Source organism: Peribacillus sp. B-H-3 (assembly GCF_048572925.1).
Lineage (GTDB): Bacteria > Bacillota > Bacilli > Bacillales > DSM-1321 > Peribacillus.
The window spans coordinates 2,085,760-2,143,430 of the sequence record NZ_CP183879.1; the positions used below are offsets into that span (position 1 = coordinate 2,085,760).

The 57,671-nt window shown below is 41.6% G+C and carries 50 protein-coding genes and 1 pseudogene (2 of these 51 only partly in view); 50 read left to right on the forward strand and 1 reads right to left on the reverse strand.

All coding sequences use genetic code 11. The annotated features are described in order from the left end of the window. From ACN6MY_RS10325 to ACN6MY_RS10440, 24 genes and pseudogenes are all read left to right on the forward strand, one after another. Positions 1 to 2,233: the 3' portion of a PolC-type DNA polymerase III gene (locus ACN6MY_RS10325; protein WP_419883858.1), read on the forward strand. The gene continues 2,090 nt to the left of window position 1, outside the view; only the last 2,233 of its 4,323 coding nucleotides appear in the window; the start codon falls outside the window, past its left edge; the stop codon is at positions 2,231 to 2,233. A 189-nt stretch (positions 2,234 to 2,422) separates the two neighbouring features. Continuing rightward, positions 2,423 to 2,896 carry a ribosome maturation factor RimP gene (rimP, locus tag ACN6MY_RS10330; RefSeq protein WP_071349538.1) on the forward strand — a complete coding sequence of 158 codons (474 nt, stop codon included), beginning with the start codon at positions 2,423 to 2,425 and terminating at the stop codon, positions 2,894 to 2,896. Positions 2,897 to 2,938: 42 nt separating this feature from the next. Next, on the forward strand, positions 2,939 to 4,072 hold the full coding sequence (nusA, locus tag ACN6MY_RS10335) for a transcription termination factor NusA (RefSeq protein ID WP_090988205.1): 1,134 nt from the start codon (positions 2,939 to 2,941) through the stop codon (positions 4,070 to 4,072). Between the two features lie 17 nt (positions 4,073 to 4,089). Then, positions 4,090 to 4,365: an RNase P modulator RnpM gene (gene rnpM, locus ACN6MY_RS10340; RefSeq protein ID WP_071349540.1), complete on the forward strand. Its 276-nt coding sequence runs from the start codon at positions 4,090 to 4,092 to the stop codon at positions 4,363 to 4,365. A 4-nt stretch (positions 4,366 to 4,369) separates the two neighbouring features. Further along, a complete protein-coding gene (locus ACN6MY_RS10345) occupies positions 4,370 to 4,672 on the forward strand; it encodes a YlxQ family RNA-binding protein (protein WP_419883859.1) in 303 nt (100 codons plus the stop codon). A gap of 19 nt (positions 4,673 to 4,691) precedes the next feature. Beyond that, a complete protein-coding gene (infB, locus tag ACN6MY_RS10350) occupies positions 4,692 to 6,911 on the forward strand; it encodes a translation initiation factor IF-2 (RefSeq protein WP_419883860.1) in 2,220 nt (739 codons plus the stop codon). Beyond that, on the forward strand, positions 6,911 to 7,189 hold the full coding sequence (locus ACN6MY_RS10355; RefSeq protein WP_071349568.1) for a DUF503 domain-containing protein: 279 nt from the start codon (positions 6,911 to 6,913) through the stop codon (positions 7,187 to 7,189). Before infB ends, ACN6MY_RS10355 begins: the two co-directional genes overlap by 1 nt. Positions 7,190 to 7,207: 18 nt before the next feature. Continuing rightward, a complete protein-coding gene (rbfA, locus tag ACN6MY_RS10360) occupies positions 7,208 to 7,576 on the forward strand; it encodes a 30S ribosome-binding factor RbfA (protein ID WP_071349543.1) in 369 nt (122 codons plus the stop codon). 150 nt (positions 7,577 to 7,726) lie between these two features. Next, positions 7,727 to 8,641, forward strand: coding sequence for a tRNA pseudouridine(55) synthase TruB (truB, locus tag ACN6MY_RS10365; protein WP_419883861.1), 915 nt, complete (start codon positions 7,727 to 7,729; stop codon positions 8,639 to 8,641). 36 nt (positions 8,642 to 8,677) lie between these two features. Then, positions 8,678 to 9,650 (forward strand): annotated as a pseudogene (gene ribF, locus ACN6MY_RS10370) (bifunctional riboflavin kinase/FAD synthetase); the annotation flags it as partial. Between the two features lie 106 nt (positions 9,651 to 9,756). Then, positions 9,757 to 10,026 carry a 30S ribosomal protein S15 gene (gene rpsO / locus ACN6MY_RS10375; protein WP_071349546.1) on the forward strand — a complete coding sequence of 90 codons (270 nt, stop codon included), beginning with the start codon at positions 9,757 to 9,759 and terminating at the stop codon, positions 10,024 to 10,026. 412 nt (positions 10,027 to 10,438) lie between these two features. Next, the gene (gene pnp, locus ACN6MY_RS10380; RefSeq protein WP_419883862.1) at positions 10,439 to 12,559 is read left to right on the forward strand and encodes a polyribonucleotide nucleotidyltransferase; all 2,121 of its coding nucleotides are present in this window, start codon (positions 10,439 to 10,441) and stop codon (positions 12,557 to 12,559) included. A 127-nt stretch (positions 12,560 to 12,686) separates the two neighbouring features. After that, a complete protein-coding gene (locus ACN6MY_RS10385; protein WP_419883863.1) occupies positions 12,687 to 13,646 on the forward strand; it encodes a polysaccharide deacetylase family protein in 960 nt (319 codons plus the stop codon). Between the two features lie 198 nt (positions 13,647 to 13,844). Beyond that, positions 13,845 to 15,077 (forward strand): M16 family metallopeptidase, encoded by a 1,233-nt coding sequence (locus ACN6MY_RS10390; RefSeq protein WP_419883864.1) that lies wholly within the window; start codon positions 13,845 to 13,847, stop codon positions 15,075 to 15,077. A 262-nt stretch (positions 15,078 to 15,339) separates the two neighbouring features. Then, entirely contained in the window at positions 15,340 to 15,591 is a 252-nt protein-coding gene (locus ACN6MY_RS10395) for a YlmC/YmxH family sporulation protein (protein ID WP_090988214.1), read from the forward strand. Between the two features lie 196 nt (positions 15,592 to 15,787). Then, positions 15,788 to 16,690, forward strand: a complete 903-nt coding sequence (dpaA, locus tag ACN6MY_RS10400; protein ID WP_419884132.1) for a dipicolinic acid synthetase subunit A — start codon at positions 15,788 to 15,790, stop codon at positions 16,688 to 16,690. Then, complete coding sequence (locus tag ACN6MY_RS10405) at positions 16,687 to 17,286, forward strand: dipicolinate synthase subunit B (protein ID WP_419883865.1); 600 nt, start codon at positions 16,687 to 16,689, stop codon at positions 17,284 to 17,286. The genes dpaA and ACN6MY_RS10405 overlap by 4 nt, the downstream gene beginning before the upstream one ends. 244 nt (positions 17,287 to 17,530) lie before the next feature. Next, positions 17,531 to 18,586: an aspartate-semialdehyde dehydrogenase gene (asd, locus tag ACN6MY_RS10410; RefSeq protein WP_419883866.1), complete on the forward strand. Its 1,056-nt coding sequence runs from the start codon at positions 17,531 to 17,533 to the stop codon at positions 18,584 to 18,586. Between the two features lie 61 nt (positions 18,587 to 18,647). Continuing rightward, entirely contained in the window at positions 18,648 to 19,889 is a 1,242-nt protein-coding gene (gene dapG, locus ACN6MY_RS10415; RefSeq protein WP_419883867.1) for an aspartate kinase, read from the forward strand. Between the two features lie 29 nt (positions 19,890 to 19,918). Continuing rightward, entirely contained in the window at positions 19,919 to 20,785 is an 867-nt protein-coding gene (gene dapA / locus ACN6MY_RS10420) for a 4-hydroxy-tetrahydrodipicolinate synthase (RefSeq protein ID WP_419883868.1), read from the forward strand. A gap of 647 nt (positions 20,786 to 21,432) precedes the next feature. Next, the gene (locus ACN6MY_RS10425) at positions 21,433 to 23,160 is read left to right on the forward strand and encodes a ribonuclease J (RefSeq protein ID WP_419884133.1); all 1,728 of its coding nucleotides are present in this window, start codon (positions 21,433 to 21,435) and stop codon (positions 23,158 to 23,160) included. Between the two features lie 195 nt (positions 23,161 to 23,355). Further along, positions 23,356 to 24,093: a ClpP family protease gene (locus ACN6MY_RS10430; protein ID WP_419883869.1), complete on the forward strand. Its 738-nt coding sequence runs from the start codon at positions 23,356 to 23,358 to the stop codon at positions 24,091 to 24,093. Next, a complete protein-coding gene (locus ACN6MY_RS10435) occupies positions 24,090 to 24,317 on the forward strand; it encodes a YlzJ-like family protein (RefSeq protein WP_419883870.1) in 228 nt (75 codons plus the stop codon). Before ACN6MY_RS10430 ends, ACN6MY_RS10435 begins: the two co-directional genes overlap by 4 nt. A gap of 174 nt (positions 24,318 to 24,491) precedes the next feature. Next, complete coding sequence (locus tag ACN6MY_RS10440) at positions 24,492 to 26,879, forward strand: DNA translocase FtsK (RefSeq protein ID WP_419883871.1); 2,388 nt, start codon at positions 24,492 to 24,494, stop codon at positions 26,877 to 26,879. An 81-nt stretch (positions 26,880 to 26,960) separates the two neighbouring features. On the opposite strand, the gene ACN6MY_RS10445 is transcribed toward ACN6MY_RS10440, so the two are convergent. Further along, positions 26,961 to 27,245, reverse strand: a complete 285-nt coding sequence (locus tag ACN6MY_RS10445) for a DUF6509 family protein (RefSeq protein WP_071350706.1) — start codon at positions 27,243 to 27,245, stop codon at positions 26,961 to 26,963. A 347-nt stretch (positions 27,246 to 27,592) separates the two neighbouring features. On the opposite strand from ACN6MY_RS10445, the gene ACN6MY_RS10450 reads away from it, so the two are divergent. The 26 genes from ACN6MY_RS10450 to mutS form a co-directional block, all read left to right on the forward strand. Continuing rightward, positions 27,593 to 28,318 carry a GntR family transcriptional regulator gene (locus ACN6MY_RS10450; protein ID WP_419883872.1) on the forward strand — a complete coding sequence of 242 codons (726 nt, stop codon included), beginning with the start codon at positions 27,593 to 27,595 and terminating at the stop codon, positions 28,316 to 28,318. Between the two features lie 87 nt (positions 28,319 to 28,405). Further along, the gene (locus ACN6MY_RS10455) at positions 28,406 to 29,491 is read left to right on the forward strand and encodes a BMP family lipoprotein (RefSeq protein WP_419883873.1); all 1,086 of its coding nucleotides are present in this window, start codon (positions 28,406 to 28,408) and stop codon (positions 29,489 to 29,491) included. A gap of 179 nt (positions 29,492 to 29,670) precedes the next feature. Further along, positions 29,671 to 31,206 (forward strand): ABC transporter ATP-binding protein, encoded by a 1,536-nt coding sequence (locus tag ACN6MY_RS10460; protein ID WP_419883874.1) that lies wholly within the window; start codon positions 29,671 to 29,673, stop codon positions 31,204 to 31,206. Continuing rightward, complete coding sequence (locus tag ACN6MY_RS10465; RefSeq protein ID WP_419883875.1) at positions 31,199 to 32,245, forward strand: ABC transporter permease; 1,047 nt, start codon at positions 31,199 to 31,201, stop codon at positions 32,243 to 32,245. The genes ACN6MY_RS10460 and ACN6MY_RS10465 overlap by 8 nt, the downstream gene beginning before the upstream one ends. Before the next feature lie 39 nt (positions 32,246 to 32,284). After that, positions 32,285 to 33,205, forward strand: coding sequence for an ABC transporter permease (locus ACN6MY_RS10470; RefSeq protein WP_419884134.1), 921 nt, complete (start codon positions 32,285 to 32,287; stop codon positions 33,203 to 33,205). 353 nt (positions 33,206 to 33,558) lie between these two features. Then, positions 33,559 to 34,836 carry an EF-P 5-aminopentanol modification-associated protein YfmF gene (gene yfmF, locus ACN6MY_RS10475; RefSeq protein WP_419883876.1) on the forward strand — a complete coding sequence of 426 codons (1,278 nt, stop codon included), beginning with the start codon at positions 33,559 to 33,561 and terminating at the stop codon, positions 34,834 to 34,836. Continuing rightward, entirely contained in the window at positions 34,836 to 36,122 is a 1,287-nt protein-coding gene (gene yfmH / locus ACN6MY_RS10480; RefSeq protein WP_419884135.1) for an EF-P 5-aminopentanol modification-associated protein YfmH, read from the forward strand. Before yfmF ends, yfmH begins: the two co-directional genes overlap by 1 nt. A gap of 212 nt (positions 36,123 to 36,334) precedes the next feature. Further along, positions 36,335 to 37,060: an elongation factor P 5-aminopentanone reductase gene (ymfI, locus tag ACN6MY_RS10485; RefSeq protein ID WP_419883877.1), complete on the forward strand. Its 726-nt coding sequence runs from the start codon at positions 36,335 to 36,337 to the stop codon at positions 37,058 to 37,060. Between the two features lie 81 nt (positions 37,061 to 37,141). Continuing rightward, positions 37,142 to 37,402: a DUF3243 domain-containing protein gene (locus tag ACN6MY_RS10490; protein WP_419883878.1), complete on the forward strand. Its 261-nt coding sequence runs from the start codon at positions 37,142 to 37,144 to the stop codon at positions 37,400 to 37,402. A gap of 396 nt (positions 37,403 to 37,798) precedes the next feature. Then, entirely contained in the window at positions 37,799 to 38,590 is a 792-nt protein-coding gene (locus ACN6MY_RS10495) for a DUF3388 domain-containing protein (RefSeq protein WP_419883879.1), read from the forward strand. 8 nt (positions 38,591 to 38,598) lie between these two features. Beyond that, positions 38,599 to 39,498 (forward strand): helix-turn-helix domain-containing protein, encoded by a 900-nt coding sequence (locus ACN6MY_RS10500; protein WP_419883880.1) that lies wholly within the window; start codon positions 38,599 to 38,601, stop codon positions 39,496 to 39,498. A 226-nt stretch (positions 39,499 to 39,724) separates the two neighbouring features. Continuing rightward, positions 39,725 to 40,255, forward strand: a complete 531-nt coding sequence (pgsA, locus tag ACN6MY_RS10505; protein ID WP_419884136.1) for a CDP-diacylglycerol--glycerol-3-phosphate 3-phosphatidyltransferase — start codon at positions 39,725 to 39,727, stop codon at positions 40,253 to 40,255. A 170-nt stretch (positions 40,256 to 40,425) separates the two neighbouring features. Then, positions 40,426 to 41,670, forward strand: coding sequence for a competence/damage-inducible protein A (locus ACN6MY_RS10510; RefSeq protein ID WP_419883881.1), 1,245 nt, complete (start codon positions 40,426 to 40,428; stop codon positions 41,668 to 41,670). Between the two features lie 415 nt (positions 41,671 to 42,085). Beyond that, on the forward strand, positions 42,086 to 43,129 hold the full coding sequence (gene recA / locus ACN6MY_RS10515) for a recombinase RecA (RefSeq protein WP_419883882.1): 1,044 nt from the start codon (positions 42,086 to 42,088) through the stop codon (positions 43,127 to 43,129). A 413-nt stretch (positions 43,130 to 43,542) separates the two neighbouring features. Next, the gene (rny, locus tag ACN6MY_RS10520) at positions 43,543 to 45,102 is read left to right on the forward strand and encodes a ribonuclease Y (RefSeq protein WP_071350694.1); all 1,560 of its coding nucleotides are present in this window, start codon (positions 43,543 to 43,545) and stop codon (positions 45,100 to 45,102) included. Positions 45,103 to 45,249: 147 nt separating this feature from the next. Continuing rightward, positions 45,250 to 46,047 carry a TIGR00282 family metallophosphoesterase gene (locus ACN6MY_RS10525; RefSeq protein ID WP_419883883.1) on the forward strand — a complete coding sequence of 266 codons (798 nt, stop codon included), beginning with the start codon at positions 45,250 to 45,252 and terminating at the stop codon, positions 46,045 to 46,047. A gap of 221 nt (positions 46,048 to 46,268) precedes the next feature. Next, positions 46,269 to 46,529 (forward strand): stage V sporulation protein SpoVS, encoded by a 261-nt coding sequence (gene spoVS / locus ACN6MY_RS10530; RefSeq protein ID WP_029281188.1) that lies wholly within the window; start codon positions 46,269 to 46,271, stop codon positions 46,527 to 46,529. A gap of 51 nt (positions 46,530 to 46,580) precedes the next feature. Then, positions 46,581 to 47,537: a dipeptidase gene (locus ACN6MY_RS10535; protein ID WP_419883884.1), complete on the forward strand. Its 957-nt coding sequence runs from the start codon at positions 46,581 to 46,583 to the stop codon at positions 47,535 to 47,537. Positions 47,538 to 47,779: 242 nt separating this feature from the next. Continuing rightward, positions 47,780 to 49,483 carry a 2-oxoacid:acceptor oxidoreductase subunit alpha gene (locus tag ACN6MY_RS10540; protein WP_419883885.1) on the forward strand — a complete coding sequence of 568 codons (1,704 nt, stop codon included), beginning with the start codon at positions 47,780 to 47,782 and terminating at the stop codon, positions 49,481 to 49,483. Position 49,484: 1 nt separating this feature from the next. After that, the gene (locus tag ACN6MY_RS10545; protein WP_419883886.1) at positions 49,485 to 50,351 is read left to right on the forward strand and encodes a 2-oxoacid:ferredoxin oxidoreductase subunit beta; all 867 of its coding nucleotides are present in this window, start codon (positions 49,485 to 49,487) and stop codon (positions 50,349 to 50,351) included. Between the two features lie 736 nt (positions 50,352 to 51,087). Then, positions 51,088 to 52,128 (forward strand): L-threonine 3-dehydrogenase, encoded by a 1,041-nt coding sequence (gene tdh / locus ACN6MY_RS10550; protein WP_419883887.1) that lies wholly within the window; start codon positions 51,088 to 51,090, stop codon positions 52,126 to 52,128. Between the two features lie 54 nt (positions 52,129 to 52,182). Continuing rightward, positions 52,183 to 53,361, forward strand: coding sequence for a glycine C-acetyltransferase (locus ACN6MY_RS10555; RefSeq protein ID WP_419883888.1), 1,179 nt, complete (start codon positions 52,183 to 52,185; stop codon positions 53,359 to 53,361). A gap of 209 nt (positions 53,362 to 53,570) precedes the next feature. After that, positions 53,571 to 55,112 carry a tRNA (N6-isopentenyl adenosine(37)-C2)-methylthiotransferase MiaB gene (gene miaB, locus ACN6MY_RS10560; RefSeq protein ID WP_419883889.1) on the forward strand — a complete coding sequence of 514 codons (1,542 nt, stop codon included), beginning with the start codon at positions 53,571 to 53,573 and terminating at the stop codon, positions 55,110 to 55,112. Further along, positions 55,112 to 55,540 carry a RicAFT regulatory complex protein RicA family protein gene (locus ACN6MY_RS10565; protein WP_419883890.1) on the forward strand — a complete coding sequence of 143 codons (429 nt, stop codon included), beginning with the start codon at positions 55,112 to 55,114 and terminating at the stop codon, positions 55,538 to 55,540. The genes miaB and ACN6MY_RS10565 overlap by 1 nt, the downstream gene beginning before the upstream one ends. A 396-nt stretch (positions 55,541 to 55,936) precedes the next feature. Continuing rightward, positions 55,937 to 56,470: an outer spore coat protein CotE gene (locus ACN6MY_RS10570; RefSeq protein WP_419883891.1), complete on the forward strand. Its 534-nt coding sequence runs from the start codon at positions 55,937 to 55,939 to the stop codon at positions 56,468 to 56,470. Between the two features lie 169 nt (positions 56,471 to 56,639). Further along, positions 56,640 to 57,671 carry the 5' portion of a DNA mismatch repair protein MutS gene (mutS, locus tag ACN6MY_RS10575; protein ID WP_419883892.1) on the forward strand. 1,578 nt of this gene lie beyond the right edge of the window, so 1,032 of the gene's 2,610 nt are visible here — the first part of the coding sequence; its start codon is at positions 56,640 to 56,642; its stop codon lies off the right edge, out of view.

Consider the following 57,671-nt stretch of genomic DNA (forward strand, 5'->3'; position numbering starts at 1 on the left):
CAAAGCAGTTTATCAGCATATGATCGAGCTGGAATATGTGCGGGATGAAAAATCTCTGGAAGGTATCATTTCCAATATCATCAAGCTTGGTGAACGGCTGGATAAGCCGGTCGTGGCAACAGGGAATGTACATTACCTGGAACCGAATGATAAAATTTACCGGAAAATCCTGGTCAATTCACAAGGGGGAGCCAATCCTCTGAACCGCCACAAACTGCCGGATGTGCATTTCAGGACAACCGATGAAATGCTTAGAGCGTTTCAGTTTTTAGGAGACGCTAAAGCTAAGGAAATAGTAGTCGAAAATACAAATAAGATTGCAGACATGATCGATGATATAAAACCGATAAAGGATGAACTGTATACCCCGAAAATCGAAGGCGCAGAAGATGAGATGAGGGAAATGAGCTATAGCATGGCCAAAAGCATATATGGCGACGAACTTCCTGAAATTGTGGAAGCGAGGCTTGAAAAAGAGCTTAAGAGCATAATAGGCCATGGATTTGCTGTTATCTACCTGATTTCCCATAAGCTTGTTAAAAAATCGCTGGATGATGGATACCTGGTCGGTTCCAGGGGATCCGTGGGCTCTTCATTTGTGGCGACAATGACAGAGATTACAGAAGTCAACCCGCTTCCTCCGCATTATGTATGCTCTAAGTGCAAAAAGTCAGAGTTCTTTGATGACGGCTCTGTGGGATCTGGATTCGACTTGCCTGATAAACTATGTCCTGACTGCGGCATTCCTTATAAAAAAGACGGACATGATATCCCTTTTGAAACGTTCCTCGGTTTTAAAGGCGACAAAGTACCGGATATCGACTTGAATTTCTCAGGGGAATATCAGCCCAAGGCCCATAACTATACCAAGGTGCTGTTCGGGGAAGATTATGTCTTCCGTGCAGGGACAATCGGAACGGTGGCAGAAAAAACAGCATATGGATATGTAAAAGGGTATGCTGGAGATAATAACCTTCACCTGAGGGGTGCAGAGGTGGACAGGCTTGTAGCGGGATGTACCGGCGTTAAGCGGACTACAGGCCAGCATCCAGGCGGTATTATCGTTGTGCCTGATTATATGGACATTTATGATTTTTCGCCTATTCAATTTCCGGCGGACGACAAAAATTCGGAATGGAGAACAACTCATTTTGATTTTCATTCCATTCATGATAATGTCCTGAAGCTGGATATTCTCGGACATGATGATCCAACAGTAATCCGTATGCTCCAGGACTTAAGCGGCATTGATCCTAAGACAATTCCGACAGATGATCCTGAGGTCATGAAGATTTTCAGCGGCACCGAGTCACTTGGAGTTACAGAGGATCAGATTATGTGTAAAACCGGAACGCTTGGAATACCGGAATTCGGTACACGTTTTGTCCGCCAGATGCTTGAAGATACAAAACCGACGACCTTTTCAGAGCTGGTACAGATATCAGGTCTTTCACATGGCACGGATGTGTGGCTTGGAAATGCCCAGGAATTGATCCACAATAAAATATGTAACTTGAGTGAAGTAATCGGCTGCCGTGATGATATTATGGTGTATTTAATTTATCAGGGACTGGATCCTTCGCTTGCTTTCAAAATCATGGAGTCAGTCCGTAAAGGAAAAGGGCTTAGCGAGGAATTTGAAGCAGAAATGCGTCAAAATGAAGTGCCGGAATGGTATATTGATTCCTGCAAAAAGATCAAATATATGTTCCCGAAGGCGCATGCTGCCGCATATGTATTAATGGCTGTAAGAATTGCGTACTTCAAAGTACATTTGCCTCTTTTATATTATGCAGCCTATTTTACAGTCCGTGCCGAAGACTTTGAAATTGAAGCCATGTCACGCGGATCACAATCAATCCGTACTAAAATAGAAGAGATCAATGCGAAAGGCCTTGAAGCTTCCACCAAAGAAAAAAATACCCTTACCGTGCTTGAGCTTGCACTCGAAATGTGTGAAAGGGGCTTTTCATTTACAAAGGTTGATTTATATAAATCGAGCGCAGATGAATTCATTATTGAAAATAATACGCTTATTCCCCCTTTTAATTCCATACCTGGATTGGGTACGAATGCGGCCATTAATATAGTAAAGGCGCGTGGGGAAGGAGAATTTCTTTCTAAAGAAGACCTTCAGCAAAGAGGAAAGGTTTCCAAAACAATTCTGGAATTTCTTGATAACCAGGGCTGCCTGGAAGCTCTTCCGGAACAAAATCAGCTGTCCCTGTTTTAGAGGGATGGCAATCACAGCACGAGACACAGTGTTTGCATAAAAAACTTGATTATGGTATATTTTTATTGGAAATACTACGAAGAACCAATGGCAAGAGTGGGGAAACCCACTCTTTCGTGTTGTAATTGACTAAAAATTTTTTCTAATCCATTACAAAGAACGCACTACGAACATGTATGGAGGAAACAAATGAGCAAAAAAGTAACGGAAATTGTAGAAGAACTGGTATTGCCTATTCTAGAAGAGCTGAATCTTGAACTTGTAGAAGTGGAATACGTAAAAGAAGGAAAAAGCTGGTTTTTGCGTGTGTACATCGATAAAGAAACCGGTGTGGATATTGAGGACTGCGGAAATGTCAGTGAAAAGCTTGGCGAGAAGCTGGATGAAACAGATCCGATTACACAAAATTATTTTCTTGAGGTTTCGTCTCCCGGGGCTGAACGTCCGTTAAAAAAAGAAAAAGATTTTGAAAAAGCAATTGGAAAGAATGTCTACATAAAAACATATGAGCCAATTTTAGATGAAAAAGAATTTGAAGGCATTCTTACCGGATTTGACGGAAAAGAAGTAACTGTTGAAATCAGAATCAAGACAAGAAAGAAAACCGTGGTCATTCCTTATGAAAAGGTAGCAAAAGCAAGGCTTGCTATTACTTTTTCATAATCAAGGCCTGTGGTGAGATGAATAATCGAAGGGGGATCTACCATGAGCAGTGAGTTGTTGGATGCTCTATATATCCTGGAAAAAGAAAAAGGCATTTCTAAGGATGTTTTAATTGAAGCAATAGAGGCAGCGCTCATTTCAGCGTACCGCCGTAATTTTAACCAGGCCCAAAATGTACGGATTGATTTAAACCTTGATAAAGGTACAATGAGAGTGTTTGCAAGGAAAGATGTAGTGGATCAGGTTTTTGATCCGCGTCTTGAAATTTCATTGGACGAAGCAAAAGGCATCAATCCAAGCTATCAGATAGAAGATGTTGTTGAGATGGAAGTAACGCCTAAGGACTTCGGCCGAATTGCTGCACAGACGGCAAAGCAGGTTGTCACTCAAAGAGTGAGGGAAGCTGAAAGAGGCATTATTTACTCTGAGTTCATCGACAGGGAAGAAGATATCATGACAGGCATAGTGCAGCGCCAGGATTCCAGATTTATTTATGTAAGCCTTGGTAAAATCGAAGCGCTTTTGCCTTTGAATGAGCAGATGCCCAATGAGCAATATAAACCGCATGACCGCATTAAGGTATTTATCACTAAAGTCGAGAAAACCTCAAAAGGGCCTCAGATCTTCGTCTCCAGAACACATCCTGGGTTATTGAAAAGGCTATTTGAAATTGAAGTTCCCGAGATTTTCGATGGAACGGTTGAAATCAAATCGGTTGCACGCGAGGCGGGAGACCGCTCGAAGATCTCCGTACACTCTGACAATGCCGAAGTGGATCCTGTTGGGTCTTGTGTTGGACAAAAAGGGCAGCGGGTACAGGCAATTGTAAATGAATTAAAAGGCGAAAAAATTGATATTGTAAAATGGTCTGAAGATCCTGTAGTCTTCGTTGCTAATGCACTAAGCCCTTCGAAGGTTCTTGAAGTTCTTGTGAATGAAGAGGAAAAGGCAACTACTGTGATCGTACCGGATTACCAGCTTTCCCTTGCAATTGGAAAACGCGGCCAGAATGCAAGATTGGCAGCAAAGCTTACAGGCTGGAAAATTGATATCAAAAGTGAAACAGACGCCAGGGAAGCAGGAATTTATCCTGTTGAAGAGCAGGAGTTTCTTTTGAGCAGAGACAGCTACGAAGAAGACGACAGTGATGATAATTTAATCGGGGAGAACGATTAAGGCAGAGGTGATCGAAAATGGGCAGCCCTAAAAAAATCCCTATGCGCAAATGCGTCGCTTCCGGGGAAATGAAGCCAAAAAAAGAGCTGATTCGCATCGTAAGGTCAAAAGAAGGCGAAGTGAGCATTGACCCGACCGGCAAGAAATCAGGGAGGGGAGCTTATTTATCGCTTGACCGTGATATAATTAAGCTCGCTCAAAAGAAGAATGTGCTTGCAAATCATCTAAGTGCGGCAATCGATCCTTCCATTTATGAACAATTGATAGAACTAGCGGATAAGGAGAAACACTAACATCATGAAGCAACAACAGTGGATGTCGCTACTAGGTTTGGCAAATCGAGCGCGTAAACTAATCTCCGGAGAAGAGTTAGTTGTAAAAGAGATAAGGAGCGGAGGAGCTAAATTAATCTTGTTAGCTGCAGACGCCTCTTTAAATACAGAAAAAAAAATATCTGATAAATGCCTACATTATCAGGTTCCTTTAAAAAGAGTCGAAAATCGGTCTTTGCTGGGTCAGGCAATAGGCAAGGAAGCAAGAGTTGCCGTTGCGGTCCTGGATGAAGGTTTTGCAAGAAAACTTCAAACGTTGCTCGATTAAATTTTACGGGGGTGAACGTATGACCAAATTGCGTGTATATGAATATGCAAAACAAAAGAATGTTTCCAGCAAGGACGTAATAAATAAACTTAAAGAAATGAATATAGAGGTATCAAACCATATGACAGCATTAGACGATTCAACTGTAAATAAGCTCAATAATTCCTTAAAACCACAAACAGAAGAAAAAAAGCAGTCCAATCCTGCGGCCAGCATTAAACCACAATCTTCTTCTACGCTTAAAAGCTATGAAGAAGAAGCAAATGACAACCAAAATAGTGTTGTCAACAAAGAAAAGCTTAAGAAAAAAGTCATTCCAAAGCCTGCAGCAGGCAAAAAAACAGCGCAGGAAAACCAGAAGAAAGAAACAAAGGTCTTTAATAAGGGAAGAAACAATAATAACAACAACCGCAACAGGAACAATAAGCATAAGCCTTCACATTCACCACAGGCTGCTCCTGTTCAAAAAAGGAAAGAAAAAGAACTTCCAAAGAAAATCACCTTTACTGAGTCTTTGACAGTTCAGGAGCTTGCTAAAAAGCTTCACCGTGAACCTTCTGAAATCATCAAGAAGCTATTTATGCTTGGTGTTATGGCTACAATCAATCAATCGCTTGAAAAAGATGCCATTGAAATGATTGCAGGCGAATATGGAGTTGAAGTTGAAGAAGAAGTGCTGGTCGATCTTACCGATCTTGAGTCCCTTGTGACAGAGGATTCCGCTGAAAACCTTGCCGAGCGTCCATCTGTTGTTACAATCATGGGCCATGTTGACCATGGTAAAACAACTTTGCTGGATTCCATCCGCAACACAAAGGTTACTGAAGGCGAAGCAGGCGGCATCACTCAGCATATCGGTGCTTATCAAGTCGAAGTTCACGGCAAAAAAATCACATTCCTGGATACCCCGGGACATGCCGCTTTTACAACAATGCGTGCCCGTGGTGCACAAATAACTGATATAACTATACTAGTTGTAGCTGCTGATGATGGTGTGATGCCTCAAACAGTTGAAGCGATAAACCATGCTAAAGCCGCTGAGGTTCCGATTATCGTTGCAGTAAATAAAATGGATAAGCCCGGCGCTAATCCAGACCGTGTTATGCAGGAGCTGACAGAACATGCACTAGTTCCGGAAGCTTGGGGCGGAGATACTATATTTGTTCCAATTTCAGCTAAACAAGGCGAAGGAATTGACAGTCTGCTTGAAATGATCCTGCTAGTAAGTGAAGTGGAAGAACATAAGGCAAATCCTAACAGAAAAGCAATTGGAACGGTTATTGAAGCCCGTCTTGATAAAGGGCGCGGAACGGTTGCTACATTGCTTGTACAAAACGGAACATTAAAAATTGGAGATCCGATTGTAGTGGGGAACTCATTTGGACGTGTTCGTGCCATGGTCAATGATCTTGGACGCCGTGTTAAGGACGCGGGCCCTTCAACACCTGTTGAAATTACTGGATTGAATGAAGTGCCACAAGCCGGGGACCGCTTTATCGTGTTTGAAGATGAGAGAACAGCACGCCAGGTCGGCGAGACACGTGCTCAAAGACAGCTTGCTTCACAGCGGAACGAAAAATCCCGTGTTACTCTCGATAACTTGTTTGAACAAATGAAACAAGGGGAAATAAAAGAATTAAACATCATCATTAAAGCAGACGTTCAAGGCTCTGCTGAAGCTGTCGCTGCATCTCTTCAAAAAATTGAAGTAGAAGGGGCAAAAGTTAAGATCATTCATGCTGGCGTTGGTGCCATCACTGAATCTGATATTATCCTTGCCACTGCTTCGAACGCAATCGTCATCGGATTTAATGTCCGCCCTGATGTCAATGCGAAGCGTGCTGCCGAGTCAGAAAACGTGGATGTAAGGCTTCATAGAATCATCTACAAAGCGATTGAAGAAATTGAATCGGCTATGAAGGGTATGCTTGACCCTGAATTCGAAGAAAAAATCATTGGCCAGGCAGAAGTCAGGACTACTTTCAAAGTATCAAAAGTCGGTACGATTGCAGGTTCCTATGTCACCGACGGCAAAATCACAAGAGACAGCGGAATCCGCTTGATCCGTCAGGGTGTAGTTATTTTTGAAGGCGAACTTGATACACTGAAGCGTTTTAAAGATGATGTAAAAGAAGTAGCCCAAAACTATGAGTGCGGAATTACCATTAAGAATTTCAATGACATTAAAGAAGGCGACGTTATTGAAGCATACGTAATGGAAGAGATTAAACGCGCTTGATCATTGGATCGGCAGTTTGCGAATGTCTCATCTACAATGCACATTCATTGAAAGAAAAAAGAGCCGTGCTGCAGCGGGTGCTGACACGGCTCAAACAAAAATACAATATCTCAGCGGCAGAGGTCGATCATCAGGATTTGTGGCAGCGTACAAGCATAGCCCTGGTGACAGTTACCTCATCCCGGAAGTCGACTGAGAGGGAATTGCAGAATGCCCTGCAATTTCTTGATTCATTTCCGGAATTAGAGCGAACAATAACAGATATAGAATGGCTTTAAGTTAGCGAGGTGATTTTTATGAGCCTTCGTTCAAACCGTGTAGGCGAACAAATGAAAAAAGAACTTAGTGAGATTATCGGCCGGAAAATTAAGGATCCGCGCGTCGGTTTCGTGACTGTAACGGATGTTTCTGTAACAGGTGACCTGCAGCAGGCAACTGTTTATATATCCGTTTTAGGAGATGCCGAGCAAAGAGAAAATACACTAAAAGGACTTGCAAAGGCTAAAGGGTTCATCCGTTCCGAAATAGGGCAGAGAATCCGTCTGCGCAAAACTCCTGAAATTTCTTTTGAGTTTGATGAATCGATTGATTATGGAAACAGAATTGAAACACTAATTCACCAGATCCATTCTGAAGATAAACCGGCACAAAAGGATGAAGAATAACTCTGTTTATCGGTTAGGAATGGGATTTTCCCTTCCTGGCCGTATTTTTCATTCTAAGGGGACAAAATTGCAGAATACTGGGGATAGACATGCTTTGTCTATCCTTTTTTTCTGCATGTAAACTGCAGACCAAGGAGAGTGAAGAACAGTATGGAAGGCATATTGCCATTATTAAAGCCAAAAGGCATGACATCCCATGATTGTGTATTTAAATTGAGGAAGATCCTTAAAACAAAGAAAGTCGGGCACACAGGAACATTAGATCCTGATGTGACAGGTGTGCTGCCGATTTGCATTGGCAAGGCGACAAAGGTGGCTGAATACATAACTGATGCTGGAAAAGCATATGTGGGGGAAGTAACCCTGGGATTTTCTACAACTACAGAAGATGCAGGCGGAGAAGTTGTCGAGGAAGTAAAGGTTGACAGGATCATTCAGCGGCGCGAAATATTGGATGTTCTTCAATCTCTTACAGGAATGATTGAACAGACTCCTCCAATGTATTCAGCTGTTAAGGTAAATGGCAAGAAACTATACGAATATGCGAGAGCTGGCATTACTATAGAACGGCCATCGCGAAATGTGATGATTCATTGCATTGAACTGCTTGATGACCGTGATTTTTTTACGGGCGATAATCCTTCTTTTAAATTCCGCGTCAGCTGCAGCAAAGGAACATATATAAGAACGCTTGCAGTTACCATCGGAGAGAGAGTGGGATATCCTGCCCACATGTCAGATCTCGTAAGAATAGAATCAGCAGGATTTACTCTGGAGGATTGCCTCACATTCGATGAAGTCGAACAGGCAGCGCAAAATGAAAACTATGCATTCCTGCAGCCGATTGAGCGGGGATTATTACATTTGCCCAAATATCACATTAGTGATACAGTAGCAAAGAAAGTGATAAACGGAGCTGTTTTAGAGCAGCCTGATAATCTGCCTGCCGAAAAAGGCACGCCTTTCGTTATGGTTAACCAGAACCAAAAGGCATTGGCCATTTATGAAATCCATCCGCAAAAAGAAGGTCTCATTAAGCCTGTTAAAGTACTGGCGCAAATATAAAAGAAAGTTTTGCCCGTAGAAAGAGGAGATTTTAACGTGAAAGTAATCGTAATAGAGCATCCTCATGAATTTACTCCCGATCAGTTTCCGCAGCTTGCCATTGCCCTCGGATTTTTTGACGGGATACATAAAGGACACCAAAAGGTAATTTCAGCAGTGAAGGATATTGCCCATCAATTGAATATGAAGTCAGCTGTAATGACTTTCGACCCGCATCCTTCTGAAGTACTGGGAAAAAAAATTCAGCATATTCGATATATTACTCCCCTTCAGGATAAAGTTTCCATTATTGAAGAGATGGGTGTGGATTATCTTTTTATTGTTCATTTTACGGAGGAGTTTGCAGCACTGCTTCCACAGGAATTCGTTGATCAATATTTAATAAACATTAATGTCCGCCATGTGGTGGCAGGCTTTGATTATTCGTATGGAAAATTCGGTGAAGGAACTATGGAAACCCTTCCTCTCCATTGCCGCGGCCGTTTTACCCAGACAATCGTTGAAAAGCAGAAGCTTGAAGATGAAAAAGTAAGTTCTACAAGAATCCGCAAATGTCTGGCTGATGGGGACTTTTTGGAATACAGGCATCTTACCGGTAGATACTATATGACTCGCGGAATTGTCATTCATGGGGAAAAAAGGGGACGCCAGCTCGGTTTTCCCACTGCAAACATGGATTTGAAAGATGATTATATATTTCCTGCAACAGGGGTCTATGCAGTGCAAATGAAAATCCGGGGAATCTGGCACAAGGGTATCTGCAATGTCGGCTATAAACCCACTTTTCATAAAGAAAAACCGGAAGTACCTTCGGTTGAAGTCCATATCCTCGATTATTCAGGAGAAATCTACGGAGAAACCGCAGAAATCCAATGGAATAAAAGGCTGAGGAGCGAAAAAAAGTTCTCCGGTCTTGAAGAGCTTGTCAAACAAATTGCCATAGATAAAATACAAGCAGAGGAATACTTCAAAGAGATTGAATAATAAACTTGCAATAACAAATAAAAAGGTGTATTCTAATGTTTGTATGAAAGCAACCATTGCTTGGCTAGTCGTGTCTCCGACGCTAGCTCGGTGATTGGGGATTCTACAGCAATTTTAGGAGGGAAAACAAAATGGCATTAACACAAGAACGCAAAAACGAAATTATCGCTGAGTACAGAACTCATGACACTGACACTGGTTCACCAGAAGTACAGATCGCAGTTCTTACTGAAGACATCAACAACTTGAACGAGCACTTGCGTGTTCATAAAAAAGACCACCATTCACGTCGCGGTCTTCTTAAAATGGTAGGTAAACGCCGTAACCTTCTTGCATACCTTCGCAACAAGGATGTAGCTCGTTACCGTGAGCTTATTACAAGATTGGGCTTACGTCGATAATCACTCAAAAAAAAGCGGGAAACCTTCCCGCTTTTTTGATGTTAATAAAACGATTTTTAAAGAAGTATGTCGGGCGCATAAATGATACAGGCTATTGCCATCGTCCTTAAGGACTCGGCTGACAGCCGGGTTTTTTAATAACCATCCAAATGATGCCCTGCATCATTAATCATACATAATGAAAGCTATTTTAAGCTTGGGCAAGTGTGCAGGATGCATATTGCAGAAAAAATTGCAGATTTTTTCTTAATTAATCCATTTTGCTGTTAATGCTTGTTTTTTTCGTGCATAATAAGGATGAGTTTAGTTTACTTTAGTTATTCTACTTTGACATATATATGATGTAATAATTAGGTTAGGTACTAATACCAAGCCTCTAAAGCGACGATTCAGAGAGGGGTTTTATTGAAAGATGGGACAGGAAAAACACACCTATTCATATGATTGGGCCGGGAGGAAACTAACGGTTGAGATCGGCCAATTAGCCAAGCAGGCAAATGGCGCAGTTCTCGTAAGATACGGAGAGACGGCTGTGCTAAGTACAGTGACTGCTTCTAAAGAACCGAAAAACGTAGACTTTTTTCCTTTGACAGTCAACTACGAGGAAAGGCTGTACGCTGTCGGAAAAATCCCTGGAGGCTTCATTAAAAGGGAAGGAAGGCCTAGCGAAAAAGCAATCCTTGCATCCCGTTTAATAGACAGGCCTATCCGACCGCTATTTGCAGATGGATTCAGAAATGATGTCCAGATTATCAGCATGGTCATGAGTGTTGATCAGGATTGCTCGTCTGAAATGGCTGCAATGTTTGGTTCTTCTTTGGCTTTATGTGTTTCCGATATTCCATTTGAAGGCCCCATTGCCGGTGTAGTGGTAGGAAGAATCAATAATGAATTCATCATTAATCCAACAGTTGAAGAGCTGGAAAAAAGCGATATCAATCTGACAGTTGCCGGAACAAAAGATGCCATCAATATGGTTGAAGCGGGAGCAGATGAAGTTCCGGAAGAAACGATGCTTGAAGCAATTATGTATGGACATGATGCCATTATCAAGCTGATTGAATTCCAGGAAATGATTGCAGCTGAAATTGGAAAAGAAAAAATTAAAGTTAAGCTGTATCAAGTAGATTCCATTTTGGAAAAAGAAATTAAAGACCTTTGCGGACAAGACCTTAATCAGGCAGTGCAGGTTCAGGAAAAGCATGCCAGAGAAGATGCAATTAAGGCAGTGAAAGACAGTGTTCTTGCAAAATATGAAGAACAAGATACAGATGAAGAAAAAATGAAACAAATAAAAGAAATACTAAATAAACTAGTGAAAAGCGAAGTTCGACGCTTAATTACAGAAGAAAAAGTTCGTCCGGATGGCCGGAATCCTGATGAAATCAGGCCTCTCTCTTCGGAAGTGGGCTTGCTTCCAAGGACTCACGGATCAGGTTTATTCACACGCGGGCAGACTCAGGCATTATCAATTTGTACGCTTGGGGCACTCGGTGATGTACAAATTCTTGATGGACTGGGAACTGAAGAATCCAAACGCTTTATGCACCATTATAATTTCCCGCACTTTAGTGTCGGCGAAACAGGTCCATTAAGAGGGCCGGGCCGCCGTGAGATTGGTCATGGGGCACTTGGCGAAAGAGCATTGGAACCAGTCATTCCAAATGACAAAGACTTCCCTTACACAGTCCGCCTTGTTTCCGAGGTTCTTGAATCCAATGGTTCCACTTCACAGGCCAGCATATGTGCAAGCACATTGGCGATGATGGATGCCGGGGTGCCGCTTAAGGCGCCTGTAGCAGGAATTGCAATGGGACTTGTCAAATCCGGTGAGCATTACACAATCTTGACAGATATCCAGGGAATGGAGGATCACCTTGGAGATATGGACTTTAAGGTGGCAGGAACTGCCAAAGGTGTAACAGCCCTTCAGATGGATATTAAAATTGAAGGACTTTCAAAGACTATCCTTGAAGAAGCTCTGCAGCAGGCTAAAAGAGGCCGCATGCATATCCTTGATTCCATGCTTGCCACACTTAACCAGCCTAGGGTAGAACTTTCTAAATATGCTCCAAAAATTCTTACTATGTCTATTAATCCAGATAAAATCAGGGATGTTATTGGGCCAAGCGGTAAACAAATCAATAAGATCATTGAAGAAACTGGCGTGAAAATCGATATAGAACAAGATGGAACTGTCTTCATTTCTTCAATTAATGATGATATGAACCAAAAGGCGAAGAAAATAATTGAAGATATTGTCCGTGAAGTAGTTGTAGGAGAATTGTACCTTGGTAAAGTGAAAAGGATTGAAAAATTCGGCGCATTTGTTGAAATCTTTAATGGCAAAGACGGTCTAGTCCATATTTCTGAACTTGCAGAAGAAAGAGTCGGAAAAGTGGAAGACGTTGTAGCCATTGGAGACGAAATCCTTGTAAAAGTAACTGAAATCGATAAGCAAGGCAGAGTGAACCTATCCCGTAAAGCTGTTTTGAAAGAACAGAAAGAAGCGGCAAACAATCCACAGGCTTAATAGGGATGATACATGAAAAGGCAGGCGGTTCCTTGTGAATTGGCCTGCCTTTTCGCTTTTTTCCGCAGTCGCAAACGTTCTACCTTGTCCGATGCCTTCATACATTTTGTAAGAAGGAGGCATGAAAATGGGCAATAAGTGGAAGCATATAGTTGCGATAACTGCCATTGCAGGTATATCATGGTTATTAGTGCAAAATCCTTATACTAATGAGTATCTTTTTGAATTAAAAGGAGATTCAGCATCCGTTCTTAAACAAAAGGACAGTCTTCTTGAAGAAATAGAAAGCAAAGCAGCCGGATATGAGGCTCCTCCCCAGGATGCAAGAATTGATCCTGTATGGAAGAGTGTGCCTGGCTACAATGGATTAAAAGTCAACATTACAGCTTCTTATCATGTGATGAAAAAAGATGGAGTGTTTGATGAAAAAAAGCTGATATATTCTCAAGTTGCACCAAAAAAGCATTTGCAGGATTTAAAAGCAGAGCCAATCTACCGGGCGCACCCGGATAAACCAGTTGTATCCTTTTTAATAAATGTCGCTTGGGGTAATGAGTATTTACAGGATATGCTTGCTGTATTGAAGAAAAATCAAGTGAAAGCCACCTTTTTCCTGGAAGGCAAATGGACTAAAAATAATCCGGAACTGGCAAAAATGATTCAAGAAGGCGGCCATGAAATTGGCAACCATTCATATTCCCATCCTAATATGAAAACTATTTCTTCGGCTGCATCCAAAGAAGAGATGCAAAAAACTAATGAAATCATCGAAGCTGTCACAAACAAAAAATGCACATGGTTTGCTCCGCCGAGCGGAAGTTTCCGTGATGAAACTGTTTCAATTGCCAACTCTCTAAAAATGGGAACAATCATGTGGAGTGTAGATACAATAGACTGGCAAAAGCCCAGTCCGGAAATACTTATACAGCGGGTAATGTCAAAAGTGCATCCAGGTGCTTTTATATTGATGCACCCGACAGAATCATCAGCAAGATCTTTAGATACATTAATTAAACAAATTAAAAAGAAGAATCTGCATCTTGTAACAGTCACAGAAGCACTAAGCGAAAAAAGAATGATGCATTGAAAAATGTTTCCATAAAATTAATGTTTCATTTATACAAGTTTTTGTATGAAAGTCTTTCTTCAGCGCCTAGCCCGCTGTGCAAAAGATGATTGCCCCTTGAAGGCAAAAAGCGCCTTCATGGTCCAATCCCTATTTGCTTCGCGGTCTTACAAGGCGCTTCAGCGTTTCAGTTCACCACAGATTAGGGAGGAATGTTAGTTGATTAAGAAATATACTTGTCAAAACGGTGTAAGGGTTGTTCTAGAAAATATTCCGACTGTCCGTTCAGTTGCCATCGGGATTTGGATTAAAACGGGATCACGCAATGAAACTCCAGAATTAAATGGAATTTCTCACTTTCTTGAGCATATGACGTTTAAAGGGACGACTAAGCGTACTGCCAGGGAAATAGCTGAATCCTTTGACAGTATTGGCGGCCAGGTAAATGCATTCACTTCCAAAGAATATACCTGCTATTACGCAAAGGTGCTTGATACACACGCAAGCTTCGCTCTGGAAATTCTGTCTGATATGTTCTTTAATTCAATATTTGATGAAGAAGAATTGAAGAAAGAAAAAAGCGTTGTCTATGAAGAAATTAAAATGTACGAAGATACACCTGATGATATCGTTCATGATCTGCTCAGCCAGGCTATTTATGAAAATCATCCTTTGGGTTACCCCATCTTAGGTACAGAAAGCACGTTGGAAACTTTTACAGCGGAAACATTGAATGCTTATGTACATGACATGTATACCCCGGATAAAGTGGTTGTTTCGATTGCCGGAAATGTAAATGAAAGCCTTGTTAAAGAAGCGGAAGGCTACTTTGGTTCATATGAAGGCGGAAAAACCCGTCCAGAGCTAGTTAAACCCAGCTTTCACCAAAATAAGCTAGTACGCAAAAAAGAAACAGAACAAGCTCACCTGTGCCTTGGCTTTGAAGGCTTAAAAATCGGGCACAGCGATACATACAGCCTTATTGTTTTAAATAATATCCTCGGCGGAAGCATGAGCAGCAGGCTATTCCAGGAAGTCAGGGAAATGAGGGGCCTTGCGTATTCAATCTACTCATATCACTCCGGATACCAGGACAGCGGAATGGTTACCATCTACGGAGGAACAGGGGCTAATCAGCTTGATAACTTATATGAAACCATCAAGGAAACATTGGAAACATTAAAAAGTGAAGGAATCACCCAAAAAGAGCTGAATAACAGCAAAGAACAACTTAAAGGGAGCTTAATGCTAAGCCTTGAAAGCACGAACAGCAGAATGAGCAGAAACGGAAAGAACGAGCTGCTTCTTGAAAGGCACCGTTCACTTGATGATATCATTGATATGATTGATGAAGTGACTGAAGACAGTGTAAACACCCTTGGCAGAAAACTTTTCACTGATCATTATTCGATTTCCCTCGTCAGTCCGCTGGAAGACTGGACAGCCAAATAAAAAAAGAGACCTGTTTTGTGCATTGCCCATGAGTGGAGAGATGCCAAATGGGTCTTTTTTTTGATGCTGGCCAAGCCGTGGAATTTCCTTCTCATCAACTTTAAACAAGGCACACGCCAATATTACCCGTGGTCTGGCAGATAGTAAATCCCTTTAAAAATGAACTATATGCAAGGTTTTTTTTCAGTTCTCCTGCTTCTTTGCTTCTAAGCGGCCGGGCATCCCGATATAGTGTAATAAGGACCTATTAAGGAGGCGCGGCATGAGGCTAAGTGAATTAAGCGGTAAGGAAATTGTAGATATCAAGAGAGCGGAAAGATTGGGCGTGCTTGGCCAGACAGACTTAGAGATAGATGAGAAAGGGCAAATTACTGCTCTTATTATACCCTCAGTAAAGTGGTTCGGCCTCCGTAAAAACGGCAATGAAGTGAGAGTGCCATGGAGCCATATTAGGAAAATTGGCGCAGATATGATTATCATAGATATAGCTGAAAATGAAAGCTTTACTGAGTGAAAAACCGCAAGTGTAACATTTACTGAAATTTGATAAGAATGTGCAAAAAAAGCTGCATGCCCGCAGCTTTTTTATTTTGCTTTTGAAGGCAACTTTATGTATTTCTTCACCTATTGTTTAGAAAACACATAATATGTTGGGAATGAAGCAGTGATTGAAATTGAAGAGAGCAGTCTATAAAAGAAGGTGATGTTTGATGCTCACAGGTGTGCAGATTGCGGTGATAGGCGGAGATGCGAGGCAGCTGGAAGTTATCAGGAAGCTTACGGAGCTCGATGCAAAGCTTTGGCTGATTGGTTTTGAACAGCTTGATCATGCATTTACAGGGGCTGTTAAAGAAAAATTGGAAGATGTCGATCTCTCTGAAATTGATTCTATAATACTTCCTATCCGCGGAACGAATGCAGATGGCAAAGTTGAAACCATCTTTTCAAGTGAAGATGTATTCGTAAACGAAGAAACGCTGATGAAAACACCTCCACATTGCACCATTTATTCAGGAATTAGCAATGATTATCTCAATTCTATTATAAAAAAATCCAATCGTCGCCTTGTACAGCTTTTTGAAAGAGATGATGTAGCCATCTATAATTCCATTCCCACAGTAGAAGGAACAATTATGATGGCGATTCAACATACTGATTATACGATACATGGTTCAAATGTGGTTGTCCTGGGCCTTGGACGCGTCGGAATGAGTGTCGCCAGGTCATTTCAGTCACTTGGAGCCAAGGTGAAGGTAGGGGCGAGAAAAAGCGAAGATCTTGCAAGAATCACAGAGATGGCTGCATCGCCTTTTCACTTAAACGAGCTTCCAAAAGCAGTGAGTGATGTTGATATATGTATCAATACCATCCCTTACCCTATCATAACAGCCTCTGTATTAGCCAATATGCCTGTTCACACGCTTATTATCGATTTGGCCTCAAAACCAGGGGGGACAGATTTCCGCTACGCAGAAAAACGGGGCATTAAAGCCCTGCTTGCTCCAAGCCTTCCGGGTATCGTTGCTCCTAAAACAGCCGGGAAGATACTCGCAAATGCTTTGTCGCAGCTTATAAGAGACGATATTAAAAAAAGAAAGGGGAAAACGACATGAGCCTACAAGGCAAGAGAATAGGATTTGGGTTGACAGGTTCTCACTGCACGTATGACATTGTTTTTCCGGAAATTGAGAAATTAGTAAATGAAGGTGCAGAAGTGGTGCCGGTTGTGACAAGTACCGTCCAGCATACAGAAACGCGCTTTGGCAAGGGGGAGGATTGGATAGAGCGAATCGAAAAGCTGACAGGCCATCATGTTGTGGATACAATTGTCAAAGCAGAGCCGCTTGGCCCCAAAATGCCTCTTGACTGCATGGTGATCGCTCCGCTGACAGGAAACTCAATGAGCAAAATGGCCAATGCACTTACCGATTCACCAGTACTTATGGCTGCAAAAGCTACAATAAGAAATCACCGTCCGGTTGTTGTCGGAATCTCTACAAATGATGCCCTCGGCCTTAATGGAGTGAATCTTATGAGACTTATGGCTGCAAAGGATATTTACTTTGTTCCTTACGGCCAGGATGACCCCCTGAATAAACCAAATTCCATGGTGGCAAGAATGAGTATGATCAGAGATACAATTGTGGCAGCCATTAATGGAGAGCAGATCCAGCCTGTTATCGTTGAAAGATTTAAAGACGGAAATTAAAGCGCTATCTAATGCCGGTCGCCTGATGCTCCAGATAATTTAGCACAAATCTGTTTATTTAGAATGTGAGTATGTTAAAATAAATGGTATTCTTAGAAAGAAAAATAAATATACGTACCGATTAATACATGATATGTTCCATAGCAAAGCTGGGCGGATTGCCTATGCTATGCCGTGAAGTGAAATTAAAGATTATCCATTAAACAGATGATGCTGCTTAATTTTTGAAAAGGGGTATGGACCAATGTTTGAAACAAAAGGATTGAATATCGCGGTTGTTGGAGCAACAGGGGCAGTCGGACAGCAAATGCTGAAAACTCTTGAAAACAGAAATCTGCCTATCAAAAACCTTACACTGCTTTCTTCAGCCCGTTCTGCCGGCACAAAGGTGCTTTTTAAGGGCATGGAGATAGAAGTTCAGGAAGCAAAGCCGGAAAGCTTTGAAGGAATCGACATTGCATTGTTCAGTGCAGGAGGAAACATCTCCAAATTGTTTGCCCCTGAAGCAGTTAAGCGCGGCGCCATCGTGATTGACAATACTAGTGCTTACAGGATGGACCAGAATGTGCCATTGGTTGTTCCTGAGGTTAATGAAGAAGATCTCAAGAACCATAATGGAATTATTGCCAATCCCAATTGTTCAACCATCCAAATGGTAGTTGCTCTTGAACCAATCAGAAAGCAGTTCGGGCTGAATAAAGTCATTGTGTCTACTTACCAGGCAGTTTCCGGTGCCGGGGCAGCAGCTATTTCTGAGCTGAAGGAGCAGTCACGAGCCATTCTTGAAGGAGAAGAGGCAAAACCTGCAATCCTTCCTGTAAAGGGAGATAAACATCATTATCAGATTGCATTCAATGTAATACCTCAGATAGATAAGTTCCAGGAAAATGGCTATACATTTGAAGAGATGAAAATGATCAATGAAACCAAAAAAATCATGCATATGCCTGATCTTCCTGTTTCAGCTACTTGCGTACGCCTTCCAGTAGAAACTGGACATTCTGAATCTGTTTATATTGAAATTGGCCAATCTGGAGCTTCTGTGCCTGATATACAGGGTCTTTTAAAAGAAGCAGACGGCATCATTCTGCAGGACGATCCAGCAAATCAGGTGTACCCGATGCCGCAAGCTGCAGTCGGGAAGAATGAAGTGTTCGTAGGCAGGATCAGGAAAGATTTGGATGAGGAGAAAGGTTTCCATTTATGGGTTGTTTCAGATAATCTATTAAAAGGAGCTGCCTGGAATTCCGTTCAAATTGCAGAAAGCTTGCTAAAGCTTGGATTAGTGGATATAAAATAAATAATGATTAGGACTGCCGGCTTTCCTTTTAGGAGAGCTGGCTTACATTTGAGGTGTTAATATGAAAATCATCGTACAGAAATTCGGCGGGACATCTGTCCGCGACGAAGAAAGCAGACTTCATGCAAAACGCCATATTGAAAAAGCTCTTGAAGAAGGGTATAAGGTCATTGTGGTTGTTTCTGCCATGGGCAGAAGCGGAGATCCTTATGCTACGGATACGCTTCTGTCTCTTGTAAAAGGCTCACATTCCCTCATTACTAAAAGAGAGCAAGATCTGCTGCTATCTGTTGGTGAAACGATTTCTTCGGTTGTATTTACTAATATGCTTCTAGAAAATGGAATAAAAGCTTCTTCTCTTACTGGAGGGCAGGCAGGTTTCAGGACAAATAATGATCACACGAATGCTAAAATCATGGAAATGAAATGCGATCGTCTGCTGAAAGAGCTTGAAGATCATGATGCTGTTGTTGTAGCAGGTTTTCAGGGTGCTGCAAAAAACGGCGACATAACGACCATTGGACGCGGAGGAAGCGATACATCTGCAGCTGCAATCGGAGCGGCTCTGGGTGCAGAATGGGTTGATATTTTTACAGATGTAGAAGGAATAATGACGGCGGATCCAAGGATCGCTGAGCATGCACGCCCACTTTCTGTAGTCACATATAATGAGGTATGCAACCTCGCGTACCAGGGTGCAAAGGTCATTCATCCCCGTGCAGTGGAAATTGCCATGGGAGCAAAGGTTCCAATAAGAATAAGGTCCACCTATACAGACGGAATAGGTACACTTGTGACCAGCATCAACAAGGACCGACGCGGAAGTGATATCCGCGAGAGGCTTGTAACGGGAATTGCACATGTTTCTAAAATTACCCAAATAAAGGTATTGGCAAAAAAAAATCAATACAATTTACAGGCAGAAGTTTTCCAGGCTATGGCCAAAGCCTCCATTAGTGTTGACTTTATCAATATATCGCCTATGGGCGTAGTTTACACCGTTTCAGAGGACATGACCGGGCATGCCATAAAAATATTGGCCGAAATGGGGCACGAGCCGATTGTGCAGGAAAATTGCGCAAAAGTATCTGTAGTCGGCGCAGGAATAAACGGTGTTCCGGGTGTTGCCTCTAAAATTGTAACGGCCTTGTCTGAAAAGGGAATCGGCATTCTGCAATCTGCAGACAGCCATACAACTATCTGGGTTTTGGTAAAGGAAAATGATTTAGTAGAAGCGGTGAATTCTCTGCATGATGCTTTCGAGCTTCATAAAGAGATTGCAGAATATAAAATTACTGATTAATTTGTGGAATTAAATATGGGGTGTATATTATGATAAATTTTGGAAGAGTCTCCACAGCAATGGTAACTCCATTTGATAAGAATGGGAACATTGATTTTAACAAGACAACAAAGCTGGTAAATTACCTGATTGAAAATGGTACAGATTCACTTGTTATTTGCGGTACAACCGGAGAATCCCCAACACTGTCATCAGAAGAAAAGATCGCTCTGCTTCGCCATGTAGCAGAAATAGCAGATAAAAGGGTGCCTGTCATCATGGGAACAGGCAGCAATAATACCTACGCTTCAATTGAATTCACTAAAAAGGCTGAGCAAAATGGCGCAGACGCTGTTATGCTTGTGGCACCATATTATAACAGGACAAATCAGGAAGGCCTGTATCAGCACTTCAAGGCCATTGCAGACAGTACTTTGCTTCCTGTCATGATTTACAATATTCCTGGAAGAGCATCTGTGAATATTGCTCCTGAAACTGTAATCAGGCTTGCTGAAATCAATAATATTGTAGCTGTAAAAGAAGCAAGCGGGGATTTAAATGCCATGACAGAAATCATCGCCGGAACAAGTGATGACTTTTCTTTATACAGCGGGGATGACGGATTGACGATACCAGTTCTTTCTATTGGAGGAGCCGGCATAGTTTCTGTAGCCTCGCATATAATCGGGAATGAAATGCAGGAGATGATCGAAGCATACTTATCCGGTAACATAAAAGAGGCAGCTGTGAAGCATCAAAAATTACAGCCTGTTATGAAGGGCTTATTTGCAGCACCGAGCCCGGCCCCTGTTAAGACTGCACTGCAGATCAAAGGCATGGATGTCGGCTCTGTCAGGCTTCCTATTCTGCCATTAACTGAGCAGGAACGGGCAGCATTGAATGCTTTAATTAAATAATCAGCAAGAAAAAACAAGCCAGTCATCTTTGATTGGCTTGTTTTATAATGGCTCTTTTCGTAAAGATTGTTGTTTTTTATGTGTTCCATTGTTAAGTCAGTTTGATTGGAGTGCAAGAGGCCGGACTCCTGCTCACCGCCCGCCCTGCGGAAGCGAGCATCCTGGAGCAGGCATCAGCCCCCTTGTTTCATAGTAACAAAGTTGACGAAAACAGCCTTTATAATAAATCCTTATAGCGGTTCAACCATAAATGGAATTATAAAATAATTCTTTCAAATCATAAGTCTTTTCTTTATACTTTTACTATACATAGTTTTCGCAACCGTCTAACGTATAGGCTGCGCCCGCCTCATCTTCTGTCATCTGATATATAGTGATTGGCATTATTCTCATTCATCTCATTCATATGAAGAATAAATATATAGTTGGCCGGGGACCCGCAGAGGAAAATGCTCAAGTAAGCGCTGTCAGGTTTAGAGGCATAAAAGTTAGGTTATAAAATACGGAATAGTAAACCATAGCTGGAATAAGTGAGTTTAAATACATTACTACATACATAAAATGCATGAATAAATGTGCCAGCAATTTAGAAAATTTTTGTCAATACTCCTTAAAAAGGTTAAGTATTGTATTGTTTTTTTTACATCATGTATAATAAATTCAATTGGATATTGAACGGCCAGATTTTTAAGGAGGATATTAGATTGGTTAAAGATAAAGATAACAACGGCATAAAGGTCATTTCCCTTGGAGGACAGGGGGAGCTTGGCAAAAATATGTATATTGTTGAAGTTAATGAGGATTTATTTCTTTTAGATTCAGGCTTGATGATCCCTGAGGAGGAAATGCTGGGGATTGATGCTGTGATACCGGATATTTCTTATGTTATGGAAAACAAAAGCAGGCTGAAAGGAATATTCATCAGTCATGGACATGAAGATCATATGGGTGCGCTCGCCTATATCCTTAAATATTTAAAGGTGCCGGTATTTGGCACGAGACTTACAATTGCCTTAGTTAAAGCTAAATTAAAGGAAGATGATTATAAAGGAAAAACAGACTTTATTGAGGTGGATTCTGATACCGTACTGAATTTTCCAGAGGCTGATATTTCCTTTTTCAGAACGAATCACAGTATTCCTGACTCAGTGGGAATCGCCATTCACACCTCTGAAGGAGCCATTGTTTATACCGGTGATTTTAAATTTGACCAAGCTGCATCAGAGCTTTACAAGCCTGAGATTGGCAAAATGGCGGCACTTGGAGAAAAAGGGGTTCTCTGCCTTCTTTCTGATAGTACAGGAGCAGAGAAACCTGGATATACACCTTCTGAGGCGATTGTTGCAAAAGATATGGCAGATGCATTTGAAAATGCCCGCGGCAGAATCATTGTTGCATGCTTTGCATCGAATGTGAATCGTATTCAGCATGTTTTTAATGCTGCTGCAAAAAGCGGAAGAAAGGTCGCAGTGGTTGGGAAGAGCCTTCATAGAGTGTATAATACTGCGCTTGATTTGGGATATTTAAAGGTAGAAGAAGATGCAATCATTCCTGTTTCAGAGCTTTCTTCCTACGAATCTAATAAAGTAGTCATTCTCTCCACGGGACATCAAGGGGAACCTATAGAGGCCCTGCAAAAAATGGCCAGGCAGTCACACAGGCAGGTGGCAATTTCTGAAGGAGACACCGTCTTAATTGCCGCTTCTCCGCTAAAAGGAGGAGAAATCAATCTTGCCAAAACGATTGATCTTCTTTACAGGGTGGGTGCAAATGTTGTTTCAAGCCGATATAAGGTTCATGTTACCGGCCATGGCAGCCAGGAAGAATTGAAAATGATGCTGAATTTGATGAAACCTAAATTCCTTATTCCTGTACATGGTGAATACCGCCATTTATATGCACATGAAAAAGTGGGCGCGGCAGCAGGCCTTGACAGGGAAAATATTATCATTGCCGATAAAGGGGATATCGTTGAAATTAATTCGGAACAAATCCGCCTTGCCGGCAAGGTTTCCGCAGGCAATATTTTAATAGATGGCAGCGGAGTCGGGGATGTAGGGAATATCGTCCTTCGTGACCGCAGATTGCTTTCACAGGATGGCACTCTGATAGTCGTCGTTACTCTCAATAAGTCTGATAAGTCAATTGCTGCAGGACCGGAAATTATTTCACGCGGATTTGTATATGTGAGGGAGTCTGAAAAACTGATGGATGAAGCTACTTCCCTCGTCAATGAAATCGTGAAGAAAACCGGAACAAAACAGCCTTTTGACTGGTCCTCACTAAAACAGGACATGAGGGATTCACTGAATTCCTTCTTATACGAAAAAACCAAAAGGCGTCCAATGATCCTGCCGATCATCATGGAAATTTGATATTACAGTAAAGTTGACCCTGATTGCACTAAATTGCAATCAGGGCTTTTTTAATGCCTGATTTACAAAGTGTTTTATTATGTGTTTTGCTGCCTTTTTGCAAAATATCATTCATTTTCCTTGGCCGGACTGCGAATGAACTCACTATTTTGAGACAATAATATGATTGTATACGCAGACGGAAGGAGTTTTGTAATGGAGAATGTACCGCAGCCAAATAAACCTGAAGAAGCCAAGAATTCTACATTAATTGAAAAAATCCAGCAGCTTGGGCAGACGAACGTGCCCCATATGTCACAGGATTCAAGCATTCATTGTTTGACGATCGTCGGACAAATCGAGGGACATATCCAGCTGCCTCCACAAAATAAAACAACTAAATATGAACATGTTATTCCTCAAATCGTAGCAATAGAACAAAATCCAAAGATTGAAGGGCTCCTGGTTATATTGAATACGGTCGGAGGGGATGTGGAGGCAGGATTGGCTATATCTGAGATGCTTGCTTCATTATCAAAGCCGACTGTATCAATCGTGCTAGGAGGCGGACATTCTATCGGGGTGCCGATAGCTGTATCCTGCGATTATTCTTTTATTGCCGAAACAGCGACAATGACAATCCATCCAATCAGACTGACTGGAATGGTCATTGGTGTGCCTGCAACCTTCGAATATCTGGATAAGATGCAGGAGAGGGTCATCAGATTTGTAACAAAGCATTCTCAAGTGAGTGAAGAACAATTTAAGGACCTTATGTTTGCAAAAGGCAATTTAACAAGAGATATCGGGACGAATGTCATCGGCCATGATGCAGTTGAATTTGGTTTGATGGATGATGTGGGCGGAATCGGCCAGGCCATGAAAAAGCTGAATGAGCTGATTGACGCCTCAAGGCCATCTTCTGAAAATGGCGATGAAGGAATTCTGCAATGACCTTATATACCATTCTGCCGCCGGAACAGGTCTTTCCGCATGCCGCGGAGGCTTTCCACAATATCCACAACTATTCGTATGAGGGCATTCCGATATTAATTGAACAGCAGAGTCCGACGAGCTTTCGTGTTCAGAGGATCATAAGCACCGATCCTGCGCATTATCTCGTTCCTGCCATTCAGCCAGGGTCTTATTTGCCTGTTTTGCAAGGGTTTAATAATTAGAAAAAAGGTCCAAGCCATGCAAATTATGATATACTGAAAGAAATAATATAAAGCAGCCGGCAAGGCTGCTTTCTTCGTTATTTATAGAGAATGCTTACGACAAATTGAACCAAGATGCCGGTATTCTTTCAATGGATATTGAATACATATTGCATGAAAAGTCAGGTGGTAAAAATGGCGAAAAAGAAAAAAAGGAAAAAGAAAAAAAGTACAGAGACATTAAAAGGCACCCTAAAATATGAATTGATAGGTTTGGCTATATTAGGTCTTACTGCGATCGCAATCGCAAAGCTCGGGGCCGTTGGAAGGAGCATTGTCTTTTTAGTAAGATTTTTTATGGGTGAGTGGTATATCCTGTTTTTGCTTGGGATGATTGCTGTCAGCCTTTATTTAATGATCAAAAGGTCAGCTCCGCTGTTTTTAAAAAGACAGCTGGTTGGAATTTACTTTATCATCTGCAGCATTCTTCTGTTAACGCATGTACATCTCTTCAGATTGCTTGCTGAAGGGGGACCGTTTAAAAAGCCAAGCGTAATTGCTAATACATGGGAGCTTTTCTGGATGGAAGTTAACGGTCAAACAAGCACCCCGCCGGATCTTGGGGGAGGAATGATCGGAGCCATCTTGTTTGCATCTTCCTATTTTCTTTTTGACCAGGCAGGTTCTACAATAGTCGCTGTAATCTTCATCATAATTGGCGTGATCCTTCTGACTGGCAAGTCTTTTGGAGAAACCCTGGGGAAATTGATCCGTTACTGTGCTGTTTTTATTACTTCACAGTGGGGAGCCTTCAGGGAAGATATGAAGACTTGGAATCAGGAAAAAAAGGAAAATAAGAAGCAGGAACAGCAGGAAAAACAAACGAAGAAAGAAAAAAAATCAGAAAATAATCCTTTGCCTGAAGTCAATCTTCCAGAAGTAGAAGAAGAAGAGGTACTGCCTTCCCGGAGACTCATTTCTAACTTTGCAGAAAAAGCTTACGGGGAAGGAACAGAGCCTGCTGAAAAGGACGCTGCTTCTTTAGCAGATGCAGCAAATCAAGAAAATGCAGGCCCTTCAGGAAAAGACGGGAAATCTGAAAGTTACGATATCGTTCCAGCCATTAATTTTACGGAAGTTGAAAATAAAAAATATAATCTTCCAGCACTTTCACTTTTAAATCATCCGAAAAAAACGGATCAAAGCGGTGAATATCAGCTAATTCATGATAATGCGGCAAAACTTGAAAGCACTTTTAAAAGTTTCGGGGTAAAAGCGAAGGTGACACAGGTTCATTTAGGGCCGGCTGTTACCAAATATGAAGTGCATCCAGACGTCGGTGTCAAGGTAAGCAAAATCGTCAGCTTATCGGATGACCTTGCGCTTGCACTTGCTGCAAAGGATATCCGTATCGAAGCACCGATTCCAGGCAAGTCTGCAATTGGCATTGAGGTGCCAAATTCTGAGATTGCTATGGTATCTTTAAGGGAAGTGCTTGAATCAAAAGAAAACAATAAACCTGATGCAAAGCTGCAGATAGGACTGGGCAGGAATATTTCTGGAGAAGCGGTCATGGCAGAGCTGAACAAGATGCCCCACTTGCTTGTTGCAGGTTCAACAGGAAGCGGTAAATCAGTCTGCATCAATGGAATTATAACGAGCATTTTAATGAGGGCTAAGCCTCATGAAGTGAAAATGATGATGATCGATCCCAAAATGGTAGAGCTTAATGTATATAATGGCATACCGCATTTATTGGCTCCTGTTGTCACTGATCCCAAAAAAGCATCACAGGCTCTTAAAAAAGTCGTAAGTGAAATGGAACGCCGCTATGAACTGTTTTCACATACAGGAACGCGTAATATCGAGGGTTATAATGAATATGTAGTCAGACAGAATAGCGAGGAAGATGCACAGCAGCCCCTTCTGCCGTATATAGTCGTGATTGTTGATGAACTTGCTGATTTAATGATGGTTGCATCTTCTGATGTGGAAGATGCTATTACACGGCTAGCCCAGATGGCACGGGCAGCAGGGATCCATCTGATCATCGCTACCCAGCGCCCTTCAGTCGATGTTATCACAGGAATCATCAAAGCGAATATTCCTTCAAGAATTGCATTCAGTGTTTCTTCCATGACAGATTCCAGGACAATTCTGGATATGGGAGGAGCTGAAAAGCTCCTTGGAAGAGGAGATATGCTGTTTTTGCCAGTCGGCGAGTCAAAGCCAGTTCGTGTTCAAGGTGCATTTTTATCGGATCATGAAGTTGAGGATGTAGTGAATTACGTCATTTCACAGCAAAAAGCACAGTACAATGAAGAAATGATTCCTGATGATATTCCTGAAACAGCAACTGGCGAGGCGGAAGATGCTCTTTACGATGAAGCAGTCAGCCTGATTGTAGAGATGCAGACAGCTTCTGTATCTATGCTTCAGCGGAGGTTCAGGATTGGTTATACCCGTGCTGCAAGACTGATTGATGAAATGGAAGCCAGAGGGATTGTCGGGCCGTATGAAGGCTCAAAGCCCCGTACTGTATTGGCACCAAGAGAGACGGGAAATGAAGCTCATTTATCATAACAAAAAAACCCTAAAAACAGCAGATCGTATATCTGCTGTTTTTAGGGTTTTTCATGACCTAATCGCTAAGAACAGAAGTATTTATGAGAGGTGTTCTTTACAGAAGTTTTCTAGCAATTTCACTTCTTCCTCTTCTAAATCAAAGTCCAAAAGCTCTTCCGATTCCTTTTCATGAATATCATACTTCAGGATTCCTTCACGGGTTTCTTCGATGGTATATAATACCCTGATATATAAGCCCTTTTCGCTATAAAGCTCATCATCCTCAGGAACCTCAATATCAAGGAAAAACTCATAGCGCTGTCCTGTAAGGATACCAAAAGGATCGATCAGGGGCTCGGAAGTATAGGAAATAATTGTTAGCATATAAACATCCTCTCACTTGATTAAGTTGTAAGCATGGACCATAAGACCTGCTTTATTATAAAACAAACCCATGGTACGAAAAAAATACTTTATAAATAATAGCATACACAAGTACAAAACGAAAGCACCATATCCAGCGGAAGTGTAGATATGTCAAGGTTTTTAAAGGTGTTTTCAAATTATGGGCTTCACAATTAACTGATTATTTCGCCTATACTATTTTTTTTGATTAATTTCAAATCTCTATTTATTTATATTTGAAAAAATGTTATAGTAATTTTCGATTAGTAGGAATGATTGAACATCAGATGTCTGATGTCTTAAGAATTATAGTTGGAGGAACCTGCATGTCTATCAAGTCAGATAATCGGCATTTGTATTTGCAAGTCATTGACCGGCTTAAACAAGACATAGAAGATGGAATTTATAAAGAAAAAGAAAAATTGCCTTCTGAATTTGATCTTGCCAAAGAGCTGGGAGTAAGCAGGGCTACTTTGCGTGAGGCGCTGCGCATTCTCGAAGAAGAGAATGTCATAATACGCCGCCACGGAGTTGGAACCTTTGTTAATGCACAGCCGATGTTTTCATCTGGCATAGAACAGCTTAACAGTGTAACAAACATGATTAAACAAGCAGGCATGAAGCCTGGGACTATTTTCTTAAGTTCTATCACACAAAGTCCGGCAGAAGAAGATTTACGGCGCTTTTCATGTTCACCAGAAGATTCTATCGTTTTAATAGAAAGGGTAAGGACTGCAAACGGCGAACCGGTTGTTTATTGCATTGATAAGATACCGGAAAGCATATTGCCGGAAGCTTTTTCACACCAGGACGAATCGCTCTTTGATATCCTGGAACAGGAAGCAAGCCGGAAAATATCACATGCAGTCGCAAAAATTGAGCCTATAGGCTATCACGAGAAGATTTCACCAATTCTTGAATGCGACCCTGAAGCAGCATTGCTTGTATTAAAACAAATGCATTATGATGAAAATGAAGAGCCGATTCTTTATTCCGTAAACTACTTTAAGGCGGATATGTTCAGTTTTCATGTTCTCAGGAAAAGAATATAATTTTTGAAGAGACTTGAAAACGCCAACAGATTTTAAATTCAGAACATTTCTACTAAATCAACTATCATTCCGTAGGGGGTACAAACCTTGAAAAAGCGTAAAATGGGCTTAGCACTATCATTGGTACTGGCTGCTGGTACACTGTTAGGTGCATGCGGCAAAAGCGATGACAATTCAAGCAAAAACGGTGATTCCAAGAAAGACAACTTTACTGTGGCTATGGTAACGGATACCGGTGGCGTGGATGATAAGTCCTTTAACCAATCCGCTTGGGAAGGTCTTCAGGCATTCGGCAAAGACAACAACCTGCAAAAAGGTACAAGCGGTTTTGATTATGCGCAATCAAAATCAGATGCGGATTACACTACAAACCTTAATACCCTTGTCCGCAATAAGTTTGATTTGATTTTCGGAATTGGCTATAAGCTGGCTCCAGACGTAACAAAGATTGCTGATCAGCGCAAGGATTCCAAATTTGCAATCGTTGACTCTGTTGTAAATAAACCAAATGTTGCGAGCATCACTTTTAAAGAGCAAGAAGGTTCATTCCTTGCGGGTGTAGTTGCAGCCAAATCGACTAAAACAAAGAAAATCGGTTTTATTGGCGGAGTAGACGGCGAACTAATCAACAAGTTTGAGGTTGGTTTCATTGCCGGTGTTAAATCTGTTGACAAGAGCATTGATGTTAAAGTGCAATATGCAGGAGATTTCGCTAAGCCTGATGTGGGCAAAACAATTGCAACAAGCATGTACACTTCTGGAATAGATATCATTTATCATGCTGCTGGCGGAACTGGCACTGGAGTATTCACTGCTGCTAAAGAACTTAAGAAAAAAGATCCATCCAAAGATGTTTGGGTAATCGGTGTAGACCGTGACCAAACAGAAGAAGGCAAGCTGACAGCTGACGGCAAAGACTACAACGTTACATTAACTTCAATGGTTAAGCGTGTTGATATTGCTGTTCAAGATCTTGCCAAGAAATCTAAAGATGGTCAATTCCCTGGCGGAAAAGTCATCGAATATGGATTGAACGAAAATGCAATCAGTGTCCCTGATTCCAACATCTCTCCTGAAGCTAAGACAGCTTTGGATGAGTGGACTAAGAAAGTTAAAGCAGGAAGTGTGAAGATTCCTGCAACACGCGCAGAATTAAAATCAATGGGTTATTAATTTTCATGGAAGGAATAAATAAGCTGAAAAGCCTTTTATTCCTTCTTCTTAACTGTAAAACCAGAAAATTCAAATGAAAGACTATAAAAGATTATGGTTTTTCATTTGAACTTTCAAAAATTTCAGGCTTCACTGGCAATCTAATGAATGGCACTCATCTTTTTAGGAGCTGATTATAATTGGAATATGTAATTGAGATGCTTAATATCCGAAAGGAATTTCCGGGAATCGTAGCCAACGACAATGTCACGCTGCAGGTAAAAAAGGGTGAAATCCATGCTCTCCTTGGGGAAAATGGAGCAGGTAAATCTACCCTTATGAACGTCCTTTTTGGGCTATATCAGCCTGAAAGGGGAGAAATAAAGGTTAAAGGAAAGCCAGTAAAAATCACAAACCCGAATATTGCGAATGAATTGGGAATTGGGATGGTGCATCAGCATTTTATGCTAGTTGATCCTTTTACAGTAACAGAAAATATCATTCTTGGAAAAGAGCCTTCTAAAGCAGGGAAGATTAATTTAAAGACTGCCAATAAAGAAGTTCACGGCTTATCTGAACGCTACGGCCTGAGTGTCAATCCGGAAGCTAAGATTTCAGATATATCTGTCGGCATGCAGCAGAGAGTTGAAATCTTGAAAACCCTTTACAGAGGGGCGGAGATTCTGATTTTCGATGAACCTACAGCGGTCCTGACTCCTCAGGAAATAAAAGAGTTAATGGCTATCATGAAAGCTCTTGTCCAAGAGGGGAAATCTATTATTCTTATTACCCATAAACTTAAAGAGATAATGGAAGTATGTGATCGGGTTACAGTCATCCGCAAAGGTCAGGGGATTGGCACGGTTAATGTAAGTGAAACAGATCCGGATGCCCTGGCAAGCCTTATGGTTGGGCGGGATGTTGTATTCAAAACAGAAAAAAGTGAAGCAAATCCGGCAGGCCAGGTGCTGGAAATATCAAGCCTTAATGTAAAAGACTCGCGGGGAGTTTATGCAGTTAAAAATTTGAATCTTTCTGTGAGAGCCGGTGAAATTGTCGGTATTGCTGGTGTAGATGGCAACGGGCAGTCAGAACTTATCGAGGCGATTACCGGTCTTAAAAAATCCGAATCTGGAACGGTAAAAATCGACGGAAAAGAAATCCAAAATCAGTCTCCAAGAAAAATAACTCACTCGGGAGTAGGACATATTCCTCAGGATCGGCATAAACATGGGCTAGTACTGGATTATTCCATTGGAGAAAATATCGTATTACAGTCATACAAGGATCAACCTTTCTCAAAAGGAGGCATTCTGAAATACAACAAGATTTATGAAAAAGCCAGGGCATTGATCAGTGAGTATGATGTCAGAACTCCAAGTGAATATACACCGGCAAGAGCCCTTTCAGGAGGCAATCAGCAAAAAGCGATAATCGGCCGTGAAGTGGACCGGAATCCGGATCTTTTGATTGCAGCACAGCCGACAAGGGGTCTTGATGTCGGAGCCATAGAATTTATCCATAAACGTTTGATTGAGCAGCGGGACCAGGGCAAGGCTGTTTTGCTTATTTCCTTCGAGCTTGATGAAATCATGAATGTAAGTGATCGAATAGCAGTAATTTATGAAGGTGAAATAGTAGCCATCGTCAATCCAAAGGAAACAACAGAGCAGGAACTGGGCTTACTGATGGCAGGAAGCAAGAGAATGGAAGCAGGTGGGGCGTCACATGTCTAAGAAACTATTAAACTTATCAATTCCGGTTATCTCTGTATTGCTTGGCCTTATTGCAGGTGCCATAATCATGCTTGTCAGCGGATATGATCCTATTGCGGGCTATTCGGCAATGCTTCAAGGAATTTTTGGTGAAAGCTATTATGTCGGGGAATCCATCCGGCAGATTACTCCTTATATTTTGTCTGGTCTGGCTGTTGCTTTTGCTTTTAGAACAGGACTATTCAATATCGGGGTTGAAGGTCAGCTGATTGTTGGCTGGTTCGCTTCAGTATGGGTGGGACTCGCATTCGACCTGCCCAAGGTGATCCATTTGCCGCTTGCCCTGCTTGCAGGTGCGCTCGCAGGTGCTTTATGGGCATTCATTCCCGGACTATTAAAAGCAAGGTTTAGGGTCCATGAGGTTATTGTGACCATCATGCTGAATTATACTGCCCTGCATCTGACCAATTACTTGATTGCCAACGTTCTGACAGACAAGAAAGACCAAACGGATCCTATTCATAACAGCGCATCCCTAAGTTCTGGCTTCCTTCAGGGAATAACGGATTTTTCAAGGCTGCATTGGGGTATTGTCATTGCGATTATATGCGCCATAGTGATGTGGTTTATTCTTGAGAAAACAACAACAGGATTTGAATTAAAAGCTGTAGGATTTAACCAGCATGCTTCTGAATACGCAGGAATGAGCGTAAACCGCAACATTATCATGTCGATGGTTATCTCTGGGGCGTTTGCAGGGCTTGCCGGCTCCATGGAGGGACTTGGAACGTTCGGATACGCTGCCATCAAAAACGGTTTTACAGGGGTAGGCTTTGACGGCATAGCCGTTGCACTTCTCGGAGGCAATACAGCCATTGGCGTGGTGCTCGCAGCCATGCTATTTGGAGGATTGAAGACTGGGGCGCTGAATATGCCGCTTGCAGCAAATGTTCCAAATGAAATAGTTGATATAGTAATAGCTTTAATTATCTTTTTTGTTGCTTCAAGCTATTTCATTCGCTTGATAATAAATCGTTTTTCCAAGAAGGGGGTGAAATAAGTGGATTTTTATCAAATTCTGCAAATTATCGTACCAGCTATGATCGCTCTTGCAGCTCCACTTATCTTCACTGCGCTAGGCGGCGTTTTCTCAGAACGGACCGGTGTAGTCAACATCGGGCTGGAAGGATTAATGGTCATTGGCGCATTTGTCAGTATCGTATTTGATTTAACGTTCGCAGATCAGCTGGGAAGCTGGACACCATGGATTTCAGTAATTGTTGCCATGGTTGCAGCCATGATTTTTTCCCTTCTTCACGCTGTGGCTACCATAACCTTCCGTGCCGACCAGACAGTCAGCGGTGTCGCCATCAACTTGCTTGCCGTAGGATTAACACTGTTCCTTGTAAAGCTGATTTATGGGAAAGGCCAGACAGATGTAATTCAGGCTACTTTTAATAAAGTTGATATTCCTGTATTGAGTGATATACCGGTTATCGGAAAAATCTTTTTCTCAGACGGTTATTATGTGTCTTATATTGCAATTTTGCTTGCTATCGCTGTATGGTATATTATCTATAAAACTCCAGTGGGACTGCGTATCCGTGCAGTGGGTGAACATCCAATGGCAGCAGATACTATGGGAGTCAGCGTTTTTAAAATCAGGTATTTAGGCGTCATGCTATCTGGCGCTCTTGGCGGAATCGGCGGTGCCGTTCACGCATTGACAGTAACAAATGACTTCAGCCACTCAACCATCAATGGACAGGGCTTTATGGCGCTGGCTGCCATGATATTCGGAAAATGGCATCCGCTTGGCGCAATGGGAGCTGGACTATTCTTCGGATTAGCGCAAAGCTTGAGTGTTGTCGGAGCGAGCTTGCCGTTTTTCAAAGATATTCCGCCGGTTTACCTGCTCATTGCCCCATATGTGCTGACCATTATCGCACTTACAGGATTCATCGGACGGGCAGATGCTCCAAAGGCATCCGGCCAGCCATATATTAAAGGAAAAAGATAATGTTCCATCACTAAAGAACCTGGCAGATGCCGGGTTCTTTTTTTGACTCCTTTTCTTATATATTTTGGTTTTTTAAAGTGTTCTGTGATGCCCATTCCATTATTAAATCAGGCTGATGCGAGTATCCTGGAGCGAAATTCAACTGCCATCTTCCATAGCAATAAAGTTTATGGAAACAGTTTTTTTCCGAAAGATAAAAATATAATAATATTATGTAAACTGAAAGCGAATAAAATTCTTCCAGCTTGCATGAAATTTCCTTTGCCATGTATATTTGAAGTAGATGTTTAAAAGCAGTGTAACTGCTAACACTAACACAAAATGGCTTTAATATAGAAAAGGAGGACGATTTGATGGCAATTGCTTCAGATCTTATCAGGAAAATACCTGGCTGCACACTTCACATCGTACCAACAGATAAATATAAAACGAATACCATTGTTTTTAAAATGAAGGCGCCTCTTGAAGCAGAGACGGTTACAAAGCGCGCCTTGCTGCCTTATATACTGCAGAACAGCTCTCATAAGTATCCAACAACTCCTTCTTTCAGGTCGTATCTGGATGAATTGTACGGAGCTAGTTTTTATGTAGATACTGCAAAAAAAGGGGAAAATCATATAATCAGTTTTACGATTGAAATCGCCAATGAAAAATTCCTCAGTGATTCTGAACCGCTGCTTGAGAAGGCGATTGCACTTTTATCGGAAGTGATATTTCATCCAAAAAAAGATGGAGAGTCTTTTGCTTCTGAGGCTTTTACAAATGAAAAAAGATCGCTTAAACAGCGTATTTCTTCTGTTTACGATGATAAAATGCGCTATGCAGCTACAAGACTTGTAGAAGAAATGTGCAAGAATGAACCCTATGCCCTGGATGCTTCCGGCAAAATGGACGATCTTGAAAGCATGACTCCCGATTCTTTATACACATATTATGTTCAAGCGTTAAAAAATGATCAAATTGATATTTATGTAATAGGTGACATACAAGAAGATCGTACAGAGCAATTAATTAAAACCTATATAAAGCTCGAAGAAAGGACTTCTGTTTCAAATAAAAGCGTACAGAAGCATCCTGGAGAAGCGAATGAAGTGATTGAAACACAGGATATTAAACAGGGAAAGCTGAATGTTGGCTACAGAACCAATGTTTTGTACGGAGACCCTGAATATTATGCACTTCAGCTATTTAACGGCATTTTCGGCGGTTTTTCACATTCCAAGCTATTTATCAATGTCAGGGAGAAAGCAAGCCTTGCCTATTATGCTTCATCAAGGGTTGAAAGCCACAAAGGCCTATTGATTGTGATGTCAGGGATTGAAAATGAAAATTACGATCAGGCGATGAGAATCATCCATGAACAAATGAAAGAAATGAAAGAAGGAAATTTCTCGGATGAAGAGTTATCCCAGACAAAAGCTGTAGTGAAAAACCAGCTCCTTGAGACAATTGATGTTGCGAGAGGCCTTGTGGAAATACTCTACCATAATATTGTGGCAGGAACGGATATTTCGCTGGACGACTGGCTGGAGAAAACAGAACAGACTACGAAGGAAGAAGTTCTTTCAATTGCAAAAAAAATCGAGCTTGATACTGTATATTTCTTAACAGGAAAAGAGGTGGAGGCATGATGGAGAAGATTACATTTGAACAGCTCGAGGAAGAGTTGTTTCATGAAAAAATGGAAAATGGCCTCGAAGTGTACATATTGCCTAAAAAAGGTTTTAATAAGTCATATGCAACCTTTACCACTAAGTATGGATCTGTAGATAATCATTTCATGCCGCTTGGCAAAAATGAATTCTTGAAGGTACCGGATGGCATTGCCCATTTCCTTGAGCATAAGCTTTTTGAAAAAGAAGATGGAGATGTTTTTCAGCAGTTCAGCAAGCAGGGCGCTTCTGCAAATGCATTCACTTCTTTCACAAGGACTGCTTACCTGTTTTCCAGTACATCAGATTTTGAAAAGAATCTAAAAACACTGGTGGATTTTGTACAGGAACCTTATTTTTCGGATAAGACCGTCGAAAAAGAAAAAGGCATCATCGGGCAGGAAATTAATATGTATGACGATAATCCTGATTGGCGCCTGTATTTCGGGTGCATTGAGAATATGTATAAGCACCATCCGGTTAAAATTGATATTGCAGGCACGGTTGCTTCCATTGCTGACATTACAAAAGAACTCCTGTATGAATGCTATGGCACATTTTATCATCCCAGCAACATGCTGCTGTTTATAGTCGGACCAGTAGACGCAGGGAAGCTTATGGAAGATATCAGAAATAATCAATTAAGCAAGGATTATAAAGATCAGCCTAATATTCAGAGGAAGTTTGAGGAAGAACCCCCTGAAGCTGACAAAAAGAGCCAGACCATCAGAATGAACGTCCAGACCCCTAAGGTAATGGTCGGTGTAAAAGCGGTAAATGTAAATCAGTCAGGAAAAGAAATGCTGAAAGCTGAATTAGCAGCCAATCTTCTTTTGGAAATGCTTTTCGGAAAAAGCTCTCCCCTGCATGAGGAGCTGTATAATGAAGGGCTGATTGATCAAAGCTTTTCTTATGATTATACCCAGGAGCAAGGTTTTGGCTTCGCATTGGTAGGCGGAGACACAGAACAGCCTGAGCAATTGACCGAAAAACTCAGGACTATTTTGTTAAGCGCTAAATCAGGGAAGGGCATTAGCGAGGATAGCTTAAGCAGGACGATTAAAAAGAAAATAGGATCTTTTCTCCGTTCCTTGAATTCGCCTGAATATATAGCGAATCAATTTACACGCTATGCTTTTAATGATATGAACTTGTTTGATGTGGTTCCTGCCCTTGAAGAAATATCCTTCAAAGATATCCAAAAAACGGCAGCTGAATTAATTGATGAAGACAGAATAACCGTTTGCCAGGTCCTGCCTAAGTAAAGAATAACTGGATAATATTAAAAGCCCTTTTAGCATATAAAAGGGCTTGAGTCCATTCTTATTTTACTGGCGGGTATAGGAAGAAGAATTTGATGATTGTTGAATGAGGTGAAATACACTTGCCTCCCGGGGAGCAGCAATAATGCGGGATACTACAGTGTTATACAGGGCGGAAAACAACAGATTTAATAAAAGAAGACGGGGGAGAGTAAATGGAAAAAAGATTTGTTCTTGTGACAGGAGCAAGCGGAGGAATTGGCAGGGCAATTTCAACAAAACTTGCACACGAAGGCTATTCTCTTTATTTACATTATAATAAAAATCGGCAGGGCGCAGAGCAGCTTGCTAAAGAACTTCACCACCTCGATATAGAACTAATTCCTGTGCAGGCCGACTTGGGGGAACCGAATGGGTATAAAATACTTGCTCAAAACATCTTCAGTCTTCACTCAGTTGTTTTAAACAGCGGAATGAGCCATTATGGCCTGATTTCCGAGGCTGACCATGAAACGGTCAGGCAAATGGTCCAGCTGAACATAACGAGTCCCTATGAGCTCACAAGGGAACTGCTGCCAAAGCTGTTCAATCAGGAGTCTGCTTCCATTGTGGCGATAACCTCCATTTGGGGACAAACCGGTGCTTCGTGCGAGGCACTATACTCGATGGTTAAAGGAGGACAAAATGCTTTTGTGAAAGCCTTAAGCAAAGAATTATCCTTAAATGGAATAAGGGTGAATGCAGTGGCACCTGGAGCAATTTCCACTTCTATGATGGAAACATTTTCACTGGATGAACTTGAGTCAATAAAAGAACGCGTTCCAATGGGAAGAATTGGCCTTCCTGATGAAGTGGCAGAGGCTGTTTCTTTTTTGCTTTCCCAAAAAGCATCCTACATTACCGGACAAATACTTGGAGTGAATGGCGGCTGGTATACATAATTTTTTTTTTAGCAGGTGAATAATATATCACTTTCCTTCACACAATAACTCTGTACTACACGAAGGAAAGGATGATCACAAATGTCTGTACTGGAAAATTGGGATCAATGGAAAAACTTTTTAGGCGACAGATTAAATCAAGGACAAAAACAAGGTCTTGAACAAGAATCAGTCAATCAATTGGCATTTGAAATCGGGGATTATCTTGCCAAGCAAGTAGACCCTAAAAACGAACAAGAGCGTGTTTTAGCAGATCTGTGGTCTGTGGCAAACGAAGATGAAAAACATGCTATTGCTTCCATGATGGTCAGATTAGTTGAAAATAATGGAACTGGCCAGTAAGAAAAATGAAGCCGGGAACAAGTGCTGCAACAGCCTTGCTCCCGGCTCTTTTTGTGCTGTATTTTCCAAACTTCCTTTTGCCGTAAAACATCATTGTATCAGAAATTTAAAAGCAAAGGATTAATTCATGTAAATTATTCATTTTATTTCCATGTACCCCTATATTATCCTGTAATGAACAGTGTTTTTTTTCAGCTTATTCTTGTTTATGCTAAAACCTGAAAATGAATTGCTTTTTAGAAAGGTTTTCCCTTTTAACTTGCTGTAAAATGCTATATTATAGAAGCTAGACTAGAATGATATACTTTTATAGGGGGAACCCGTCCGGACTGCTGGAGCGCACTTTGTGCCCGGTTTACTATAAGAGGATTGATCCTGGCATTGGGAGTTGGTTTAATGGAGACTAAAGAGTGGTATTTTGAATACGAAATACAAGTGAACCGCCCTGGTTTATTAGGCGATATTTCTTCATTGCTTGGAATGCTGTCCATAAATATTGTAACGATTAACGGAGTGGATGAAGGCAGGCGAGGGATGCTCTTATACGCTGAAGACCAAAGGAATATCGAGAGGTTTGAGTCCATTCTTTTAACCATGGATACAATCAAGGTGATAAAGCTTAGAGAACCCAAACTGCGTGACAGGCTGGCAGTCAGGCATGGACGATATATCCAAAGAGATGCCGATGAAAAGAATACTTTCCGCTTTGTCAGGGATGAGCTTGGATTGCTTGTAGATTTTATGGCAGAGCTGTTTAAGCAAGAAGGCCATAAGCTAATAGGAATCAGAGGGATGCCCCGGGTCGGAAAAACAGAATCAATTGTAGCATCGAGTGTCTGTGCAAATAAAAGGTGGCTGTTTGTTTCTTCGACATTATTAAAACAGACCATTCGCAGTCAGCTGATTGAAGATGAATACAATAATGATAATCTATTTATCCTAGATGGCATCGTTTCTACAAGAAGAGCCAACGAAAGGCACTGGCAGCTTGTGAGGGAAATCATGCGATTGAATGCTGTAAAGGTGATTGAACATCCTGATGTATTTGTACAGAATACCGAATATAAACTGGATGATTTTGATTACATTATTGAACTTAGGAATAATCCTGAAGAGGAAATTACATATGAAGCAGTTGAACAAAATGGGCGATTTTCAGACTCTGATTTTGGTTCATTTGATTTTTAAAATGGTAGGTGTTTTATTTGACGGAATTAGGAAATAGGCTTAAAGAAGCAAGAGAAGCAAAAGGAATGAGTCTGGATGATTTGCAGGAAGCCACTAAAATCCAGAAAAGGTACCTGATAGGCATTGAAGAAGGAAACTATGATATGATGCCTGGCAAGTTTTATGTCCGCGCATTTATTAAGCAGTATTGTGAAGCGGTCGGGCTGGATCCAGAAGGTATTTTCGAGGAATACAAGAATGATGTGCCTGCAGTCCATCATGATGAATTGCCGGAGCAGCTTTCAAGAGTGCAATCGAGAAAAACCATTTCACCTGGAACATCAAAATTCATGGAGCTTTTTCCAAGGATTTTGGCAGCAGTTTTTGTTATTGGAGCATGCATCCTCATTTGGGTGTTAATATCTAAATATGTGAACAATTCTGACGAAAAAACCAAAAAAAACGAAAACAAGACAAGTCAATCTGTGGACTATAATGAAAACAAAAACTCGCCTCTGAAAAAAAATGATCAGAAAAAAGGAACTGCCGCAAAACAGGAAGATAAAAACACAAAAACGGAGAAGCCTGCTGCCGAAAAACCGGTTCAAGCATTAACGAAAACCAGCATAAGCGGCAAGAATTCCACCTATACCCTCAAAAATGCCAAGAGCTTTAAGCTTAAGGTAGCATCTAAAGGGCAAACCTGGGTAGGAGTCAAAAATGGAACTGGAAAACTGTTTTTCCAGGGCATTCTGAAGAAAAATGAAAGCAAGGATATCGATTTTTCAAATGAAGCAGAAGCAGTCATTATAATTGGTAATGCTAGTGATACTGAGATATCTGTAAATGATGAAAAACTGGAATATGCGATTTCTCCTTCAAAAATGGTCACTCAAACTATCACAATCCAGTTTGATAAGTCGAAATAGTCATCTTTAAGGTGACTATTTTTCACTTCATTGTTTAATGGGGGCATGTAAGGTAAACTGCTGAAATTGGTTGATTGCCAATTTTTTGCTGTTTTTTTTCTGTATTTCCTCATGAAATATTTATCAACAGTAAAACATACTAATTGTAAGCACATATTTGGAGGGTAAAACTGTGAATCTGCCTAATAAAATTACTATCTCAAGAATTTTTTTAATACCTGTATTTATGATTATCATGTTAGTTCCATTCTCTTGGGGCTCTGTTTCACTTGGAGATTTTACGCTGCCGGTTACACACTTGATCGGGGCAATCATATTCATCGTTGCATCGGCTACTGACTGGATAGACGGTTATTATGCACGAAAGCTGAATCTTGTTACTAACTTCGGGAAATTTCTGGATCCTCTTGCTGATAAGCTTTTGGTTTCTGCAGCACTGATTATTCTGGTTGACCTTAATCTGGCAGAACACTTATCATGGATTGTCATCATTATCATCAGCCGTGAATTTGCGGTTACAGGGCTGCGCCTGATTCTTGCCGGAACCGGAGAAGTTGTGGCAGCCAATATGCTTGGCAAAGTAAAGACATGGACTCAGATCATTGCTATTGCGGCATTATTGCTGCACAATTTCCCTTTTGAATTCATTTCATTTCCTTTTGCTGAAATTATGCTCTGGATTGCCCTGATCTTCACTGTTTGGTCCGGGCTGGATTATTTTGTTAAAAACAAGGAAGTTTTCAAAAACTCCAAATAAGCTGCCTTAAACGAAAGCGGCATTTTAAGGGGACCGAGAAACCAGGACTGCTTCTGGCATTCTCGGTCCTTAGGCCGTTTTAAAGCCGGTGAGATAAGCGGTAATTGTTTACCTCGCCATACTTTAGGTAAATATATGGTGTGAATGATTATAATCGGGAGGTTCTTTTAATGGATGCAGAAATCATTGCAGTGGGATCTGAGCTGCTTTTAGGGCAAATCGCAAATACAAATGGGCAATTTCTATCCAGGCAATTTGCAGAAATGGGAATCAACGTTTTTTACCATACTGTTGCAGGAGACAATGCCGGACGGCTGAAATCGGCTATTGAAGCAGCAGAAAAAAGAGCAAACTTAATTGTTTTCACAGGAGGGCTGGGGCCGACAAAAGACGATTTGACAAAAGAAACAATTTCAAAGCATTTAGGGAAAAAACTTGTCTATGATGAGGCGGCATTAGCTTCCATTAAAGCCTATTTTCAAAAAACTGGGCGTGAAATGACCGAAAATAATAAAAAGCAAGCACTCATACTAGAAGGCTCGGAGGTTTTGCCCAATGATCACGGCATGGCGCCGGGAATGGTGCTGGATTCCAATGGGAAATCATATATGCTTCTCCCCGGACCCCCGAAAGAAATGAATCCAATGTTCGTTTCATACGGCCATAAAAGCTTGATGGGCAAACTTGATAAACATGAAATTATTGAATCAAAGGTTCTTCGCTTTTTCGGAATCGGTGAAGCTCTGCTTGAGACAAGAATTGCTGATTTACTGGATGGACAAGGCAATCCGACAATTGCGCCTCTTGCCTCTGATGGAGAAGTTACATTAAGAATCACAGCTAAAAACGAATCCAGGGAAAAATGCGCTGAGCTAATCCAGCAGGCTGAAAAGAGCATTATGGAACGGGTTGGCAAGTATTACTATGGCGAGGGAGATACCTCGCTTATTAAAGAGCTGGTTAAGGAAATGACTGCAAGAGGACTTACAATTGCATCAGCTGAAAGCCTTACTGGCGGCATGTTTCAGGAACAGCTTACAACCATTCCAGGAGCAGGGAAAATTTTCAAGGGCGGTGTGGTTGCCTATTCAACAGAAGTGAAAGAGAAAGTGCTGAAGATCACTCCAGAAACCATTTCTTCACATGGAGTTGTCAGCATGGAATGCGCCGGGGAAATGGCCGTAAATATCAGGACGATGATGGATGCGGACGTGGGCATCAGCTTTACTGGTGTGGCTGGGCCTGACGAACAAGAAGGAAAGCCTGTTGGTACGGTTTTTATAGGAATTTCAATTGGTGATAAGAAACCAATTATTGAACGGTTGAATCTTTCAGGCAGCCGGGCTCAGATCCGGATGAGAAGCGTGAAATATGGATGCCGCTTTCTGATTCGCCGTTTAAAAGATCTTATCTGAGCAATGTGTTTTTGCCGGCTATCTTTGGTGTTCATAAAGGGGGGCAATCGAATAAACAGATTTTGAGGAAAAAGGATATTTTTCTTTCATTTATGTTTTGGAAATCAAATGTTCCCCAGGCCAAAACGTTATTTTGCTTTTATTCTTAGAGATAAAAAAAACGAATGAATGTTCGTTTTTTTGCTTGGCAAATGAAAGAAAAAAGTATATAGTAGAGATAGGTTATGAGATGAGCTGCAATTGTTCAAAAGCTTGATTCAAGATAGCAGCATCACTGATAACACTGCCCCGGAAACAAAAGACGGTGCCTGATTAGCAGGCGGAAGAACAACAAATACATCAGGAAATGCTTACATTTAAATAGAATGAATTTTGGCTGGATATCCGGCTGATAGATTATAGAGGAGGAACTTTAGTGGGAGATCGTCAAGCGGCATTAGAAATGGCTTTAAAACAAATTGAAAAACAATTCGGCAAAGGTTCAATCATGAAATTAGGAGAACAGTCAGACCGGAGAATATCCACTATATCCAGCGGCTCGCTTGCACTGGATGTAGCGCTCGGAGTTGGCGGTTATCCCCGCGGCCGAGTAATTGAAATCTATGGCCCGGAAAGTTCAGGTAAAACAACAGTTGCACTGCATGCTATTGCAGAAGTACAGGCAAATGGGGGACAGGCAGCGTTCATTGATGCTGAACATGCTTTAGACCCGGCGTATTCCCAAAAATTAGGCGTTAATATAGATGAGCTGCTGCTTTCCCAGCCGGATACCGGCGAGCAGGCATTGGAAATTGCAGAAGCACTAGTGCGAAGCGGCGCTGTGGATATCATTGTTATTGACTCTGTTGCAGCCCTAGTTCCTAAAGCAGAGATTGAAGGAGAAATGGGAGACTCCCATGTGGGTCTCCAGGCAAGATTGATGTCCCAGGGTCTAAGAAAGCTTTCTGGTGCGATAAACAAATCCAATACGATTGCTATTTTCATAAACCAGATCCGTGAAAAAATCGGTGTGATGTTCGGAAATCCCGAAACGACTCCGGGGGGACGTGCTCTAAAATTCTATTCCACAGTCCGTCTTGAAGTAAGACGTGCTGAACAGCTAAAACAGGGCAATGATGTAGTGGGAAATAAGACAAAAATAAAAGTTGTAAAGAATAAGGTTGCCCCTCCATTCCGCCAGGCAGAAGTTGATATTATGTATGGTGAAGGTATTTCCCGTGAAGGTGAAATCATTGATATGGGCTCTGATCTTGATATTGTACAAAAAAGCGGATCATGGTATTCATACAATGATGAGCGTCTTGGCCAAGGACGAGAGAATGCAAAATTGTTCTTGAAAGAAAACAAGCCCCTTCAGCAGGAAGTTGTTAAGAAAATCAGGGATCATTATAGCCTCGATGGAGAACATTTTACTGAAGCAGAAGAAGATGACCAAAACGGATTAGAATTGGAAGATTGAAAATAGGGGGGCTAAGCATAATGCTTGGCCTCTTTTTTTATACTTTTAGATATACAGGAATGAGGGTTAAAGCCTGGGACAGAAGGAGGCTGCCAATTTGGGTTTTCTGGCATAACGGAGCATTTGCCTGCTTGCAAGTGATGCTTTGACATTTGTAAATATACAGCATGGTTGCCTGTTAAGACAGAGATCATGCAGAGAAAATGTTTCATCCTTCTGAATATTCATAAACAGTAAGGTCAACCCCTTGACAATAAAATTTCTCAACTATACAATTAACATGTATATTTTACATTTTTTCAAACTGATACTTTAAAAAGCCAAGTGCTGTGTATTGAAGTTATGTACAATGTACTTGCTGACAGTTCAAATTAATGATGTAAAAAAAAGTTCATAGCAAGGGAGGTGAAACGATGGAACCCATAACAATCATCTCCATTTTGCTTGGCCTATTCGTCGGTGCAGTTGTTGGCTATTTTGTGCATAAAACAAAGTCTGAAAACAAAATAGCAGGGGCTAGAGGCTCTGCAGAACAAATCCTTGAGGATGCTAAACGTGAAGCGGACGCCTTGAAAAAGGAAGCCTTATTGGAAGCAAAAGACGAAATTCACAAGCTTCGTTCTGATTCTGAACGTGAAGTTCGGGAACGAAGGACTGAATTGCAAAAACAGGAAAATCGATTATTGCAAAAAGAAGAGAACCTTGACCGTAAAGATGATACGTTAGATAAACGTGAAAACCTTTTGGAAAAGAAAGAAGATTCTCTGAACCAAAGACAACAGCATATTGAAGAGATGGAAAGCAAAGTGGACGAGATGGTTCGTAAGCAGCAAACAGAGCTGGAGCGTGTATCGAGCTTAACACGCGAAGAAGCGAAGTCGATTATTATTGATCGTACTGAGAATGAACTGGCACATGATATTGCACTTATGATTAAAGAAAGTGAAAATCGCGCCAAAGAGGAATCCGATAAAAAAGCGAAGGAAGTTCTTTCTCTGGCTATTCAGCGTTGTGCGGCTGATCACGTAGCAGAAACCACCGTTTCTGTCGTGAATTTGCCAAATGATGAAATGAAGGGCCGTATTATCGGCCGCGAAGGGCGAAATATCCGTACGTTAGAAACACTGACAGGCATTGATTTAATTATTGATGATACTCCTGAAGCAGTTATTTTATCCGGATTCGACCCGATCAGGCGCGAAACTGCTCGATTGGCACTGGAAAAACTGGTGCAGGATGGACGCATTCACCCTGCCCGCATTGAAGAAATGGTAGACAAGTCCAGGCGTGAAGTGGATGAGCATATACGTGAAATTGGTGAACAAACCACTTTTGAAGTTGGTGTTCACGGGCTCCATCCGGATCTCATTAAAATTCTAGGACGATTGAAATTCCGTACAAGCTATGGACAAAACGTTCTGAAGCATTCTATTGAGGTTGCCCAATTGTCAGGTTTATTAGCTGCCGAGCTGGGTGAAGATGAAACCCTTGCCCGCCGCGCAGGTTTGCTGCATGATATCGGAAAGGCAATTGACCATGAAGTGGAAGGAAGCCACGTGGAAATTGGCGTTGAACTTGCTACTAAGTATAAAGAACACCCAGTAGTGATTAACAGCATTGCTTCCCATCATGGCGATACTGAGCCAACCTCAGTCATAGCCGTTCTAGTAGCTGCCGCTGACGCTCTTTCTGCCGCAAGGCCTGGAGCACGCAGTGAAACACTGGAAAATTACATCCGCAGACTTGAAAAGCTGGAGGAAATCTCTGAATCCTATGATGGAGTCGAGAAGTCATTCGCTATCCAAGCTGGCCGTGAGGTAAGGATTATGGTCAAACCTGAACAAATCGATGATTTAGAAGCGCATCGTCTTGCAAGGGATATCCGGAAACGGATTGAAGAGGAATTGGATTATCCGGGACATATTAAAGTCACAGTCATCAGGGAAACCAGGGCTGTGGAATACGCAAAATAAACAAAGCGGAGATTCTCCGCTTTGTTTATTTTTTTTCTGCGGTATATATCAATTGCCACGTTCCCTGAAAGGCTGGCGGATATTATGATACAATGAGAGAGATGTACAGCAAAAACTTACATGTAAAAGAGAAAGGGACTACTAAATATGAAATTGCTTTTTGTTGGTGATGTCGTGGGCTCTCCAGGCAGAGATATGCTGAAGGAATACCTGCCGAAAATGAAGGAAAAATTCAAGCCGCATATCACTATTGTGAATGGTGAAAATGCTGCTGGAGGACGCGGCATTACTGAAAAAATATATCGTGAATTCCTCGGATGGGGTGCACAGGCAGTGACATTAGGAAATCATGCATGGGATAACCGTGAAATATTTGAGTTTATTGATGATGCCAAATACCTTGTCAGGCCAGCCAATTTTCCTGAGGAAACGCCAGGTGAAGGATTAAAGTTTCTTAAACTTAATCAGTATGAAATTGCCATTATTAATCTCCAAGCCAGGACGTTTATGCCGGCGTTGGATTGTCCGTTTCGTAAAGCGGAAGAACTTGCTGCTGAGGCGAGAAAAAGGACGCCTATCATTTTTGTAGACTTTCACGGAGAAGCTACAAGCGAAAAACAGGCAATGGGCTGGTTTTTGGATGGACAAGTTTCAGCTGTGATTGGCACTCATACGCATGTGCAGACAGCTGATCAGCGGATTCTTCCAGGCGGGACAGCTTATTTGTCAGATGCAGGAATGACCGGACCATATGACGGTATTTTGGGAATGGAAAAAGAAGCTGTCATCCACAGGTTTTTAACAAGTCTTCCAGTCCGCTTCGAAGTACCGAAAACCGGGAGAACGGTACTAAGTGCGGTGTTAATTGACATAGATGAAAAAACCGGTAAATCCAGAAAAATAGATACGATTTTAATTAATGAGGATCATCCATTTTATCATTAAGCTTCCTTCCTTTTTTCCCGTTGTGCATAGGAGCCAATGAACCTATCTTCAAGTTTGGCCCATTTGGCGCCGCCGCTTTTCCAGGCTCTTTCCATGATAGTGTGACAAGTTATTTTCTGTGACGTGTCATACTGTTTTTAAATGATGAATATAGTATCAATGAAAAGAGTTATACCTTTTGAACAAGCGTGAAAAAGGTGGGAAAACAAGGAGGACTAGGAATGGAAATATTAAAGGTTTCAGCAAAATCTAATCCTAATTCTGTAGCAGGCGCACTTGCTGGTGTTCTTAGAGAAAGAGGAGCGGCAGAAATCCAGGCCATTGGAGCTGGTGCGTTAAATCAAGCCGTCAAGGCAGTAGCGATCGCAAGAGGGTTTGTCGCACCTAGTGGAGTAGACTTGATTTGTATTCCTGCCTTTACAGATATTTTGATTGATGGAGAAGAACGGACGGCTATTAAATTGATTATTGAACCGAGATAATATGATTCTTTAATAAGCCTGTTTGCAGCCTGTGCAAGCAGGTTGTTTTTTATGATATCATTATATATTATAGGAGCCAAAAGGGGTTTATTCGTGAATATATTTGATGCACATTGTGATGTGCTTATGAAGATGTTTAACAATCCGTCACTTTCTTTTGATAGCGAATTGCTTCAATTATCATATGGGGCTTTAAAGGATGCAGGTAAAGTTCAATGCTTTGCTATTTATATACCAGAAAACGTCCATCCGGATATGAAGTTTATGGCTGCTTTATCACAGGTTCAATTATTCCATGAACGTATTTTGTCAAAGAAAGATATCATTTTCGTACAATCCAAACATGATATCGATCTTTTAAGAGAAGGGCAAATAGGAGCAATTTTGACCCTGGAAGGCTGCGACTGTGTCGGCAATGATGTATTGAAGCTTCAGACACTCCTGAGACTTGGGGTTTCATCAGTTGGATTGACATGGAACTTTTCCAATCTTCTTGCAGATGGAGCCATGGAAGAAAGAGGGGCAGGTTTATCAGATTTTGGAAAGCAAGCAGTGCGCGTTTTGAATGAAAACTCGATAACCTGTGACGTTTCGCATTTATCTGAGCATGCATTTTGGGATGTAATTGATGTGGCAGATCACGTAATTGCTTCTCATTCCAATGTATATCGCCTATGCCCTCACCCGAGGAATTTAAGAGATGAGCAGATCAAAGCCATGATTAAAAGAAACAGCATGATTGGAATTACTTTTGTTCCTCAGTTTTTGACGGCAGGTACAGAAGCCGCTATAAAAGATATATTGAATCATATAGACTATATTTGCAGTCTTGGCGGGGAAAACAATATTGGCCTTGGCTCTGACTTTGATGGCATAGACTGCACTGTCGCTTATTTGGCTTCTTATAGGGATTACAGCAGGCTGATCAATGAACTGGGCAAGTTTTACCCAGCTGCCCTTGCAGAAAAAATTATTTGGAGTAATTTTTCGGAAAATTTCTACAAATAAACCAGGCATTCGATTCTTTTTTGAAAAATAATGCAGAAACATGTAATATTCATTCATTTTCTATTCTATAATATCTAATTTTTTCCATATGTCCGAGTTGCATTTTTTTATGTTAAACGCTAGAATGGAAGCATTTAGTACACCTTTCTCTATAAAGAAAGAACGGTATTTTTATACATAATAATGCTGTTTTTAATGTGGGGTGCTAGTTGAGCAGATTACTATTCTAAGGGGTGTAGCGCATGATCAATCAGCTTTCCTGGAAAGTTGGAGGACAGCAAGGCGAAGGCATAGAAAGCACTGGAGAAATATTCTGTATTGCCCTGAATCGCTTGGGCTATTATTTGTATGGGTACCGCCATTTTTCTTCCCGGATAAAAGGTGGCCATACAAACAATAAGATTCGTGTAAGCACTAAGCAAACTAGATCTGTTTCAGATGATTTAGATATTCTTGTAGCTTTTGACCAGGAAACGATTGATGTGAATTATAAAGAACTGCATGATGGCGGCATTATCATTGCTGATGCAAAATTTGCGCCTGCTGTGCCATTTACGGATATTGCTTCTGAGCTTGGAACTTCTCTAATGAAAAATATGGTGGCCATAGGTGCTACATGTGCTGTTTTGGAAATGGACACGATTGTTTTCAGGGAAGTGGTACAGGAGATCTTCGGAAGAAAAGGCGAACAGATTGTCCAAAAAAATATGGATGCCATTCAATCAGGCTATGAATCTATGAAGAGATTGATTGCAGGGAAACCAGTATCCATGGTGCTTCAAAAAGCGGATGGGCAAAAACGCCTGTTCATGATTGGAAACGATGCCATTGCTCTTGGCGCACTTGCAGGCGGGTGCCGGTTTATGGCTGCTTATCCCATTACGCCAGCGTCAGAAATTATGGAATATTTAATTAAAAAACTTCCGGCATTTGGAGGAACCGTAATCCAGACTGAAGATGAAATTGCTGCTGCCACGATGGCAATTGGTGCTGGCTATGGAGGTGTCCGCTCAATTACGGCTTCAGCCGGTCCTGGACTTTCATTAAAAATGGAAGCCATTGGACTATCAGGCATGACAGAAACCCCGCTGGTTATAGTAGATACCCAAAGGGGAGGTCCATCGACAGGATTGCCCACAAAGCAGGAGCAATCTGACTTGATGGCAATGATATATGGCACGCACGGGGAAATTCCGAAGATTGTTATTGCGCCAAGTACTGTAGAAGAAGCATTTTATGATACAGCAGAAGCAATGAACCTTGCGGAGGAATATCAATGTCCAGTTATAGTGCTTTCAGATTTGCAGCTATCTCTCGGTAAACAAACGGTACAGCCCCTTGACAGCAGCAAGGTAGAAATCCGGAGGGGCAAGCTTTTGGCAGAAGATCTCCCTGACTTGGGGACAAATGAATATTTCAAACGCTTTGAGCTGACGGCCGATGGCATATCACCTCGTGTTCTTCCTGGGACAAAGAATGGAATTCACCATATAACAGGGGTAGAGCATGATGAAACTGGAAAACCGTCTGAGTCGGCAGCCAATCGCAAGCTGCAAATGGAAAAAAGAATGAAGAAAATAAAAAATCTTTCCATTTCTGAGCCGGTAGTGAAAAATGCCAAGCATAAAAAGGCAGACATCCTTCTTGTAGGTTTCAATTCTACAAGAGGAGCCATTGAAGAGGCAATGGAAAGACTGGAAGCTGACGGCATTAAAGCAAATCATGCTCATATACGTTTAATACACCCGTTTCCTGCTGATGAGCTTTTGCCCCTTATGCAAACCTCTGACAGGATTGCAGTGATTGAAAATAATGCTACAGGACAGCTCTCCAATCTAATAAAAATGAATGCCGGCCACATAGAAAAAATCAGAAATATCCTGAAATATGACGGCAATCCATTCCTGCCGCATGAAATTCATTCACAATGCAAGGAGCTGTTATGATATGGCTACTTTTAAGGAGTTTCGCAATAATGTAAAACCTAACTGGTGCCCGGGATGCGGCGATTTTTCCGTCCAGGCAGCCATACAGCGGGCAGCAGCAAATGCAGGCCTGGAACCTGAAAAGCTGGCAATTGTATCAGGAATCGGCTGCTCCGGCCGTATATCTGGATATATAAAATCTTATGGTTTTCATGGAATTCATGGCCGGTCCCTTCCTATCGCGCAGGGAGTGAAAATGGCCAACCGGGATCTGACGGTCATCGCATCGGGAGGAGACGGCGATGGTTTCGCAATAGGGATGGGGCACACTGTCCATGCCATCCGCCGGAATATAGACATCACGTATATTGTAATGGACAACCAGATATATGGATTAACCAAAGGACAAACATCCCCGCGGTCATCAGCCGGGTTTAAAACAAAATCAACTCCGCAGGGATCCATAGAGCAGGCGATTTCTCCTATGGAGCTTGCGCTTTCAGCCGGTGCAACTTTTGCAGCCCAAAGTTTTTCAACAGATTTAAAGGATCTGACAGCCCTGATTGAAGAAGGGATAAAGCACAAAGGCTTTTCTTTCATTAATGTCTTCAGCCCTTGTGTGACATATAATAAAATTAACACCTATGACTGGTTTAAAGAGAATATTACCAAACTTGGAACAATTGAAGGGTATGACCCATCAGACAGGGAAATGGCCATGAAAACAATCATGGAAAAGGACGGCCTGATTACCGGGCTGATTTACCAGAATAAAGAGCGCCCGTCTTATCAGGAAATGATACCGGGTTATGGAGAAAAGCCGCTTTCTGCATCCAGCCTGACAGTAAGCCAGGAAATTTTTGATAAACTTGCTTCTGAATTTATGTAGAGAAATAAAGGGTTATTTTCACATTGTGAAAATAACCCTTTTGCCATAATACCGCTATCCTGCAAACAGCCATCAGTGATGACGGTGTTTATTACGATGGCACCGGGCACATCATTAAATTAGTCCAAAAGTCATTCCTGTTAGTTCTGCGGCTATCTGAGCTGTTGCTCACATTATCATTATTGAAATGATAGCATCTGCCTTGGCTGCCTGTGTTGTTTGTATTTGCAGATTTCCTGTCATGCTTGTCTCCTCCCCATGAGAAATATGTTCATACTATCTTACGCAAAAAAGGACAAGCGGTGCGGGAAACTGTCATCCTAAAAAACAGGCAGCATTGATGGATGATCAATTTGCTTTTTTAAAAGGGCTGTTTTCTCTCCAGGATGCTCGCTTTCTGTGGGCGGGCTGAGCTCCTTAGCTGTTCCTAATCCTGCAGGATTTTCGCACCTTACGCTCCAATCAACCCGATTTAACAGTGGGTTCGCCTCACAGAACTTGTTAAAAAACTGCAATCTTTAAGAAAAGAGCCTTAAAAATGAATTACTTGAGATATTATCACCATGATGCAAATGTCATCATAAATTTTAAATGGTGCCAATTATTAAAAAAATGTCCCGCTTAAAGCCACATGTCCACTCAAGAAGGACAGTGGTATTTACAACTATTTTTCTTTAATGCTAAAATACTATTATACTTAGAAAATAACATGTGCTTTAAGGGGAGAGTGTACATATTGAACGGAAAAATGAAAGCGCTTGTAAAACATCGCAGAGGATTTGGAGCAGAGCTCAGAATAGTCGATATACCTGCCATAAATGAAACTGAAGTACTAATCAAAGTAAAAGCAACGTCTATTTGCGGTACAGATGTACATATCTATTCATGGGATGCATGGTCACAGGGCAGGGTAAATCCTCCCTATGTTTTTGGCCATGAATTTTCTGGAGAAGTAGTGGAGATTGGAGACAAGGTAACAAGTGTGAAAATAGGGGATTATGTGTCAGCAGAAACACATATTGTCTGCGGGACTTGTCCACAATGTTTGACCGGCCAAGGGCATATCTGTAAAAATACCAAAATAATCGGTGTGGATACACAAGGGTGTTTTGCAGAGTATGTGGCTCTTCCTGCGGGTAACTTATGGAAAAATCCTGCGGAGATGCCATTGGATGTTGCCTCTATTCAGGAGCCGATGGGAAATGCAGTACACACAGTCCTCGCTGGCGAAGTAACCGGTAAAACTGTTGCAGTCATCGGGTGCGGACCCATAGGCATCATGGCTGCGGGTGTTGCGAAGGCCGCGGGTGCGGCTAAGGTTATTGCTTTTGATCTAAACGATTACCGTCTTAAGCTTGCTAGAGATATGGGTGCCGATTATACAGTTAACTCAGGACAGGAAGACCCGCTTGAACAGGCATATAATCTTACTGATGGTAACGGAGTGGATGTGGTTTGTGAGATGAGCGGGCATCCTGCAGCCATCAATCAAGGCCTTAAGATGGCGACAAATGGCGGCAGGGTATCCATTTTAAGTTTGCCTGTCAAGCCAGTAGAAATTAACATAACAGATGACATAGTATTCAAGGGCCTTACTGTACAGGGAATTACCGGCAGAAAAATGTTTCAGACATGGCAGCAGGTTTCCGGCCTTCTTGCGTCAGGCCAAGTAGATGTGACGCCTGTAATTACCCATCACCTCCCGCTGGAAGAGTTTGAAAAGGGCTTTGAATTAATGATAAAGGGCGAATGCGGGAAAGTAGTGCTGACACCATAAGCATATTGATTTTTACCTGCGTGTAAAAAATGAAGATTTAAAAGGAGGATTATTATGAAGGGCTTTGAATACTTACAGAATGAACTGGATGCAATGAAAAAAGAGGGAACTTTCAGGAAGCTTGTTCCGATTGAATCTGATCAGGGTTCAAAAGTTGTGGTCAATGGAAAAGAGGTTATCCAATTGTCCTCAAACAACTATCTTGGCCTTACCAATCATCCGCGCCTTAAAAAGGCTGCCTTGAAAGCTGTTGAAGAGTTCGGCGCAGGCACAGGATCTGTCCGGACGATTGCAGGCACTTTCTCAATGCACGAGGAACTTGAAGAAAAATTAGCGAAATTCAAGCATACAGAGGCAAGCCTTGTTTTTCAGTCAGGGTTCACCACAAATCAGGGCGTTCTCTCAGCGATATTAACGCCTGAAGATGTCGTGATATCGGATGAGTTAAATCATGCATCCATCATTGATGGAATCCGCCTGACTAAATCAGGGCGCAAAGTATATAAACATGTGGATATGAAATCCCTTGAATCAGCCCTCAGGGAATCAAAAGATTACAGAAAAAGGCTGATTGTAACGGATGGTGTTTTTTCCATGGATGGAAACATAGCACCACTTCCTGAAATCGTGGAATTAGCAGAAAAGTACGATGCGCTTGTCATGGTTGATGATGCACATGCTTCTGGTGTGCTTGGCAAGAACGGCCGCGGAACGGTTAACCACTTTGGCCTTGACGGGAGGGTGCATATTCAGGTGGGCACACTAAGCAAGGCAATCGGTGTACTTGGCGGGTATGTTGCAAGCTCCAGAACTCTAATTGATTACCTGATTCACAAAGGCCGCCCTTTTTTATTCAGTACATCACATCCTCCTGCAGTCACAATGGCTTGTATAGAAGCCATTGATGTTCTTTTGGAAGAACCCCAGCTGATTGACCGGCTATGGGAAAATACCAGGTTCTTTAAAGCCGGATTAAAGGAATTGGGATTCAACATTGGAGACAGCGAAACGCCAATCACTCCAGTCATAGTCGGGGATGAAGCATTGTCGCATCAATTTTCAGATCTGCTGCTTCAGTACGGTGTTTTTGCCCAGGGAATCGCGTTTCCAACTGTAGCTAAAGGGCTGGCGCGTGTCCGGACGATTGTTACCGCCCAGCACTCTGAATCAGAGCTTAAACAAGCGCTTTCTGCATTCGAAACAGCAGGAAAAGAGCTTGGGATCATAAAGTGAAAACGCGGGGCAGCAATGTCCCCTTTTTCCTGATCCATCTGCGGAAGCTACTTGGAAATTTCAGTCGAGAGGCGTGTTTGAAAATGGATTCATCCCTCTGCAAACATTATAAAATATTGTTGTAAGAGATTATTTAGTTTAAAATGGTAAGTTGTAAGCGAAAAACTTATCTTATGCAATTTTTTATATAGTGAAAGAAGGGATATTCCATGAACGAAAAACAGCGTTTGGAAACACAGCAAGTAAAGGCGGACAATTCAGCGGACAAAAAATCCGTGAAGGATTACAGCCAATACTTTCAAGCGGTTTACGTTCCTCCTTCCTTAAAGGAAGCAAAGAAACGGGGAAAAGAAGAAGTAAAATATGATGCCTTTGCCATTCCTGAAGAGTTCAGGGCTATGGGTGAAGGAAGAAAGTTCTTTATACGTACATATGGCTGCCAGATGAATGAACATGATACCGAAGTGATGGCCGGCATCTTTATGGCCCTTGGATATGAAGCAACAGACACAGTGGAAGACGCCAATGTCATCCTGCTTAACACGTGTGCCATACGTGAAAATGCAGAAAATAAGGTTTTTGGCGAGCTTGGCCACTTGAAATCGCTGAAAAGCGAAAAACCTGATTTGCTCTTGGGAGTATGCGGATGCATGTCACAGGAGGAATCGGTTGTAAATCGGATTCTTTCAAAGCATGGATTTGTTGATATGATATTTGGCACCCATAATATCCATCGATTGCCCAATATCCTCCATGATGCTTATATGTCTAAAGAAATGGTCATCGAAGTATGGTCGAAGGAAGGCGATGTTATTGAAAACCTTCCAAAGGTCCGTAAAGGAAAAACAAAAGCATGGGTCAACATCATGTATGGCTGCGATAAATTCTGCACCTATTGCATTGTTCCTTATACCCGGGGGAAGGAAAGAAGCCGGCGGCCCGAAGAAATCATCGCTGAGGTCCGCCATCTTGCTGCACAGGGATATAAAGAAATCACCCTTCTCGGCCAAAATGTAAATGCATATGGCAAGGATCTTGAGGACATCAGATTCGGTCTTGGCGATTTAATGGATGAAATCCGAAAAATCGATATACCAAGGGTGCGTTTTACAACAAGCCATCCTAGGGATTTTGATGATCACTTGATAGAAGTACTTGCAAAAGGCGGAAATCTTGTTGAACATATTCACCTCCCTGTCCAGTCAGGCAGCACGGAAATTCTAAAAATAATGGCCCGCAAGTATACCCGCGAGCAATACCTAGAGCTTGCTGCAAAAATTAAAGCATCCATTCCTAACGCTACCCTTACAACCGATATCATAGTTGGATATCCAAACGAAACGGATGAGCAATTTCAAGAAACACTTTCATTGTATAAAGAAGTGGGTTTTGACGCAGCATATACCTTTATTTATTCGCCGCGCGAAGGCACACCGGCTGCCAAGATGCAGGACAATGTACCAATGGAAGTGAAGAAAGAGCGTCTACAGCTTTTAAATGCGCTTGTAAATGAAACCTCCGCCTTAAAAATGAAAGAGTATGAAGGCCAGGTAGTTGAAGTGCTTGTTGAGGGCGAAAGCAAAAATAACCCCGAAGTATTAGCGGGATATACAACAAAAAATAAGCTCGTTAACTTTATTGGACCTAAATCTGCGATTGGCCAAATTGTTAAAGTGAAAATCACTAAAGCCAAAACATGGTCATTGAACGGGGATATGGTTGAAGAAGCAGCGGCTTCAGAGGTGAAATAATGGTAAAGTTCTCAAAAGATGATATTCTTCAAAGAGCAGCAGACCTTGCACAAATGATTTCAGAAACGGAAGAAGTGGATTTTTTCAAACGTGCTGAAGCTCAAATTAATGAAAATCAAAAAGTCCGCGAAATGATTGCAAGCATTAAAAGCCTGCAAAAACAGGCAGTGAATTTCCAGCATTATGGGAAAGAACAAGCTTACAGGCAGGTGCAGGAAAAAATCGATGCACTAGAAAAAGAACTTGATGAGCTGCCGATTGTACAGGAATTTAAGCAATCACAGGTTGATGTGAACGATCTATTGCAAATGGTGGCTTCACAAGTTTCAAATACAGTCACTGATCTGATCATTGAAAGTACTGATGGAGATAAATTGCGCGGTGAAACAGGATCACGCACGAATGCAGGCGGAAGCAGCTGCATGTAATAAAACAAGAAACCCCCTTCATTTACGTGAAGGGGGTTTTTCTTGTATAAAGATGTTTGACTCCTGGAGATTAATGCCCGCAGGCGAGACCCCGCAGGTGGATCGGCGTGGGCTTCCAAGGATCCATGCACCTGGGACAGAAATCCACAGGCAGTTAAAAAAGTCATATAGAAAAAAGAATCATTGCTTGTTTGTTTATTTTTTAAAAACTTCCTCAGGAAATCATTTAAACCTTTGCAGACCTTGCCGCAATCATGACACATAACCATATGGGCTAGCATAAAATGAGATAGATAAACAATATAAAACCACCAGTTTCTATTTAAAACTTATTCGCACATTAGACTTTTAACCTGCATAGGATGAATGGAAACTGAATGAGGAGGGTTCGCTAGCATGTCACATTACAGAGAGATAATTACAAAAGCGGTGGTGGCAAAGGGACGCAAATTCACTAAGTCCCAGCACATCATTTGCCCGGCTCATCATCCTTCTAGCATTCTCGGTTGTTGGATCATAAATCACAAGTATGAGGCACATAAAGTCGGCAAAAAAGTGGAAATAAGCGGCAGCTACGAAATAAATGTTTGGTATTCTTATAGTGATAATACAAAAACAGAAGTCGTAACTGAAAAGGTTCATTATAAAGATGTCATATCTTTGAAATACCGCGATCCTGATTGCAATGACGATCAAGATGTCATTGCTAAAGCCGTACAACAGCCAAATTGTATAGAAGCCTGCATTTCGCCTTGTGGACAGAAAGTGATTGTACACGTCGAAAGGGAATTCTTTGTGGAAGTCATCGGAGAAACAAAGGTTTGTGTCGCCGTTAATCCAGATGGCTGTGATGATGACTGGGGCAGTGATTTAGAAGATGATTTTGACGATTTAGATCCAAATTTCCTGGGTGATTTTGAGGATGAATAAATACTGAGATTTATCTAAGGTTGCCGGATGATTATCCTATATCATCCGGTTTGTTTTTTTTGACTGGAACATATTATAACCTTTTTCAAAAGTAATGCCGGAAAAGGGGGATATGATATAATGAATGCGAGAAGAATCTTTAATTTTTGGTTAGGAAGGTTTTGGCAATATGACAGGATATACTCCCATGATTCAGCAATATTTAAAAATCAAGGCAGATTATCAGGATGCCTTTTTATTTTTCCGTCTGGGTGATTTTTATGAAATGTTCTTTGAAGACGCCCTATCAGCATCACAGGAACTTGAAATCACCTTAACCAGCCGTGAAGGAGGCACAGAAGAAAGAATTCCGATGTGCGGTATTCCTTATCATGCGGCTGCTGGCTATATAGATATATTAATAGAAAAAGGCTATAAAGTTGCCATTTGCGAACAGGTAGAAGACCCCAAGAAAACCAAGGGGATGGTCAGGCGCGAAGTTGTTCAGCTCATTACTCCGGGAACAAAAATGGATGGAAAAGGCCTGGATGAGAAGGAAAATAATTATATCGCTGCTGTTTCTGACTTTGAAGACGGGACATTTGGTTTTGCCTATAACGATTTGTCCACAGGAGAAAGCAGGGCAACAATCATCAGCGGCACTTTTGAAGATGTTTTTAATGAGCTTGCCATATTAGGCGCTAAAGAAGTTGTGGTGGCAAACGGTTTTAATCCTGACTGGCAAAAAAAATGGCAGGAAAGAGGAATTCCCGCTCTTTCGTATGAAGATGAAACAGCAGAAAGCATGCAATTTCAGCATTTGATTGGAAGACTTGAAGACACAAGACACCGTTTGGCTGTTTCCCGCCTGTTTCATTATCTGTTTCGCACGCAAAAACGAGCGCTGGATCACCTGCAGCCGGTATTGAGCTATGAAAGCAATCATTATATGAAAATCGATTATTATTCAAAACGGAACCTGGAGCTTACTGAAACAATCCGTTCAAAAGGGAAGAAAGGATCGTTATTGTGGCTGCTCGATGAAACGAAAACTTCAATGGGCGGCAGGCTTCTTAAACAATGGATCGACAGGCCGCTCATTAATAAAAGTCAAATCGAGAAACGGCAGTCACTCGTAGAAACTTTGAAAAATAATTATTTTGAACGCCAGGATATCCGCGAACGGCTTAAGGAAGTTTATGATTTAGAACGCCTTGCCGGA

What these genes read in the sequence shown, in the direction of transcription:
- yfmH (WP_419884135.1), top strand. Translation starts at nt 34,836, where the DNA reads ATGGAGAAGATTACATTTGAACAGCTCGAGGAAGAGTTGTTTCATGAA.
- rpsO (WP_071349546.1), top strand. Translation starts at nt 9,757, where the DNA reads ATGGCATTAACACAAGAACGCAAAAACGAAATTATCGCTGAGTACAGA.
- nusA (WP_090988205.1), top strand. Translation starts at nt 2,939, where the DNA reads ATGAGCAGTGAGTTGTTGGATGCTCTATATATCCTGGAAAAAGAAAAA.
- ACN6MY_RS10440 (WP_419883871.1), top strand. Translation starts at nt 24,492, where the DNA reads ATGGCGAAAAAGAAAAAAAGGAAAAAGAAAAAAAGTACAGAGACATTA.
- ACN6MY_RS10470 (WP_419884134.1), top strand. Translation starts at nt 32,285, where the DNA reads ATGATCGCTCTTGCAGCTCCACTTATCTTCACTGCGCTAGGCGGCGTT.
- ACN6MY_RS10345 (WP_419883859.1), top strand. Translation starts at nt 4,370, where the DNA reads ATGAAGCAACAACAGTGGATGTCGCTACTAGGTTTGGCAAATCGAGCG.
- ACN6MY_RS10490 (WP_419883878.1), top strand. Translation starts at nt 37,142, where the DNA reads ATGTCTGTACTGGAAAATTGGGATCAATGGAAAAACTTTTTAGGCGAC.
- ACN6MY_RS10385 (WP_419883863.1), top strand. Translation starts at nt 12,687, where the DNA reads ATGGGCAATAAGTGGAAGCATATAGTTGCGATAACTGCCATTGCAGGT.
- ACN6MY_RS10445 (WP_071350706.1), bottom strand. Translation starts at nt 27,245, where the DNA reads ATGCTAACAATTATTTCCTATACTTCCGAGCCCCTGATCGATCCTTTT.
- truB (WP_419883861.1), top strand. Translation starts at nt 7,727, where the DNA reads ATGGAAGGCATATTGCCATTATTAAAGCCAAAAGGCATGACATCCCAT.
- ACN6MY_RS10525 (WP_419883883.1), top strand. Translation starts at nt 45,250, where the DNA reads ATGAAATTGCTTTTTGTTGGTGATGTCGTGGGCTCTCCAGGCAGAGAT.
- dapA (WP_419883868.1), top strand. Translation starts at nt 19,919, where the DNA reads ATGATAAATTTTGGAAGAGTCTCCACAGCAATGGTAACTCCATTTGAT.
- dapG (WP_419883867.1), top strand. Translation starts at nt 18,648, where the DNA reads ATGAAAATCATCGTACAGAAATTCGGCGGGACATCTGTCCGCGACGAA.
- rbfA (WP_071349543.1), top strand. Translation starts at nt 7,208, where the DNA reads ATGAGCCTTCGTTCAAACCGTGTAGGCGAACAAATGAAAAAAGAACTT.
- ACN6MY_RS10465 (WP_419883875.1), top strand. Translation starts at nt 31,199, where the DNA reads ATGTCTAAGAAACTATTAAACTTATCAATTCCGGTTATCTCTGTATTG.
- ACN6MY_RS10555 (WP_419883888.1), top strand. Translation starts at nt 52,183, where the DNA reads ATGAAGGGCTTTGAATACTTACAGAATGAACTGGATGCAATGAAAAAA.
- miaB (WP_419883889.1), top strand. Translation starts at nt 53,571, where the DNA reads ATGAACGAAAAACAGCGTTTGGAAACACAGCAAGTAAAGGCGGACAAT.
- yfmF (WP_419883876.1), top strand. Translation starts at nt 33,559, where the DNA reads ATGGCAATTGCTTCAGATCTTATCAGGAAAATACCTGGCTGCACACTT.
- rnpM (WP_071349540.1), top strand. Translation starts at nt 4,090, where the DNA reads ATGGGCAGCCCTAAAAAAATCCCTATGCGCAAATGCGTCGCTTCCGGG.
- pgsA (WP_419884136.1), top strand. Translation starts at nt 39,725, where the DNA reads ATGATTATCATGTTAGTTCCATTCTCTTGGGGCTCTGTTTCACTTGGA.
- ACN6MY_RS10430 (WP_419883869.1), top strand. Translation starts at nt 23,356, where the DNA reads ATGGAGAATGTACCGCAGCCAAATAAACCTGAAGAAGCCAAGAATTCT.
- rimP (WP_071349538.1), top strand. Translation starts at nt 2,423, where the DNA reads ATGAGCAAAAAAGTAACGGAAATTGTAGAAGAACTGGTATTGCCTATT.
- ymfI (WP_419883877.1), top strand. Translation starts at nt 36,335, where the DNA reads ATGGAAAAAAGATTTGTTCTTGTGACAGGAGCAAGCGGAGGAATTGGC.
- ACN6MY_RS10435 (WP_419883870.1), top strand. Translation starts at nt 24,090, where the DNA reads ATGACCTTATATACCATTCTGCCGCCGGAACAGGTCTTTCCGCATGCC.
- ACN6MY_RS10565 (WP_419883890.1), top strand. Translation starts at nt 55,112, where the DNA reads ATGGTAAAGTTCTCAAAAGATGATATTCTTCAAAGAGCAGCAGACCTT.
- infB (WP_419883860.1), top strand. Translation starts at nt 4,692, where the DNA reads ATGACCAAATTGCGTGTATATGAATATGCAAAACAAAAGAATGTTTCC.
- asd (WP_419883866.1), top strand. Translation starts at nt 17,531, where the DNA reads ATGTTTGAAACAAAAGGATTGAATATCGCGGTTGTTGGAGCAACAGGG.
- ACN6MY_RS10510 (WP_419883881.1), top strand. Translation starts at nt 40,426, where the DNA reads ATGGATGCAGAAATCATTGCAGTGGGATCTGAGCTGCTTTTAGGGCAA.
- ACN6MY_RS10395 (WP_090988214.1), top strand. Translation starts at nt 15,340, where the DNA reads ATGAGGCTAAGTGAATTAAGCGGTAAGGAAATTGTAGATATCAAGAGA.
- ACN6MY_RS10405 (WP_419883865.1), top strand. Translation starts at nt 16,687, where the DNA reads ATGAGCCTACAAGGCAAGAGAATAGGATTTGGGTTGACAGGTTCTCAC.
- ACN6MY_RS10540 (WP_419883885.1), top strand. Translation starts at nt 47,780, where the DNA reads ATGATCAATCAGCTTTCCTGGAAAGTTGGAGGACAGCAAGGCGAAGGC.
- dpaA (WP_419884132.1), top strand. Translation starts at nt 15,788, where the DNA reads ATGCTCACAGGTGTGCAGATTGCGGTGATAGGCGGAGATGCGAGGCAG.
- ACN6MY_RS10545 (WP_419883886.1), top strand. Translation starts at nt 49,485, where the DNA reads ATGGCTACTTTTAAGGAGTTTCGCAATAATGTAAAACCTAACTGGTGC.
- pnp (WP_419883862.1), top strand. Translation starts at nt 10,439, where the DNA reads ATGGGACAGGAAAAACACACCTATTCATATGATTGGGCCGGGAGGAAA.
- ACN6MY_RS10570 (WP_419883891.1), top strand. Translation starts at nt 55,937, where the DNA reads ATGTCACATTACAGAGAGATAATTACAAAAGCGGTGGTGGCAAAGGGA.
- ACN6MY_RS10425 (WP_419884133.1), top strand. Translation starts at nt 21,433, where the DNA reads ATGTATAATAAATTCAATTGGATATTGAACGGCCAGATTTTTAAGGAG.
- ACN6MY_RS10495 (WP_419883879.1), top strand. Translation starts at nt 37,799, where the DNA reads ATGGAGACTAAAGAGTGGTATTTTGAATACGAAATACAAGTGAACCGC.
- ACN6MY_RS10535 (WP_419883884.1), top strand. Translation starts at nt 46,581, where the DNA reads ATGATATCATTATATATTATAGGAGCCAAAAGGGGTTTATTCGTGAAT.
- spoVS (WP_029281188.1), top strand. Translation starts at nt 46,269, where the DNA reads ATGGAAATATTAAAGGTTTCAGCAAAATCTAATCCTAATTCTGTAGCA.
- rny (WP_071350694.1), top strand. Translation starts at nt 43,543, where the DNA reads ATGGAACCCATAACAATCATCTCCATTTTGCTTGGCCTATTCGTCGGT.
- ACN6MY_RS10450 (WP_419883872.1), top strand. Translation starts at nt 27,593, where the DNA reads ATGTCTATCAAGTCAGATAATCGGCATTTGTATTTGCAAGTCATTGAC.